Consider the following 43,158-nt stretch of genomic DNA (forward strand, 5'->3'; position numbering starts at 1 on the left):
ACCTTGCCAAGGTCGGGGTCGCGAGTTCGAGTCTCGTTTCCCGCTCCATATTCAACAAAAACGCCGCTCATCGAGCGGCGTTTTTGTTTGTCTGCGATTTGTACCTGACGCACAAAAAAGCCCGCCAGTCTGACTGAGCGGGCTTTTTTGTGCGTGGCGGTTTTACATCGACAGTATCAACCTGCCCGCAAACAGAATCAGGATCACGCCCATGGTCCGTTCAAACCAGTGGCCCATGCGCAAGAAAAGCAATCGCACCTTGCTGCTGGAAAAAAACAGCGCAACGATCACGAACCACAAGGCATTCACAAAACACATCCACGCACCGTACAGAGCCTGAATCTTCAGTGGCGTTGCCGTGCTGATCAGCGTGGTGAAGATCGCCAGGAAAAACAGGGTGGCCTTGGGGTTGGTGGCGTTGGTCAGAAACCCAGTGGTGAAGGCCTTCAGCAGCGTTTGCTCGATCACCGGTTCATCGGTGGCGTTGTTGCCTTCCAGTACGGATTTTGGCTGGCTGCGCAACAGGTTCACACCCAGATAAAGAATGTAGGCGCCGCCCATGATCTTGGCCACGGTCAGCAGCCAGGGGAGGGTGTGCATCAGGGTGCCGACCCCCAGCAGGGTATACAGCACATGCACGGATATGCCGGCGCCGATGCCCAGCGCCGTACAAATGCCGACCCAGCGACCAAAACGTACGCTCTGGCGGATCGTGACGGCGAAATCCGGCCCTGGGGCTACAACAGCCAGAAAGTGGATGGTCGCCAGCGCCAGGAACTCGCCCAGGTAATTGGAAAGCATTTCAACTCCAGAAGGTCAGGGGGGAAGCGGTGCCGCGGTAGCCGACAAAGAATGAAAGGCTCAGGCGTGGTTCGGCCAGGCCTGGTGTCACCGAGTGCATGCGGCGTGAGTTGAACATGATGAAATCACCCGCTTCGGGACGGACTTCCAGGGTCGGTGTCCCCAGCAGTGCAGGGTCGATTCCGTAACTGTCGCCACGCATTTCATCGAACTGTTCCGGCGAAATGTCGCGGTCCCACATTTGCAACGCGCCGCCTTGGGCGGGCATGTTCAGGTACACATTGCAGGCAAACTGCGCTTGCAGACTCCGAGCCTGGAAACTCTGCGGTGCGTCCTTGGCGAAAATGTCGTGATGGGCGAGAAAACGCACGCCAGGCTTCACTACCCGGGAAAGGCCGACGAACATCTTGCGGCCGTAGAGGGTTTCCAGTTGCGCCCCCGCGGGCCAGGACTCGTCGAACATGCAGCGCAGGGTATCGACGGGGGAGGAGTAGGGCGCGCAACGGTTTCGCAACTCAGTGATGTTGCGGGTGGCTCGCTCGAAATAGTCTTCGATCAGCAGCGGCTGATTTTCCGCTTCATAAAACGCCATGCCGATGCGTCCAATGCTCGGCGCATTGATATAGCCTTCAAAGCCCGGCGCGAGAATTTTTTCACCGATCCGGGTCGCCAGTGGCGGGGGCAGCCAGCCTTTGATGCGGATGGCGAGGACTTCTTCGCTGGCCAGCTTTTTTATGCACGTCTCATCGAGACATTCGACGTCAAGCATCATGTCTTGGGTCCATCCAGCAGAGTGTCGACGAGGCCGGCGAATGCGGGCCTCTGCAGCGTCATGTCCCTGACGCTCAGTCCACGTGGTAGTGGACGGACAGAATCCCTTTCTTGTGCGAAAGGGAGTCGATCGTAACCGTGCCCAGATCCTTCAGGCTGCGTACATGGGTGCCGCCGCAGCCGTAGGCCGGCAGGTCGCCGAAAGCGATTTCCCGGGCGCCTTCGCGCAACGAGGTCAGGCGTGGCAGGTCCTGGGCAATCCATTGTGCAAGACCTTGCTGCAGGGTCTGCACATCAACCTCCTGCGCACACTCCGCCGGTTTGAACTGCACCCGCGCTTCGCCCGGCCAGTGATGAGCCTTGATCGGCATCCAGCCCATGGCCTGGACGAAGTGACCGATCAGGTGGCCGGCCGAGTGCAGGCACGTATGGAGTTGGCGGCGCTGTTCATCGACGCGGATCTGCGTCATGCCGGTTGTGACCGGGCGATCGACGAAATGAATAATCCGGTCGGGGTCCTGCATCACGCGCAGCACCTGGCTTTCGCCGATCCAGCCGGTGTCGAAGGGTTGTCCGCCGCCTTGGGGGTGAAACAATGTTGCGCGCAGCACCACGGCAAATTCGTGCTCGTGGGGTGTGCATTCAAGGATTTCCACGTTGGCCTTGAGCTCATCACTGTGGAAAAAGAGGCGAAGCGTCATGTTTCATGCTCGTATTTATGTTTCATTTTTTATTATAGGGAGTGGGTTATTGCGTGATAATCCGTTCAAACATCAAAGGACTGTTGCGTTGTGAGCATAAATCTACCCCTGCCGCTGCTCGGTGAAATGGCGATTTTCGTCAAGGTCGTCGAGACCGGCAGCTTCTCCGAAGCCGCGCGCCAACTGGGTTCCTCGCCCTCGGCGGTCAGTCGCAGCATTTCCAGGCTGGAGAAGGCTTTGGCCATGCGCCTGTTGCAACGGACCACGCGCAAGTTGCGCTTGAGCGACGGCGGCGAGGAAGTGTTCAAGCGTTGTCAGGACATGGTCAGCGCGGCCCGGTCTGTCATGGAAATCAGTGGTCAGTTCACCGACGAACCCGAGGGCGTGGTGCGCATCAGCGTGCCGAAAGCGGTTGGGCGGATCGTCATTCACCCGCACATGCCGGAGTTTTTGCGCCGTTATCCCAAGGTGGATGTGGAGTTATTGCTGGAGGATCGCGAGGTGGACCTGATCGACGATCACGTCGACCTGGCAATTCGTATCACTGATCGGCCGCCACCGGGGCTAGTGGGGCGGCAATTGCTGACCATCGATCACTTGCTCTGCGCGACACCCCAGTACCTGGCCGAGCATGGAACACCGACGCATCCCCACGATTTGCTCAATCACAGCTGCATCTATCTGGGCGAAACACCAAGCGATGCGCGCTGGAAGTTCAAAAAGGGCAGCAAGTCGGTGACGGTCGGGGTGCGCGGGCGATATGCCGCCAACCACACGGGCGTGCGTTTCGGCGCCGTGTTGCAGCACATTGGTATTGGCAGCCTGCCGTATTTCACCGCGCGTCGTGCTTTGGAGAAGGGCTTGATGGTGCAGGTGCTGCCGGATTGGACCTTTTTGGCGTCCTATCATGGCGGTGCATGGTTGCTGCATTCGCCGACGCGATACCTGCCGCCCAAGCTGCGGGTGCTGATCGATTATCTGGTGGCGTGCATGGAGCAGGAGCCGACGCTGGGCAGGCCGGGCAAGCCGAAGGATTCGAATATTGCCGTTTCGGAGTATGAATTGCCTGAGAGTGATGGGTTGTTCTGAGCAAAGATCAAAAGAGGCCTCAACAAAAAGGCCCGCATGGGCATCATGCGGGCCTTTCGTGTCTGCGATCCTGGATCAGTGCTTGCTGTCCTGATTCGACAACGCCAGCAACTGCTTCTCCTGATTCCAGTCGAACGGTTCGTCGTTCTGTTCGGCTTCGAAGCGACGTTCTTCCAGCGCCTGGTACAGGTCGATTTCGTCATCGGGCATGTAGTGCAGGCAGTCCCCGGCGAAGTACCACAGCAAGTCGCGTGGGACCAGGTGGGCGATCTGCGGGTAGCGGGTGATCACCTGGCACAGGATGTCCTGGCCCAGGTATTGGCTTTCGATCGGGTCGACCGGCAGCAGGGCACGCAGTTCGTCGAAGCGCTCGAGGAACAAGGCATGGCTTTCTTCGGGAACCTGGTCGGCCTCACCCACGGCGACCAGGATGCTGCGCAGGTGGTCGAGCAAAACGAGATGATCGGCAACGATGTTGGACACGAGATAAGTCCTCAAGAGCAAAACGGGCGCGGGAGTATAAAGCCCCTGCGCCCATTTTCCCATGTTGCAACGCTACAAGGGTCAGCGGACCCTACCGTCCGTCAGCGCTATGTCCTCTTTGTCGAAGGCATCGACGTCGATCACTTTGCGCCGTGCCGCCTCGGCTTCGCGCAGGGTATGGGCTTCTCCCGGTTGCAATACGCCCGCCTCCAGCGCGGCATCGATGACGTGCTCGCCGGCGACCGGCTTGACCTGACCGCTCTTGAGCGCCATGTGCAGTTTCTTCTGCAGGGGTTGTGCTGCATTCAACAGGTCGCAGGCGTGTTGCAGGGCACCGACCGGATCTTCGTTCGATTGCGGGCGGTAGCAGCCCAGCAGCAATTCTTCGAGGGCCGGATCGCCCTTGGCACGACCGATCACCTCGGCGACCGCAGCACCGAGTTTGTCCGACGGTCCCTTGTGGCGACGACCGAACGGGAACACGATCACCCGCAGCAGGCACCCCAACATCCTGTTCGGGAAATTGCTCAGCAGTTCGTCCATGGCCCGTTCGGCATGACCCAGGCTTTCTTCCATGGCCCAGGTAAATAGCGGCTCCATGTACTCTGGAGCGTCGAGGTCGTTGTAGCGTTTGAGCGCGGCGCTGGCCAGGTACATGTTGCTCAGTACGTCGCCCAAGCGTGCCGACAGCCGCTCGCGGCGTTTCAGTTCACCGCCCAGCAGCATCATGCTCAAGTCGGCCAACAGTGCGAACGCCGCGGCCTGACGGTTGAGGGCGCGGAAATAACCCTGGCTGAGCCTGTCGCCCGGCATGTGTTCCAGGTGACCGAACCCGAGATTCAACACCAGGGTGCTGGCCGCGTTGCCCACGGCAAAACCGATGTGCTTGAGCAGCAGGCCGTCGAATTCGATCAGCGCCTGATCCTTGTCCTCGCGGCCCGCCAAGGCCATTTCCTTGAGCACGAACGGGTGGCAGCGAATCGCGCCCTGGCCGAAGATCATCAGGTTGCGCGAAAGAATGTTGGCCCCTTCCACGGTGATGAAGATCGGCGCGCCGTTCCATTTGCGCCCCAGGTAATTGTTGGGACCCATGATGATCGCTTTGCCACCGTGCACATCCATTGCCTGGCTGATGCACTCGCGGCCGCGTTCGGTGAGGTGATACTTGAGGATCGCCGACAGCACCGAGGGCTTCTCGCCCAGGTCCACCGCGTTGGCGGTGAGCATCCGCGCGGCGTCCATCATCCAGGCGTTGCCACCGATGCGGGCCATGGCTTCCTGAATGCCTTCGAATGCCGAGATCGGCACGTTGAACTGCTCGCGAATCTGCGCGTACTGGCCGGTTACCAGGCTGGTGAACTTGGCCATGCCGGTACCCACCGCCGGCAGGGAAATCGAACGCCCGACCGACAGGCAGTTCATCAGCATCATCCACCCCTTGCCGAGCATTTCCTGGCCGCCGATGAGGAACTCCAGCGGCACGAACACATCCTTGCCGGAGTTCGGCCCGTTCATGAACGCCGCACCCAGCGGCAGGTGACGGCGACCGATGTCCACGCCAGCGGTATCGGTCGGAATCAACGCCAGGCTGATGCCCAGGTCGACCTTGTCGCCGAGCAGATGGTCCGGGTCATAGGCCTTGAACGCCAGGCCGAGGAGGGTGGCCACCGGGCCGAGGGTGATGTAGCGCTTTTCCCAGTTCAGGCGCAGGCCGAGGGTTTCCTTGCCCTCCCACTCGCCTTTGCAGATGACGCCGGTGTCGGGCATGCCGCCGGCATCGGAGCCGGCCAGCGGGCCGGTCAGGGCAAAGCACGGAATGTCGTCGCCGCGCGCCAGGCGTGGCAGGTAATGATTGCGTTGTTCGTCGGTGCCGTAATGCAGCAACAGCTCGGCGGGGCCGAGGGAGTTGGGGACCATCACAGTGGAGGCCAGGTCGCCGCTGTGGCTGGCCAGTTTCATGGCCACTTGCGAGTGGGCGTAGGCCGAGAAGCCCTTGCCACCGAACTCCTTGGGAATGATCAGGGCGAAGAAGCCGTTGTCCTTGATGTAGGTCCAGGCTTCGGCCGGCAGATCCATGGTTTGCCCCAGTTGCCAGTCGCTGACCATGGAGCAGAGTTCTTCGGTCGGGCCGTCGATAAAGGCCCGTTCTTCTTCGCTCAATTGCGCAATCGGGTAGGACAGCAATTTGTTCCAGTCCGGGCGCCCGCTGAACAGTTCGCCGTCCCACCAGACCGTGCCGGCCTCGATGGCATCGCGTTCGGTCTGCGACATCGGCGGCAGGGTCTTTTGAAACCAGTTGAACATCGGCGCGCTGAAGAATTTGCGGCGCAGATCAGGCAGCAGCAGCGGTGCAGCGACCGCTGCGAGCAGCACCCAGAAAATCAGCAACAGCCAGCCCGGTGCGCGGCTTGAGACGCCCATTGCCAGCAGGTAGACAGCGACAATGCCCAGGGCGGGCAGCGGTGCGATACGACGGTGGGCTAAATAAGCTATCCCGACAACCAGAACCAGTATCCACAACAGCAGCATATTTAATCCTCCGTGAAACCAGGGCAAACCAACCCCAAGAGCTTAGACGGCATCCGCAAAACGCGAGGGTCATAGCGAGGTGATGAAAAAGGTGGGAAACCATCGACGATTGTGTCGGCCTTCAGGGCAACAGGCCGTGAAAAATCGTTCATGGAACGGGCGCCAAAGCGACCATGTTTGGCCGAAACGTCGTTATCTCTGTGCTCAAGTGCTCGCTAGACTCGGGGCTCCCCCAGGAGAATTCCCGCCATGCACGAGTACCTCAGTCCCGGCCGCTTCATCGATAGTGACCACCCCTCGGTGGTGGAGTTCGCCGAAAAGCATCGTGGCGTGAGCCGCGATCCGGTCGAGCAGGCGATCGAGCTCTATTACGCCGTGCGCGAGGCCGTGCGCTACAACCCCTACACCTTCAGCCGCGATCCGCAGACCTTGTGTGGCAGCTACGCGCTCGGTGCCGGGCAGAGTTACTGCGTACCCAAGGCCACGCTGCTGGCCGGCGCGGCACGGCACTGCGGGATCCCGGCGCGGATCGGCCTGGCCGACGTGCGCAATCATTTGTCGACGCCGCGGCTGCTTGAACTGCTCAAGAGCGATGTGTTCGCCATGCACGGTTACACCGAGCTGTACCTGAACGGGCGCTGGGTCAAGGCCACGCCGGCCTTCAATCAAGGCCTGTGCGAACTGTTCAACGTTGCACCGCTGGCGTTCGATGGCGTCAACGACAGTGTCTTCCATCCTTTCAATCGCGATGGCGAGAAACTGATGGAGTATCTGGTCGATCACGGCCAGTTCGCCGACGTACCCGAAACCTTCTTTTTCGAGCATCTGCGCCAGTGCTATCCGCACCTGTTCGGTGAGCAGTTGCAACCGCTGCTGGGGGACATGCAGAGTGATTTGAGTCGAGCCTGATCCGGCGTATGCTGCCTGCGCATTCATCAATCGAGGGGCCGTCATGCTGAAGATCTGGGGTCGGAAGAATTCATCGAATGTCAGAAAACCGTTGTGGGCTGCCGAAGAGCTCGGCCTGGCCTATGAAGCCATCGATGCGGGCGGCGCCTTTGGTGTCGTCGACACGCCCGAGTACCGCGCCATGAACCCCAATGGTCGCGTGCCGGTGATCCAGGACGATGATTTCGTACTGTGGGAATCCAATGCCATCGTTCGCTACCTGCTGGCCAAGCATGGGGCAAACACCCCGTGGTACCCGGCGGATGTGCAAGCGCGGGCCAATGCTGACAAATGGATGGACTGGACCACGTCCAGTTTCGCCACGCCGTTTCGCACGGTGTTCTGGGGCGTCTTGCGTACTCCGGCCGATCAACAGGACTGGCCGGCCATCAAGGCCGCGATCAAAGAATGCGACGGTTTGCTGGCCATGGCCGATCAGGCCCTGGCGACCACGCCGTATCTGTCCGGTGAGCAGATCGGCATGGGTGACATTCCACTGGGCAGTTTCATTTATGCCTGGTTCGAAATGCCGATCGAGCGGGCGCCGCAGCCCCATCTCGAGGCCTGGTACGCACGGTTGAAGCAGCGTGCGGCATATCGCAAGGCGGTCATGACTGCGTTGACTTAATACTCACTATCGACACACTTGACTGTACTTGTGTGGCGGCGACAAGCACCATTGTGCTAATGCGCTGTGGCTGTGTTGTTCGCCGCCATACCTGATTCATTCCTTTTTTCCTTCTTGGTGCGTAAATCCGATATGAGTTCCGCTCTGTCCATCCGGCAGCTAACCAAAACCTACGGCAACGGTTTCCAGGCCTTGAGTGGTATCGATCTGGACGTCGCCGAAGGTGACTTCTTCGCCTTGCTCGGCCCCAACGGCGCCGGCAAGTCCACGACCATCGGCATTCTCTCGACCCTGGTGAACAAGACCAGCGGCACCGTGAATATCTTCGGTCACGACCTGGACAAGAATCCTGCGCAGCTCAAGCGCTCCATCGGCGTGGTGCCCCAGGAATTCAACTTCAACCAGTTTGAAAAGACGTTCGATATCGTCGTGACCCAGGCGGGCTACTACGGCATTCCGGCCAAAGTCGCCAAGGAACGCGCCGAGCAGTACCTGACCCAGCTCGGCCTGTGGGACAAGCGTGATGTGCCGTCGCGTTCGCTGTCTGGCGGCATGAAGCGTCGACTGATGATCGCCCGGGCCCTGGTGCACGAACCGCGCCTGTTGATCCTCGACGAACCGACCGCCGGCGTGGACATCGAATTGCGTCGCTCGATGTGGACCTTCCTCACCGAGCTGAACCAGAAAGGCATCACCATCATCCTCACCACCCATTATCTGGAAGAGGCTGAACAGCTGTGCCGCAACATCGGGATCATCGACCACGGCACCATCGTCGAAAACACCAGCATGAAACAGTTGCTCAGCCAGTTGCATGTCGAGACCTTCCTGCTGGACCTGAAGAACGCTCTGGGTACGCCGCCGCAGTTGATCGGTTACCCGTCTCGCCTGCTCGACGGTCATACCCTGGAAGTCCAGGTGGACAAGAGCATGGGCATCACCGCGCTGTTCACTCAGCTGGCGCAGCAGAACATCGACGTGCTGAGCCTGCGTAATAAAACCAATCGCCTCGAGGAGTTGTTCGTGTCCCTGGTGGAGAAAAATCTGTCGAAGGTGGCACTATGAGTTCCGAGCTGCGCCCCAATCTCGTTGCCTTGAACACCATCGTTTACCGTGAAGTCCGGCGTTTTACCCGGATCTGGCCACAGACGTTGCTGCCGCCGGCGATCACCATGGTTCTGTACTTCGTGATCTTCGGCAACCTGATCGGCCGGCAGATCGGCGACATGGGTGGCTTCACGTATATGGAGTACATCGTGCCGGGGCTGATCATGATGTCGGTGATCACCAACTCCTATGGCAACGTGGTGTCGAGTTTCTTCGGCAGCAAGTTTCAGCGCTCCATCGAAGAATTGATGGTCTCGCCGGTCTCGCCGCACACCATCCTGATCGGCTACACCCTGGGCGGTGTGCTGCGCGGGCTGATGGTCGGGATCATCGTGACGCTGCTGTCGCTGTTCTTCACCCATTTGCAGGTGCATCACCTGGGCGTGACCATTCTGGTTGTGGTGCTGACGGCGACGATCTTCTCGTTGCTGGGCTTCATCAACGCGGTGTTCGCGCGCAACTTCGATGACATCTCGATCATCCCGACTTTCGTGTTGACGCCGTTGACGTACCTGGGGGGCGTATTCTATTCGATCTCGTTGCTGCCGCCGTTCTGGCAGACCGTGTCCTTGGCCAACCCGGTGTTGCACATGGTCAACGCGTTCCGCTACGGGATCCTCGGGGTGTCGGATATCCGCATCAGCATTGCGATCACGTTCATGCTGGTGGCGACGGTGATTCTGTATTTCGGTTGTGCGCGGTTGCTGGTGAGCGGGCGCGGGATGCGGACCTGATCCAGTGTGAACAGGCTGTAGGAACACCCCAAAAAAAACGGCCTCCCTTGCGGAGGCCGTTTTGCATTCTCACAGCCGGCGCTGTTTGCGCCGCTTCCATTGCCGCGCGACCCACCAGCGCCAGTACATCATCACCAGGCAATACGCCAAGGCCCCCAGCACCAGCCCCACGACAACCGACCCCAACAGGAACGGCTGCCACAAGGTCGAGAGTTCGCCGCTGATCCATTCCCAGCTCAATTCGTCCGGCAGGTGGCGGGGGGGGACGTCCATCAGCCAGGCGCCGGTCTGGTAGGTGCAGAAGAACACGGCGGGCATGGTGATCGGGTTGGTCAGCCAGACCAGGCTGACAGCGATGGGCATATTGCCGCGCACGATGATGGCAAGGATGGCAGCGACCAGCATTTGCAGCGGAATCGGCAGGAACGCCGCGAACAGACCGACCGCCATGGCCCGGGCGACGGAGTGGCGGTTGAGGTGCCAGAGGTTCGGGTCATGCAACAAGGTACCGAGAAAGCGTAAGGACTTGTGTTCCCTGATGCTGGTCGGATCTGGCATGTAACGTTTGAATAAGCGCCGGGGCATAAGGCTTCTCGGTCGGTTAAGGCGGCAAGTATGTCTGGATTCTATGAGCCACCCATTCAGACTTTGTGACAATTGATAACGACGGTCGTGCGTCCAGCCGTCTATGCCTAGGGGCGGGACTCTCTAGGACAGGCGTATGCGCACAGGGATGGTGGCATTGGCGCTGGGTCTGCTGGCCCTGCGTTTTTTACCGGCGCTGCCGCCGGTCGGGTTGTTGCTGTTGCTGCCGGTCGTGGGTCTGATGCTGCTGCCGTTTCGGACTTATCCGGTGGCGTTTTTCCTGTTCGGTCTGAGTTGGGCCTGCGCCCAGGCTCACTGGGCGCTCGATGACCGGCTGCCGCAAAAGCTGGACGGCGAAACGCGCTGGGTCGAAGGGCGGGTTGTGGGGTTGCCCCAGCACGGCGAGGCTGTCGTGCGCTTCGAGTTGGCAGAAGCCCGATCGAGGCACGGCAAAGTACCGCCACTGATGCGCCTGGCCTGGTATGGCGGGCCACCGGTCAACAGCGGCGAGCGCTGGCGACTGGCCGTCAAGATGAAACGCCCGGCCGGCTTGCTCAACCCCCATGCCTTCGATTACGACGCCTGGCTACTGGCGCAACGCATGGGTGCGACCGGTACCGTCAAGGATGGCCAGCGCCTGGTCGAGGCACGGTGGGCCTGGCGCGACAGTATTCGTCAGGCATTGCTGCAAGTGGACGCCCAAGGTCGAGCCGGCGTATTGGCGGCATTGGTGCTGGGCGATGGATCCGGACTCAGCCGCGAAGACTGGCGGGTGTTGCAGGACACCGGCACCGTGCACCTGCTGGTGATTTCCGGGCAACACGTCGGCTTGCTGGCGGGGCTGGTGTACATGCTGATCGCCGGGCTGGCCCGCTATGGCTTGTGGCCAGGCCGTCTGCCCTGGCTACCCTGGGCCTGTGGCCTGGCCTTCGCAGCGGCCCTGGGTTATGGACTGTTGGCCGGTTTCGAGGTGCCGGTACGCCGCGCCTGCCTGATGATTGGCCTGGTGCTGCTGTGGCGCCTGCGATTTCGTCATCTGGGCGCCTGGTGGCCGCTGCTGCTGGCCCTCAATGGCGTGCTGTTGCTCGAACCGCTGGCCAGCCTGCAACCGGGGTTCTGGTTGTCCTTCGGCGCAGTGGCGGTGTTGATCTTCACGTTCAGTGGTCGCCTGGGGCCCTGGAAATGGTGGCAAACCTGGACCCGCGCCCAATGGCTGATCGCGATCGGCCTGGGCCCTATGTTGCTGGTATTGGGCTTGCCCATCAGCCTCAGCGGGCCGCTGGTCAACTTGCTGGCGGTGCCCTGGATCAGTGTGCTGGTGCTGCCACCTGCGTTGCTCGGGACCTTGCTGTTGCCCGTTCCCCATGTGGGGGAGGGCTTGTTGTGGCTGGCCGGCGGACTGATCGACTGGCTGTTCAAGGGCCTTGCACTGATGGCCGGGCAGCTTTCTGCGTGGATACCGGCGGCGGTGCCGTGGTGGGTCTGGTGCATGGGAGCGCTCGGCGCCTTCCTGCTCCTGTTGCCGCGAGGGGTTGCGCTGCGACCCCTGGGTTGGCCAATGCTGCTGTTACTGGTGGTTCCACCTCGAGCCACCGTGCCGGAGGGCCTGGCCGAGATCTGGCAACTGGATGTCGGCCAGGGGCTGGCGATTGTGGTTCGCACCCGTCATCACGCGCTGCTGTACGACGCCGGGCCACGTTTCGGTGACAGCGACCTTGGCGAACGGGTCGTGGTGCCGACCTTGCGTAAATGGGGGGTGGACGCTCTCGACCTGATGCTGATCAGCCATGCCCATGTCGATCACGCCGGCGGGGCGCGGGCGGTCGCCAAGGCATTGCAGGTGCAGCGTGTCATCGCTGGCGAGCCTGATGACTTACCGAGCGAACTGCACGCCGGGCAGTGCGAGAGCGGTCGGCGATGGACCTGGGACGGCGTGAACTTCGAGCTCTGGCGCTGGGCCGATGGCCACGACAGCAATGCCAACTCCTGCGTTTTGCAGATAGAAGCCAATGGCGAGCGCCTGTTGTTGACCGGCGACATCGACGCCGCCGCTGAGCGCGCATTGCTCGACGGCCCGCTGGCGGTGCCCACCGACTGGCTGCAATCCCCCCACCATGGCAGTCGCAGTTCATCCTCAACGGCCCTGCTCAATGTTTTACAACCCAAAGCCGTGCTGATTTCCCGTGGCCGAGGCAATTCCTTCGGTCACCCTCATCCAACGGTGGTGGCACGCTACCGAAAACGCGAGATGGCCATCTACGACAGCGCGGAGCAGGGTGCCATTCATCTGCAACTGGGGCGTTTCGCACCGCCACGCTCGATGCGTCTGGAACGGCGCTTCTGGCGCGATCCGCCCCCGTCACGTCCCTGATCGATCGTTATGACAGGCCGACCGGATGCGGCATCACAGTCTTCGGTGCGCCCACCCCCTATGTTAGAGTGGCGCACTTTTTCGAGGGGACTGTCACTGTGTGGGAATTGGTCAAATCCGGCGGCTGGATGATGCTGCCGATCATCCTGAGTTCCATCGCGGCAATGGCGATCGTTGCCGAGCGTCTGTGGACCCTGCGATCGAGTCGCGTGACCCCGGAGCACCTGCTCGGCCAGGTCTGGGTATGGATCAAGGACAAACAGCTCAACAAGGAAAAACTCAAGGAACTGCGCGCCAATTCGCCTCTGGGTGAAATTCTCGCCGCGGGCCTGGCCAACTCCAAGCATGGTCGCGAGATCATGAAAGAGTGCATCGAAGAAGCCGCCGCTCGGGTCATCCATGAGCTGGAGCGCTACATCAACGCCCTCGGCACCATCGCCGCCATGGCCCCGTTGCTGGGTTTGCTCGGCACGGTGCTGGGCATGATCGATATCTTCAGTGCGTTCATGGGGACGGGCATGACAACCAACGCCGCAGTTCTGGCCGGTGGTATCTCCAAGGCACTGATCACCACGGCCGCGGGCCTGATGGTCGGTATCCCGTCGGTATTCTTCCACCGTTTTCTGCAACGCCGCATCGATGAACTGGTGGTGGGCATGGAGCAGGAAGCGATCAAGCTGGTGGAAGTCGTCCAGGGCGATCGGGACGTGGACCTGGCGGGAGTCAAAGCGTGAAATTCCGCCGCAAACAACGGGAGAATGTGGACATCAACCTCGCGTCGCTGATCGACGTGGTGTTTATCCTGCTGCTGTTTTTCGTGGTGACCACCACCTTTACCCGCGAAACCCAATTGCGTGTGGATCTGCCGGAAGCGGTCAGCGGTTCGCCCGCTGAAGACCCGTCCAAACAGCTGGATATCGCCATCAGCGCCGATGGCGTGTTCTCGGTGAACAACCAGATCCTGCCGAAAAGCGACCTGGCAACCCTGATGGACGCACTGCAGAAAGCATCCAATGGCGACACCAATCGGCCGCTGTCGATCAGTGCCGACGGCAAATCCCAGCATCAGTCGGTGATCACCGCCATGGACGCCGCCGGCAAACTGGGCTTCAGCCATCTGCGCATGACCACAGTCGAGGCGGCGCCGCCCGCGCCCTGATGGCCATGTCCGAACGCCTGCTCGCCGCGTGGTACCGAGGCCATCCGGCCCTCAAACTGTTGCAGCCGCTGGAGTGGCTGTACCGGCGCGTGGTCAACAACAAGCGCAAGCGGTTTCTGGCGGGGGAGGGTGACATTTACCAGCCGCCGGTACCCTTGATCGTCGTCGGCAACATCACCGTCGGCGGTACCGGCAAGACGCCGCTGATTCTGTGGATGATCCAGCATTGCCAGCGCAGTGGCCTGCGGGTCGGCGTGGTCAGTCGCGGTTACGGTGCCAAACCGCCGCAATTGCCTTGGCGCGTTGCAGCCGATCAAAGCGCGGACCTGGCGGGTGACGAACCGTTGTTGATCGTTCAGCGCACGGGCGTGCCGTTGATGATCGATCCAGACCGCAGTCGCGCCGTCAAAGCCTTGCTGGCCAGCGAACCGCTGGACCTGATCCTGTCCGATGACGGCATGCAGCATTACCGTCTGGCGCGGGATTTGGAGCTGGTGCTGATCGACGCCGCCCGTGGCCTGGGCAACCAGCGTTGCCTGCCGGCCGGGCCGTTGCGCGAACCGGTCGAGCGACTGCAAAGCGTCGACGCGGTGCTCTACAACGGAGCCAAGGCTGATCGCGAGGGTGGCTTTGCCTTTGAGTTGCAACCGACCGCACTGATCAATCTGCAAAGCGGCGAACGACAGCCCCTTGATTACTTTCCGGCAGGCCAGGCGCTGCACGCCGTGGCCGGGATCGGCAACCCGCAACGTTTCTTCAACACCCTTGAAACGCTACACTGGCAGCCTGTGCCGCATGCGTTCGCCGACCACGCCGAATACAGCGTGCAGGCCTTGAATTTCACCCCGTCATTGCCGTTGGTGATGACCGAAAAGGACGCGGTGAAGTGCCGTGCCTTCGCCGCCGCCGATTGGTGGTACCTGGCGGTCGACGCTGTGCCGTCGCCGGCTTTCGTGGCCTGGTTCGATACACAGCTGATGCGCCTGTTGCCGGCTCGACTGTTGCCTTAATTTCGTTTCTATCCAGGGAATGCTCATGGACACCAAATTGCTCGACATCCTCGCTTGCCCGGTCTGCAAAGGCCCGCTCAAGCTCAGCGCCGACAAGACCGAGCTGATCAGCAAGGGCGCGGGTCTGGCCTACCCGATTCGCGACGGCATCCCGGTGATGCTCGAAACCGAAGCCCGGACCCTGACCACCGATGAGCGTCTGGATAAATGACCACAGCCTTTACCGTCGTCATTCCATCGCGATACGCCTCCACCCGTCTGCCGGGTAAACCGCTGTTGTTGATCGCCGGCAAGCCGATGATCCAGCATGTCTGGGAGCAGGCCAGCAAAAGCAGTGCCCAGCGCGTGGTGGTGGCCACCGACGATGCGCGTATCGTCGAAGCCTGCCAGGGCTTTGGCGCCGAAGTGGTGCTGACCCGCGAAGATCACAACTCCGGCACTGATCGCCTGGCGGAAGTCGCGGCCAAGCTGGGCCTGGCGCCAGACGCCATCGTGGTCAACGTCCAGGGTGACGAACCCCTGATCCCGCCGAGCGTGATCGATCAGGTGGCCACCAACCTGGCTATCCATGCCGAAGCGCGCATGGCCACCCTGGGTGAGCCGATCGAGGACGTTGAAACCCTGTTCAATCCCAACGTGGTCAAAGTGGTCAGTGATCGCAATGGCCTGGCCCTGACCTTCAGCCGCTCCACATTGCCATGGGCGCGTGATGCCTTTGCCCTGAGCCGCGAGCAGTTGCCCGAAGGTGTGCCGTACCGTCGCCACATCGGCATCTACGCCTATCGCGCCGGTTTCCTGCATGACTTCGTCAACTGGGGCCCGTGCTGGCTGGAAAACACCGAATGCCTGGAGCAACTGCGGGCGCTGTGGCACGGCGTACGGATTCACGTCGCCGACGCGTTGATCGCGCCGCCGCCGGGTGTCGATACCGTCGAAGACCTTGAGCGCGTTCGTCGCCTGCTGGAGGCCTGATGCGGGTTCTGTTCGTCTGCCTGGGCAACATTTGCCGCTCGCCTACGGCCGAAGGCGTGCTGCGCCACAAACTGCGGGTCGCCGGGCTGGCCGATCAGGTCGAAGTGGCCTCCGCCGGTACCGGTGACTGGCATGTCGGCAAGGCGCCGGACAAGCGCAGCCAGGCCGCTGCCAGGCTGCGTGGCTACGACCTGTCCGCCCAGCGCGCCCGGCAAGTGTCCCGCGCCGATTTCGCCACCTACGACCTGATCCTGGCGATGGACAACAGCAACCTGCGCAATCTCAAGGCCCTGCAACCGGCCAAGGGCAAGGCCGAGCTGGATTTGTTCCTGCGTCGTTATCACTCGGAACTCGATGAAGTGCCGGACCCGTATTACGACGGCGAGCAGGGGTTTGAACAGGTACTGGACCTGATCGAGCGTGCCAGCGATCTGTTGGTGATCGAATTGAAGGGACGCTTATGAGTTTGCAGGTTCGGTCACAGGTTTCCCTCAAGCCGTACAACAGTTTTGGCGTGGACGTGCAGGCCCGGCTGTTCGCCGAAGCCCACAACGATGCCGATGTGCGAGAAGCCCTGGCCTACGCTCGGGCCCACGACGTGTCGTTACTGGTGATCGGTGGCGGCAGCAACCTGCTGTTGACCGCCGATATCCCGTCGCTGGTGCTGCGCATGGCCAGCCGCGGGATTCGTGTGGTGAGTGACGACGGCAGCAAAGTGGTCATTGAAGCCGAGGCGGGCGAGCCGTGGCATCCGTTCGTCCAGCACACCCTGGCCCAGGGCTTGTCCGGCCTGGAAAACCTCAGTCTGATTCCCGGCACCGTCGGTGCCGCGCCAATGCAGAACATCGGTGCCTACGGGGTCGAGATCAAGGACGTGTTTGCCGGCCTGACTGCTCTTGATCGCCAGAGTGGCGAACTGCGCGAATTCAGCCTGGAAGAATGCAACTTCGCCTACCGTGACAGCCTGTTCAAGCAGGAACCGGGACGCTGGTTGATCCTGCGCGTGCGCTTCATGCTCGACCGCAACGCGCCACTGCATCTGGAATACGGCCCGGTGCGTCAGCGCCTGACCGAACAAGGCATCGATCACCCGACCGCCAGCGACGTCAGCCAGGCCATCTGCAGCATCCGCAACGAAAAATTGCCGGACCCTGCCGTGCTGGGCAATGCCGGCAGTTTTTTCAAAAACCCGCTGGTGTCGGCGGCGTTGGTCGCACAGCTCAAAGGCGAGTACCCGGATCTGGTGGCCTACGCGCAACCTGACGGTCAGGTAAAACTGGCTGCCGGCTGGCTGATCGAGCGGGCGGGCTGGAAGGGTTTCCGCGAAGCCGATGCGGGTGTGCACACGTTGCAGGCGCTGGTGCTGGTCAACTACGGCGGCGCGACCGGATTGCAGTTGCTCGACCTGGCGCAACGCATCCAGAAAGACATTTCAGAACGTTTCCATGTCGAGCTGGAAATGGAGCCCAACCGATATTGAAGCTAAGCTTTCAAGGTGAAATCCAAAGCCCTGCACTGATTAAAAGTGCAGGGCTTTTTTGTTAATGCTGGGTTAACTTAGTGAGCTAACGATGCGAAGCATTTATTCCACCAAAGGCCCGGTGCAGACGTTCCCGTCCGCATAAGAGAGCCTCCTTAGCCTGAGTCGATCTGCGTGATGCCAACCGCCGATGTCCGGCGGCAGATTGCTCGACCCCATAACCCAATACTATGCGGGCGTGCCCATGATTACCCTGAAACTCAATGGTCAAGACCATCAACTCGACGTCAGCGAGGACATGCCCCTGCTGTGGGCGATCCGTGACGTGGCCGGTTACAACGGCACCAAATTCGGCTGCGGCATGGGCCTGTGCGGTGCCTGCACCATCCATATCCAAGGCGCCCCGGCGCGCAGCTGCATCACGCCGATCGGTTCGGTGGTCGGACAGAACGTCACCACCATCGACAACCTGCATGCCGATCCGGTCGGCAAGGTCGTGCAGCAAGCCTGGCTCGATACGGCCGTAGCCCAGTGCGGCTACTGCCAGGGCGGGCAGATCATGTCAGCCACCGCGCTGCTCAAGACCAACCCCAACCCCAGCGACGAACAGATCGAAGAGGCCATGGTCGGCAACATCTGCCGTTGCGGCACCTACAACCGCATCAAGACCGCGATTCGCCAGGCATCCACTCACTTGAAGGAGGCCAAGGCATGAACCGCCTACCGAATGATTTCGCCCTGAGCAATCTCAGCCGGCGTGGGTTTCTCAAAGGCGTGGGCGCCACCGGTGCGTTGGTGGTGGCCGCGAGTTGGGGTTGGCAGGACGTATTTGCCGAAGAGGCCCAGAAGGCATACGGCGCCGACGGCATGCCTAACAAGTGGATCGACGATCCGAAGGTGTACGTCAGCATTGCCACGGATGGCACCGTGACCGTGATGTGCAACCGCTCGGAGATGGGCCAGGGCGTACGCACCAGCCTGACCATGGTGGTGGCCGACGAGCTGGAAGCCGACTGGGCGCGGGTCAAGGTCAAGCAGGCGCCGGGTGACGAAGTGCGCTACGGCAACCAGGACACCGACGGTTCGCGCAGCATGCGTCACTGGTTCGAACCGATGCGCCGTTGCGGCGCCGCCGCGCGGGCGATGCTGGAACAGGCCGCCGCTGATCAGTGGAAAGTGCCGGTCGGCGAATGCCATGCGCAACTGCATAAGGTCATCCACACGCCATCCGGTCGTGAGCTGGAATACGGCGCCCTGGCCACCGCTGCCAGTGCCCTCGCAGTTCCGCCGCGGGACAGCCTGCGGCTCAAGCAGCCTTCGGAGTTTCGCTACATCGGCAAGGAAGGCACCAAGGCCATCGACGGTGACGACATCGTCAACGGTCGCGCCGTGTATGGCGCCGACGTGCATTTCGACGGCATGCTGTTCGCCGCCATTGCCCGGCCGGCGGTGTATGGCGGCAAGGTGAAAAGTTTCGACGGTGCAGAGGCGATGAAAGTCCCCGGCGTGGTCAAGGTCCTGCAGATCGAGAGCCGTCCGTTGCCATCGGAATTTCAGCCGTTGGGCGGTATCGCCGTGGTGGCGAACAACACCTGGGCGGCGATCAAGGGCCGCGAGGCGCTGAAAATCGAATGGGATGACGGCCCCAACGCCAGTTACGACTCGATCGCCTATCGCAAGGAACTGGAAGCCTCTTCGCTGAAACCCGGCAAGGTCGTGCGTAATACCGGCAACATCGACGAAGCGATGAAAACTGCCGACAGCACCCTTGAAGCGTCCTATTACTTGCCGCATCTGTCGCAATCGCCAATGGAGCCGATGGTTGGCATCGCCCGTTATAAGGACGGCGTGTGCGAAGCCTGGGGGCCGAGTCAGGCGCCGCAGGTGACTCGCGAGCGGATTGGCGAACGCCTGGGCCTGCCCTTCGATAACGTGACGTTCAATGTCACCTTGCTCGGCGGTGGTTTCGGTCGCAAGTCCAAGCCGGACTTCATCATCGAAGCGGCCATCCTCGCCAAGGAATTCCCCGGCAAGGCCGTGCGGGTGCAATGGACCCGTGAAGACGACATCCATTGCTCGTATTTCCATACCGTGTCGGTCGAGCACCTCAAGGCCAGCCTGAACAGGGATGGCCTGCCGTCCGGCTGGTTGCACCGTACTGTTGCGCCGAGCATCACCGCGTTGTTCGCGCCGAACATGAATCACGAGGCGGCGTTCGAGTTGGGCATGGGTTTCACCAACATGGCCTACGCGATTCCCAACGTGCGTCTGGAAAACCCTGAAGCGACGGTCCACACGCGCGTGGGCTGGTACCGTTCGGTGTCGAACATCCCTCACGGTTTTGCGATCCAGAGCTTCATCGATGAGCTGGCGCACAAGGCCAAGGAAGACCCGCTCAAGTACCAGATCAAGTTGCTCGGCCCGGACCGCAAGATCGATCCGCGCACCTTGAGCGAGGAGTGGAACTACGGCGAGTCCCCTGAGCGCTATCCGATCGATACAGGGCGTTTGCGCACGGTACTGGAAACCGCCGCCAAGGCCGCCGGTTGGGGGCGCGAGTTGCCCAAAGGCCGAGGATTGGGGCTGGCGGTGCATTACAGCTTCGTGACCTACGTGGCGGCGGTGATCGAAGTCGAAGTCAAAGACGATGGCACCTTGATCGTGCACAAAGCCGACATCGCTGTGGATTGCGGGCCGCAAATCAACCCCGAGCGGATTCGTGCGCAGTTCGAAGGCGCCTGCGTCATGGGCCTGGGCAATGCGGTGCTGGGCGAAATCAGCTTCAAGGACGGCAAGGTCCAGCAGGACAACTTCCACATGTATGAAGTGGCGCGCATGTCCCTGGCGCCCAAGGAAGTCGCCGTGCATCTGGTGACGCCGCCGGGCACTGTGCCGCTGGGCGGTGTCGGCGAGCCGGGTGTACCGCCGATCGCTCCGGCGCTGTGCAACGCGATCTTCGCCGCCACGGGCAAACGCATCCGTGACCTGCCGGTGCGTTACCAGTTGCAGGGCTGGAACAAAGCCTGATGGACAGTGCCGATCTGAATGTATTGCGCAGCGTGCTGGAGTGGCGCCGCGCTGGCCAGCGGGTGGTGCTGTATAGCGTGGTCCAGACCTGGGGCACCGCGCCCCGGGCGCCTGGCGCCATGCTGGCGTTGCGCGAAGACGGCGTGGTGATTGGCTCGGTGTCCGGCGGTTGTGTCGAGGATGACCTGATCGCGCGTTTGCATGACGGTCGTATCCCGACTGACGGGCCGCCGGTGCAGCTGATCACGTACGGAGTAACCCGCGAGGAAGCCGCCCGTTTCGGTTTGCCCTGTGGCGGCACCTTGCGCCTGACCGAAGAGCGCGTGGGCGATCCCTCCTGGGTCGCTGACTTGCTGGCCAGGTGCGAAGACCATCAGATCGTCGCGCGTTCGCTGGATATCGTCACCGGTGAGGTGGTGTTGCAGCCAGCCGACAAAGCGGATGTGTTGGCCTTCGATGGCAAGACGTTGCGGGCCATTTACGGTCCGCGCTGGCGTTTGTTGCTGATCGGCGCGGGGCAGTTGTCGCGCTATGTGGCGCAAATGGCCCGTCTGCTGGATTTCGAGGTGCTGATCTGTGATCCGCGCAGCGAATTCGTCTACGGGTGGGAGGAACAGCACGGCCGGTTTGTCTCGGGCATGCCTGACGAGGCCGTGCTGAACATCCAGACCGACGAACGCACCGCCATCGTCGCCCTGACCCACGATCCGCGCCTGGATGACATGGCCTTGCTCACGGCCCTGGATTCCAGGGCTTTCTATGTTGGTGCCCTGGGATCGCGGGTCAACAGCCAGAAACGACGGGATAATCTGGCGCAGCTCGGCTTGGCGCCCCAGTCCATTGAACGGCTGTACGGTCCGATCGGTTTGCACATCGGCAGCCATAATCCGGCGGAAATCGCCTTGTCGTTGATGGCCGAAATCGTGGCGGTCAAGAATGGCGTCGAACTGAAACAGAAGAAGCCCCTGCAGGAGCGCGTATGAACCAGCCCATCGGTGTGATTGTGCTCGCCGCGGGGAGGGGCAGTCGGTTCAGGCAGGTTGCCGGCAATGAAAAGGACAAGCTGCTGGCGGACTGTTCCGGGCGTGACGGTGCCGTGCGGTCGGTGATCGAGCAGGTATTGGTGAATTTGCCGGTTGGCCTGGGCAAGCGCGTAGTGGTGACCACCGAGGATCGCCCGCAGGTGATTCGCATGGCTCAGGCCTATGGTTGCGAGATCGTTCTGATCGAGTCGACCGGGATGGGTGACAGCATTGCGGCCGGGGTGGCGGCGTGCTCGCAGTTAGAGGGTTGGTTGATGGTGTTGGGGGATATGCCGTTCATCCGGCCTTCAAGCATCGAGCAGGTCGTGGCACAGATGGCGGACAATTGCATCAGCGTGCCGGTGCAGGATGGCGCATATGGGCATCCGGTCGGCTTTGGACGCCATTTTGCCCCCGGATTGATGGCGCTATCCGGTGACCGCGGGGCCAAATCGTTGTTTGCGCAGGGGCAGATCGTGGAAGTGGCAGTCGATGATCCCGGTGTTTTGTGGGACGTGGATGTGCCGCAGAAACTGGTCTTTCTGTCAGCCTAGATCCCTTGTGGGAGCGGGCTTGCTCGCGAAAGCGGTGGATCAGTCACCCGTGAAGTCGACAGACACACCGCATTCGCGAGCAAGCCCGCTCCCACAGGGATTTGTGTTTTTTACACTCGCATAAAAAAAGCCCCGCCTGGCATCACCAGGCGGGGCTTTTCAGTGGCTTGTGGAATCAGACGAGAGGTTTGGTCTCGTGTTCTTTTTCCTGGGCCTGTTCGTGTTGCTCTACGGCGTCCTGCACGGAGCGCGGTGCTTCGTGGATGACCGACTCAGCTGGCTCGGCAGCAGCTTCTACAGCCGGGGCAGGGGCTGCCTCGACCACTTCAGCAACAACCGGGGCTGGTTCGGCAGCGGCAACCACTTCAGCGGGTGCGGCAGCGGCGGCCAGTTCGGCTTCCTTCTGCAGGCGCTCGGCTTCACGCTTGCGACGACGCACTTCACGCGGGTCGTTCGGTGCACGGCCACTAGGGGTCAAGGCGCTGACAGGGGCAGTTTCAGCCACTGGAGCAGGCGCTTCAACCACCGCTGGCGCTTCAACTACCGGCGCTGGCTCGGCAGCGACAACAACCGGCTCGGAGACCACTTCTGGCGCCACTCCGGCTTCAGCGACTGGCGCTGGAGCCTCGACGACGGCTGGCTCGGACACCCAGTTGAACGCCGTTTGCTCTTCGCGGACTTCACGAACGGTCTCAGTCACGGTTTCAGCGACAGTTTCAACAGCAGGCTCTGCAACAACCGCAGGCGCTTCGGCGACTACAGCAGGCTCGGCAGCCGCTTCAACTTCAGGGCGTGCTTCACGAACCGGCGCCACTTCGATTTCTGGCGAAGCGGTGACTTCGACCGGAGTACTGGCTTCAACGACCGGCGCTTCAACTGGAGCTGTTTCCAGAGCGGCGGTGGCGCGTTCGGCTTGCTCGTTGGCCTGTGCTTCGGCCGGAGCGCTGATCACGGAGCTGGCAACGGCTGCGGTCACAGCCAGGCCTGCGGCCAGATCGGCGCTGCTTGGCGCTTCAGCGTTTTCGCCGTTTTCGGATTCTTCCGAACCTTCGATCACGTTGCCGTTGGCATCACGCTGGCGCTCACGACGGTTGCTGCGACGACGCTGACCACGGGAGCGGCGGCGTGGGCGATCGCCTTCGGCGCCGTCCTGACCGTCTTCCTGCAGTTGCTCTTCGTTGGTTGGCAGCTCTTCTTCAGCGACTGCAGCAGCGGCTTGCTCGGCACGTGGCTGGCGTTCTTCACGCGGTGGGCGTGGAGCGCGTTCTTCACGTGGCTGACGGGCAGGACGTTCTTCGGCGGTAGCAGTGGCGGCCGGAGCAGCATCCAGTGGCTCACGCAGTTCGCGTACACGTTCTTCACGCTCGCCACGTGGCTTGCGGTCTTCACGTGGGGCACGTGGCGCACGTTCTTCACGCGGTGGGCGTGGTGCGCGTTCTTCGCGGGCTACCGCTGGGGTTTCTTCGCGTACTTCACGGACTTCGCGAGCTTCGCGTGGCTGGCGCTCTTCGCGTGGCTCACGTGGTGCGCGCTCTTCACGCGGTGCACGTTCTTCACGTGGCTTGCGTTCTTCATCGCGGCGACCGTTACGGTTGCGGCTCTGTTGACGACCGTTGCGACGTTCTTCGTTACGGGCAGGACGCTCGGCGGCCGGTTTTTCAACGACGACCGGCGCGGCAGGCTCTTCCTTGGTGGCGAACAGGCTGACCAGCGACTTCACCAGGCCTTTGAACAGGCTCGGCTCTGGCGCAGCGACCGGTGCGGCAACAGGCGCCACGACTTCAGTCGGGACCGGAGCATTGGCACGCGCTGGTGCAGTCTTGACCGCGGCTTCCTGGCGAACGAGGGTGCGGGTCGCAGCGGCTGGCTGGACTTCTTCCACTTCGGCAGCGGCAGCAGCGATTTCGTAGCTGGACTGGTTGGTGGCGGCTTCCGGGCTGTCATCGCGCAGACGCTGAACTTCGAAGTGCGGCGTTTCGAGGTGATCGTTCGGCAGAATGACGATGCGGGCGCGGGTGCGCAGTTCGATCTTGGTGATCGAGTTGCGTTTTTCGTTGAGCAGGAACGCGGCTACCGGGATTGGCACCTGGGCGCGAACTTCGGCGGTGCGGTCTTTCAGGGCTTCTTCTTCGATCAGGCGCAGGATGGCCAGCGACAGCGATTCAACATCACGGATGATGCCGGTGCCGTTGCAGCGTGGGCAAACGATGCCGCTGCTTTCACCCAGGGACGGACGCAGGCGCTGACGGGACATTTCCAGCAGGCCGAAGCGCGAGATGCGACCGACTTGCACGCGGGCGCGGTCGGCTTCCAGGCATTCGCGGACTTTCTCTTCCACGGCGCGCTGGTTCTTGGCAGGGGTCATGTCGATGAAGTCGATGACGATCAGACCGCCGATGTCACGCAGGCGCAACTGACGGGCGATTTCTTCGGCGGCTTCAAGGTTGGTCTGCAGGGCGGTTTCTTCGATGTCGCTGCCTTTGGTGGCGCGCGCCGAGTTGATGTCGATGGACACCAGGGCTTCGGTCGGGTCGATAACGATGGAGCCACCGGAAGGCAGTTCGACGACGCGCTGGAAGGCGGTCTCGATCTGGCTTTCGATCTGGAAACGGTTGAACAGCGGAACGCTGTCTTCGTACAGCTTGATCTTGCTGGCGTACTGCGGCATGACCTGGCGGATGAAGGTCAGGGCTTCGTCCTGGGCTTCAACGCTGTCGATCAGCACTTCGCCGATGTCCTGGCGCAGGTAGTCGCGGATCGCGCGGATGATCACGTTGCTTTCCTGGTAGATCAGGAATGGCGCGGAACGATCCAGCGAGGCTTCCTTGATGGCGGTCCAGAGCTGCAGCAGGTAATCGAGGTCCCACTGCATTTCTTCGCTGCTGCGGCCCAGGCCGGCCGTGCGCACGATCAGACCCATGTCGGCCGGGGCAACCAGGCCGTTCAGGGCTTCGCGCAGTTCGTTGCGCTCTTCGCCTTCGATGCGACGGGAGATGCCGCCGGCACGCGGGTTGTTCGGCATCAGCACCAGATAACGACCGGCCAGGCTGATGAAGGTGGTCAGGGCGGCGCCCTTGTTGCCACGTTCTTCTTTTTCGACCTGAACGATGACTTCCTGGCCTTCGCTCAGGACGTCCTTGATGTTGACGCGGCCTTCGGGGGCTTTCTTGAAGTATTCGCGGGAGATTTCTTTGAGTGGCAGGAAGCCGTGGCGCTCAGAGCCGAAATCGACAAAGGCAGCTTCAAGGCTTGGTTCGATGCGAGTGATCCGGCCTTTATAGATGTTGGCTTTCTTCTGCTCGCGTGCACCGGATTCGATGTCCAGGTCGTAGAGGCGTTGGCCATCTACCAGTGCAACACGCAACTCTTCGGGTTGAGTTGCGTTAATCAGCATTCTTTTCATGTAGTACCGTCGGTTTCCGGGCTGCCGGAAACGGCGTTCGGCACACACGACTTCTCACGGTCGGTGTCAGGTGCGTCGGGAGTGGTTGGCCATTCCCGTGTCCAGCGATGTCCGGCCAATGTGGGCCTGCATCGCGACGTACGCGTCCTGCTTGCTGTGGCTACTTAAGCACTCAGTCAGGAGGAGGAATCAACCGGCGGCTGTGGACGAGATGAAGCGTCTTGATAAAGCCTATTGCTACACAGTCCAGCGGTTGTGCATCTCCACCCTACACGTATCCCTGATAATTCGGGTGCTGCCGCGCGCAGAATCCGCAGCGGGTTGGCATTTACCGTGAGCTCCGAAAGGGGAGGTCACGCATCATGGCTAATTTAGGCGTTGTTTCCGAAGCGATCGCTCGGGGTCATTCGCAGCTGACTGCACTTTGTGAACTGGCCGTGAATATGAGCTCGCGTAGCGAGTGAAAACTCTGCTTCGCGGCGTGATTCAGGCCTCATGTCACCTGCGCTCGTTACACCTGCAAACTCCACCGTTACGTAGCGAAAGCCCCGTAGGACGGCCTCGCGTCCTGGTGAATTGCGTTGGTCAGGGTCGGTTTTTGACCGTTGGTCCGCTGTCCAGGCCGCTTTTGGCGGCGTTCGCGACTATAGCAGTAATGATTAAGTGCTTCAATTCCATAAAAAATTGATATCATCCGCGCCATGACGACTACTGCCCCCCCGACTCCAGGCGTACAACTGCTTGAGGTCTCGCCGGAATATGCCGGCCAACGTATTGACAACTTCCTTCTCGCTCGGCTCAAAGGCGTGCCCAAGACCTTGATTTACCGCATTTTGCGCAAAGGCGAAGTGCGGGTGAACAAGGGGCGGATCAAGCCTGAATACAAGCTGCAGGCGGGCGACATCGTGCGCGTGCCGCCGGTTCGCGTGCCTGAACGGGACGAGCCGGTGCCTCTGGCTCAAGGTCTGTTGCAGCGGCTCGAAGCTTCGATTGTCTATGAAGACAAGGCGCTGATCGTGATCAACAAGCCCTGCGGCATTGCCGTTCACGGTGGCAGCGGTTTGAATTACGGGGTGATCGAAGCCTTTCGTCAGTTGCGTCCCGATTGCAAGGAGCTCGAGCTGGTTCACCGACTCGACCGTGACACCTCCGGCCTGCTGATGATCGCCAAAAAGCGCAGCATGCTGCGTCACTTGCACACGGCCTTGCGCGGCGATGGCGTCGACAAGCGCTACATGGCCCTGGTTCGCGGCAATTGGGCATCCTCGATCAAGCAGGTTCGCGCGGCGCTGGGCAAGAGCAATCTGCGCTCCGGCGAGCGTATGGTCGAAGTCGATGAGGAGGAGGGCAAGGAATCGGTGACCGTGTTCAAGGTCCTGCGTCGTTTCGGCGACTTTGCCACCCTGGTTGAAGCGAAGCCGATCACGGGCCGCACTCACCAGATACGTGTCCATACCTTGCATGCCGGTCACTGCATTGCCGGCGATACCAAATATGGCGATGACGATTTCAGTAAGGAAATTCGCGATCTGGGCGGCAAGCGGCTGTTCCTGCACGCCTACATGCTGACCGTGCCGTTGCCCGATGGTGGCGAGCTGAAACTGCAGGCGCCGGTCGACGAGATGTGGGCCAAAACCGTGGAGCGCCTGAGTGCACCCATCTGATTACAAACTGTTGATCTTCGATTGGGATGGCACGTTGGCCGATTCCATTGGTCGGATTGTCGAGGCGATGCATGTCGCTTCCGAGCGATCGGGTTTTGAGTTGCGCGATGATTTTGCCGTCAAGGGCATCATCGGTCTGGGGTTGCCAGAGGCGATCCGGACCCTGTATCCCGACATTGGCGATGCCGAGCTGGTGGCGTTTCGTCAGCACTATGCAGACCACTACGTCGCGTCCGAGGCGGTGCCTTCGCCGTTGTTCGAGGGTGTCGTCGAGTCGCTCGAGGCTTTCAGGGCCGAGGGTTACCATCTGGCAGTCGCCACGGGCAAGGCGCGTCGCGGGCTGGATCGTGTGCTGAAGTCCCACGGCTGGGAGGATTACTTCGACATCACCCGTGCTGCGGATGAAACCGCCAGCAAGCCGCATCCGCTGATGCTCGAGCAAATCCTGGCACACTGCGAGGTCCGCCCGGAGCAGGCGCTGATGGTCGGTGACTCGTCCTTCGATTTGCAGATGGCGCGCAATGCCGGGATGGATTCGGTGGCCGTCAGCTACGGTGCTCAGTCGATCGAAGCGCTGAAGTTGTTCGAGCCACGGCTGGCCATTGATCGCTTTACAGAATTGCATGCCTGGCTGAGTCAGCAGGCTTAATACGTTTTTGCTGGGGTAGATGGCATGACCGACGAATGGAAGGCGCCCGCCAAGTCGAGCGCAGACAGCGGTGACGAAAAAAGCTGGAAGCTGCTGGAAAAGACTCTGCTGGCGAGTGTGCAGGAACAGCGTCGCTCCCGCCGCTGGGGGATTTTCTTCAAGCTGCTGACGTTTGTTTACCTGTTTGTCGCGTTGGCCTTGTTCTCGCCGTTGATGGACATGGAGAAGGCTGCCACCCGCAGCGGTACCTATACGGCGCTGATCGATGTGACCGGCATGATCGCCGACAAGGAGCCGGCCAGCGCCGACAATATCGTCGGCAGCCTGCGAGCCGCTTTCGAGGACACCAAGGTCAAGGGCGTTATCCTGCGTATCAACAGCCCTGGCGGCAGCCCGGTGCAGTCGGGCTATGTCTATGACGAGATTCGTCGTCTGCGTGGTCTGCACCCGGATACCAAGCTGTACGCGGTGATTTCCGATCTCGGCGCTTCCGGCGCTTACTACATCGCCAGTGCCGCCGATCAGATTTATGCCGACAAGGCGAGTCTGGTGGGCTCTATCGGTGTGACAGCTGCCGGTTACGGCTTTGTCGGGACCATGGAGAAGCTGGGCGTCGAGCGCCGCACTTATACGTCTGGCGAGCACAAGTCGTTTCTTGATCCTTTCCAGCCGCAGAAGCCTGAAGAGACGGCGTTCTGGCAAGGCGTGCTCGACACCACGCACAAGCAGTTCATCAATAGCGTCAAGCAGGGACGTGGTGATCGCCTGAAGGACAAGGAGCATCCGGAGTTGTTCTCCGGTCTGGTCTGGAGCGGTGAGCAGGCGCTGCCGCTGGGGTTGATCGATGGTCTGGGCAATGCCAGCTCGGTCGCCCGTGATGTGATTGGCGAAAAGGAACTGGTGGATTTCACCGTTCAGGAATCGCCGTTCGATCGCTTTTCGAAAAAGCTGGGTGCCAGTGTGGCTGAGCACCTGGCGATGTGGATGGGGTTCAGCGGTCCGTCATTGCGTTGATTTCAGGGCTGTAAAAAAGCCGGCCTTCGTGGCCGGTTTTTTTTTGAGGGGTTAAAGGGCTGCGGCACTCAGGGGATTTCGACTCCTTCGGCCAACAGCATGTCGACCAGGCGAATCAGCGGCAGGCCGACCAGGCTGGTGGCGTCAGGGCCGTCGGTGCTCTGGAACAGGCTGACCCCCAGCCCTTCCGCTTTGAAGCTGCCAGCGCAGTCATAGGGTTGTTCGGCGCGCAGGTAGCGTTCGATGCGGGCGTTGTCGAGTTCGCGCATGTGCACCGTGAACGGTACGCAGTCGACCTGGCAATGGCCGGTTTTGCTGTTCAGTACGGCGAGGCCTGTAAGGAATGTCACGCTGGCATCACTGGCGGCCAGCAGTTGTTCCCGGGCTTTTTCGAAGGTATGGGGCTTGCCGATGATCCGGTCGCCAAGCACCGCGACCTGGTCGGAGCCAATGATCAGATGAGCGGCATGGCTGGCGGCCAGCGCCCGGGCCTTCTCCTCGGCGAGGCGTTTGACCAGATCAACGGCAGATTCGCCTGGGCTGTGGCTTTCATCGATATCAGGCGAGCTGCAGATGAACGGCAGGCGCAGGCGGGCCAGCAATTCCCGGCGATAGACAGAGCTGGAAGCGAGTAATAAAGGCAGCATGCACATCTCCAAAGGCAGGCGTGGATTCTAGCGGAGCGTTGCAAGTGACGGACAGGGCTGAATTTCCTTTGACATGGGCGGGGGCATCCCTATAATGCTGCGCCTATGTTGAATGACCCGATTCCACCTCACGTTGACCCGCGCAAATTGGCTGACCGTGGCACCACCCTTCAAGGTGAAATGCTGCTGGCCGATTTGGAGAGACTCTGCGACCCGCTTTCCGACAATGTCGGTACGGTGCAGGCTAAATTCGTTTTTGAACGAGATGAACGTAAATCTGTGGTGATTCACAGCTTTATCGACACTGAAGTCAAAATGGTTTGCCAGCGTTGTCTTGAGCTGGTCACCCTGCCGATCCATAGCGAATGCAGTTATGCTGTGGTGAAGGAGGGTGCGAATACCCAGTCGTTGCCGAAAGGTTATGACGTGCTGGAACTGGGCGAAGATCCATTGGATCTGCAGTCACTGATCGAGGAGGAGCTTCTGCTCGCCTTGCCCATTGTGCCTGCTCATCATCCGGAAGAATGCCAGCAGCCGGCGGGAGCAGATGAGCCCGAACCGAGCGAGGACGAGGTAACGCGGTCCAACCCGTTCAGTGTATTGGCGCAGTTAAAGCGTGACCCAAACGTTTAGGAGTTAATCAATTATGGCTGTTCAGCAGAACAAAAAATCCCGCTCTGCCCGTGACATGCGCCGTTCGCACGACGCTCTCGAGGCTAGCACCCTGTCTGTAGAAAAAACCACCGGTGAAGTTCACCTGCGTCACCACGTATCGCCAGAAGGCGTATACCGTGGCCGTAAAGTGATCGACAAGGGCGCTGACGAGTAATCACTTGTCCGCTCAAGTCATCGCGATTGACGCAATGGGCGGGGACTTCGGTTCCCGCAGCATTGTCCAGGCCAGTATCGCTTGCCTGTCTGCTACCCCCTCGCTGCACCTGACCCTCGTCGGTCAACCCTCCTTACTTGAAGAATTGATCGCTGGCCAATCGGCCGTGGATCGCGCGCGCCTGTCGATAACGCCGGCTTCAGAAGTCATCACCATGGATGAAAAGCCTTCGCAGGCCCTGCGCGGCAAGCCTGATTCATCCATGCGCGTGGCACTGGAGTTGTTGCGCGACGGCAAGGTCCAGGCCTGTGTCAGTGCCGGCAATACCGGGGCGTTGATGGCGCTGTCGCGATTCGTGCTCAAGACGTTGCCAGGCATCGACAGGCCGGCGATGGTCGCGGCGATCCCGACGCAAAAGGGCTATTGCCAGTTGCTCGACCTGGGCGCCAACGTCGATTGCAGCGCCGAGCATCTGTTGCAGTTTGCAGTCATGGGCTCGGTCGCCGCTGAAACCCTTGGCATTGTCCGTCCCCGTGTAGCCTTGCTCAATATCGGCACCGAAGACATCAAGGGCAATCAGCAGGTCAAGCTGGCCGCCACTTTGTTGCAGGCGGCCCGAGGCATCAACTACATAGGCTTTGTCGAGGGTGATGGTCTGTACCGCGGCGAGGCGGATGTAGTGGTGTGTGACGGCTTTGTCGGCAATATCCTGCTCAAGTCCAGCGAGGGTCTGGCCACCATGATTGCCGGACGAATCGAGGCATTGTTCAAGAAAAGCCTGCCGTCGCGCATGGTTGGCGCATTGGCCTTGCCGCTGATGAAACGATTGCAGGCCGATCTGGCACCGGCGCGGCATAACGGTGCGAGCTTCCTCGGATTGCAGGGCATTGTCGTGAAAAGCCATGGTTCTGCCGGGGTGCAGGGCTTTCAGAGTGCGATTTCCCGTGCCTTGATCGAGATACAGGAAAACCTCCCGGAACGTATTCACGGTCGTCTGGAGGATTTGTTGCTTTAGGCGTTTTCGTCGGACAATGCTTAAATGTGACCGCTCAGTTCAATGGGCCATCCAACTGTCAGTTTCTTGTGTCCCCACTGCGGGACACCAATTCTCCGACGACAAGATCATTAGGGGCTTGTTACATGTCTGCTTCCCTCGCATTCGTCTTTCCGGGACAGGGTTCGCAGTCCCTCGGCATGCTGGCCGAGTTGGGCGCGCAACATCCGATTGTCCTCGAAACCTTCAAAGAAGCTTCTGATGCCCTGGGCTATGACCTGTGGGCTCTGACCCAGCAAGGGCCGGAAGAGCAACTCAATCAAACCGATAAAACCCAACCTGCCATTCTGACGGCCTCTATCGCCCTGTGGCGCCTGTGGCTGGCGCAAGGCGGTGCGCGTCCGGCGTACGTTGCCGGTCACAGCCTGGGTGAATATAGCGCGCTGGTCGCGGCCGGCAGCCTGAGCCTGGGCGACGCGGTGAAGCTGGTCGAGACCCGTGGCAAGCTGATGCAAGAGGCTGTTCCGGCCGGGCAGGGCGGCATGGCCGCGATCCTCGGTCTGGAAGACGCCGACGTGCTGGCCGCCTGTGCCGAAGCGGCGCAAGGCGAAGTGGTCAGCGCGGTCAACTTCAACTCCCCGGGCCAGGTGGTGATCGCCGGTGCCAAGGCTGCGGTCGAGCGTGCCATCGAGGGCTGCAAGTCCCGTGGTGCGAAGCGCGCCATGCCGTTGCCGGTCAGCGTACCGTCCCATTGCGAGCTGATGCGTCCGGCCGCCGAGCGTTTCGCCGAATCGATCGCCGCCATCGACTGGCAAGTGCCACAGATTCCTGTCGTACAGAACGTCAGCGCCGAAGTGCCCGCGGATCTGGAAACCCTCAAGCGTGATCTGCTCGAGCAGCTCTACAAGCCAGTACGCTGGGTCGAGTCGGTCCAGGCGCTGGCCGCCAAGGGCGCGACCAGCCTGGTCGAATGCGGCCCGGGCAAAGTGCTTGCCGGCCTGAACAAACGCTGCGCCGATGGCGTATCGACATCCAACCTCAATACCCCAGATGCTTTCGCTGCCGCACGCGCAGCGCTGGCCTGAATCAGGAGAAGCTTGCATGAGTCTGCAAGGTAAAGTTGCACTGGTTACCGGTGCCAGCCGCGGTATCGGCCAGGCTATCGCCCTGGAACTGGGTCGTCAGGGTGCCATCGTTGTCGGCACCGCGACCTCGGCCTCGGGTGCAGAGCGCATCGCCGCCACCCTGAAGGAAAACGGCATTCAGGGCACCGGCCTTGAACTCAACGTCACCAGCGACGAGTCCGTTGCGGCGGTGCTGGCGAGCATTCAGGAGCAGTTCGGTGCGCCGGCGATCCTGGTCAACAATGCCGGTATCACCCGCGATAACCTGATGATGCGCATGAAAGACGACGAGTGGCATGACGTTGTCGATACCAACCTGAACAGTCTGTTCCGCCTGTCCAAGGGCGTTTTGCGCGGCATGACCAAGGCCCGCTGGGGACGAATTATCAGTATTGGCTCGGTTGTGGGTGCCATGGGCAACGCAGGCCAAGTAAACTACGCTGCCGCCAAGGCCGGCCTGGAAGGTTTCAGCCGTGCTCTGGCGCGTGAAGTCGGTTCGCGTTCGATTACGGTAAACTCGGTGACCCCAGGGTTCATCGACACCGATATGACCCGCGAACTGCCCGAGGCACAGCGTGAAGCCTTGCAGACGCAAATTCCGCTGGGCCGTCTGGGTCAAGCTCAAGAGATCGCGTCTGTGGTCGCTTTTCTTGCATCCGACGGTGCGGCTTACGTGACTGGGGCTACAATCCCGGTGAACGGCGGGATGTACATGTAGGTTAAATGTGACGGATTGCTTCAAAAAAATGTCATACGAGCTGTCTAAAATCCGTTATAAAGCTGCAATCTATTTATAGGCAGAGGGCTGCAGGGTTTGAGGAGTGAAGCTTTCAGTTGAAAAACTGAAAAGGCTTTCTATACACTTACCCACTGGCCAGCTGCCTGAATTTGTCCATTAGGAGTGAAAACAAGGTATGAGCACCATCGAAGAGCGCGTCAAGAAAATCGTTGCCGAGCAACTGGGCGTTAAAGAAGAAGAAGTGGTCAACACCGCTTCCTTCGTTGAAGACCTGGGTGCTGACTCCCTTGACACCGTTGAGCTGGTGATGGCTCTGGAAGAGGAATTCGAGACCGAAATCCCTGACGAAGAAGCTGAAAAGATCACTACTGTACAAGCTGCAATCGACTACGTTACTACGCACCAGGCGTAATAGTTTGTAATCGTTGCTCGCTGTCATGGAAAAACCGCACTGCCTATGGCGTGCGGTTTTTTCTTTAGGCCTGATGCAAAGTCGTCATTTGAAAAAAGGAGAGTGCTGTGTCGCGTAGACGCGTCGTAGTCACCGGTATGGGTATGTTGTCGCCACTGGGCACGGATGTGCCAAGCAGTTGGCAGGGCATTCTGGCTGGCCGCAGTGGCATTGGTCTGATCGAACACACCGACCTTTCTGCCTATTCCACCCGTTTTGGCGGCTCGGTAAAGGGCTTCAATGTCGAGGAATACCTGTCGGTCAAGGAAGCTCGCAAACTCGACCTGTTCATTCAGTACGGTCTGGCCGCAGGCTTTCAGGCAGTACGCAACGCCGGTCTGGAAGTCACCGACGCCAACCGTGAGCGCATCGGCGTGGCCATGGGGTCGGGTATTGGCGGTCTGACCAATATCGAAGAAACCAGCCGCACGCTGCACGAGACCGGTCCACGACGGATTTCTCCGTTTTTCGTACCCGGCTCGATCATCAATATGATTTCCGGTTTCCTGTCCATCCATCTGGGTGCACAGGGGCCTAACTACGCCATTGCCACAGCCTGTACCACCGGTACGCACTGCATTGGCATGGCGGCGCGCAACATCATGTACGACGAAGCCGACGTAATGATTGCCGGCGGCGCCGAGATGGCTGCCTGCGGTCTGGGCATGGGTGGCTTCGGTGCCTCCCGCGCACTGTCGACCCGCAACGACGAGCCGACCCGCGCCAGCCGTCCATGGGACAAGGGCCGTGACGGCTTCGTGCTGTCCGATGGCGCCGGTGCGCTGGTTCTGGAGGAGCTGGAGCATGCCAAGGCCCGTGGCGCCACCATCTATGCCGAGCTGATCGGCTTCGGCACCAGTGGCGACGCCTACCACATGACTTCGCCACCGGCCGATGGTGCGGGCGCTGCCCGTTGCATCACCAATGCGCTGCGCGACGCGAAGATCAATGGCGATCAAGTGCAATACATCAACGCCCACGGCACCTCGACCCCGGCCGGCGACCTCGCTGAAGCCCAGGCGATCAAGTCGGTGTTCGGCGATCACGCCTACAAGCTGGCGGTCAGCTCCACCAAGTCCATGACCGGTCACCTGTTGGGTGCGGCAGGCGCGGTGGAGGCAATCTTCAGCGTGCTGGCGATCAACAGCCAGGTCGCGCCGCCGACCATCAACCTCGATGAGCCGGATGAAGGCTGCGATCTCGATTTTGTGCCGCACACTGCGCGCCAAATGGATATCGATGTGGTCCTGTCCAACTCCTTCGGTTTTGGCGGCACCAACGGCTCGCTGGTGTTCCGTCGGTTCGCAGGCTGATGGACACCTGGGTCGACGGTCAACCAGCTGACGCGCTGTCGCTGAAGGATCGCGGCCTGGCGTACGGCGACGGACTTTTCGAGACCATCGCCGTGCGTGACGGCTTTCCGATACTGTTGGATCGGCACCTGATGCGTTTGGCCAGGGGCTGCCAGCGGTTGGCGCTCAACCTCGATCATGAGGCGGTGGTCGAGGAGCTAATGACCTACGCCGCTGAACTGGAAGAGGGCGTGCTCAAACTGATCGTGACCCGCGGCGACAGCCTGCGAGGCTACGCATTTGACCCCTCGGCCCAGGCTCGTCGTATCCTGTCGGGTAATCCTCCTGCGGCATACCCGGTCGCCCATCGGGTGCAAGGCATTCGCCTGTTCCCCTGCACCACGCGACTTTCCATCCAGCCGCTGCTCGCCGGTCTCAAGCACTTGAACCGCCTGGAGCAAGTGATGGCCCGCGCCGAATGGCAAGACAGCGACCATGCCGAAGGCTTGATGCTCGATCAGCAAGGACGAGTGATTGAAGGTGTGTTCAGTAACCTGTTCCTGGTGCGCGATGGCGGGTTGATCACCGCGGATCTGACGCGTTGTGGCGTGGAAGGCGTGATGCGTGCCGAATTATTGTTTCAAGCCGAGTCTCTGGGCATTCCCACGCACGTCACTGATATCACCCTCGAACAGCTGCAGCAGGCCGATGAAGTCTTTGTCTGCAACAGTGTGTATGGCGTGTGGCCGGTGCATGCCTATGCTGCAACTCGCTGGCCGGTTGGCCCGCTCACCCGTAAACTCCAAACCATTGCCCACGCGCTACTGGATGCTTGATACGTGAGACGTAAATTCTTGCTGCTGCTGGAAACCGGACTGGTTCTGGCGGGGCTGATGTTGGGCGCTTCGGCCTGGAAAATTCATTCGGCGCTGGTGCAGCCGCTGAACATCACCCAGGAAGAACTGCTGGACGTACCCAAGGGCACCACGCCCAATCGCACCTTCCTGCGACTCGAAGCCGACGGCCTCATCAAAGACTCCTTCTGGTTGCGCGTTTACTGGCGCTTCAATCTGCCCAGGCAACCCCTGCACAGCGGTGAGTACCGCATGCTGCCCGGCATGACCGTCGAAGGTCTGATCGATCTGTGGAAGCGTGGGGAAATGGTCCAGTACAGCGTGACCCTGGTCGAAGGCTGGAATTTCCGGCAGGTCCGCGCTGCCCTGGCCAAGGAAGAGAAGCTGGAACACACCCTCGATACGTTGAGCGACAGCCAGGTCATGGACAGGCTCGGTCATCCCGGGATGTTCCCTGAAGGGCGTTTCTTCCCGGACACCTACCGCTTCGTGCGGGGCATGAGCGATGCCGAGCTGCTGAAAACCGCCTACGAGCGTCTCGAGGACGTCCTGGCCAAGGAGTGGAGCCAGCGCGCCGCTGATGCTCCGTATACCGAACCCTATCAAGCCTTGATCATGGCCTCGCTGGTGGAGAAGGAAACGGGCGTGCCTCAGGAGCGTGGGCAGATTGCCGGGGTATTCGTGCGGCGCATGGCGATCGGCATGCTCTTGCAGACCGATCCGACGGTCATCTATGGCCTGGGTGATCGCTACAGCGGCAAATTGACCCGCGCGCACCTCAAAGAACCGACGCCCTACAACACCTATGTGATCGCTGGCCTGCCGCCGACCCCGATTGCGATGGTCGGTCGCGAGGCCATTCACGCCGCGCTCAATCCAATGGCCGGCAACAGCCTTTACTTCGTGGCGCGGGGAGATGGCAGTCACGTGTTCTCCGATGACCTGGACGCCCACAACAACGCCGTGCGCGAATTCCAGCTCAAGCGTCGCGCTGACTATCGTTCCAGCCCTGCGCCGGTCAATGGCACCGAGGCTGCACAGGCCCCGGCTGCCGACCCGCAAGCGCCGGATGCTCAGGCCCGGCCGGATGAGGCACCGATCCCGGCAGCTTCGCCCAATCCCGCGCCCGACGTTCTGCCGCCGGTACAGCCGCAAGCGCCGGCGCCTGCACCCGAGCCGGAACCGAACGCATCGCAAAGCCCGCAATGACTCTGACTAAGGACTGCCTGTGACTGGCTTGTTTATTACCCTGGAAGGCCCGGAAGGCGCCGGCAAGAGCACCAACCGCGAATACCTCGCCGAGCGCCTGCGCGCCGCGGGTATCGAGGTCGTGCTGACGCGCGAGCCGGGTGGCACGCCATTGGCCGAACGCATCCGCGAGGTGTTGCTGGCGCCGGTCGATGAGGTGATGAATGCCGATACCGAATTGTTGTTGGTGTTCGCCGCTCGCGCCCAGCATCTGGCCGAGGTGATTCGCCCGGCATTGGCCCGTGGCGCGGTGGTCCTGTGCGACCGTTTTACCGACTCGACCTACGCCTATCAGGGCGGTGGCCGCGGCCTGTCACTGGAGCGTATCGAGGCTCTGGAAGCTTTCGTTCAGGGCGATCTGCGGCCTGACCTGACGTTGATTTTCGACCTGCCGGTGGAAGTGGGCCTGGCCCGCGCCAGCGCCCGTGGACGCCTGGATCGATTCGAGCTCGAGGGCCGGACCTTTTTCGATGCGGTGCGCAGGGCCTTTCTCAAGCGCGCGGCGGCCGAGCCTGTGCGCTATGAGCTGATCGACGCGGCACAACCACTGGCCCAGGTTCAGCAATCGCTGGATGCCCTGTTGCCACGCCTGCTGGAGTTGGCCCGTGGCTGAAGCCTATCCCTGGCAGGACAGCCTCTGGCAGCAACTGGCAGGTCGTACCCAGCACGCCCACGCCTATCTGCTGCATGGCCCGGCCGGGATCGGCAAGCGGGCGTTGGCCGAGCGTCTGATGGCCCTCCTGCTGTGCCAGCGCCCTGTCGCGCAAAACGCCTGTGGTGAATGCAAGTCCTGCCTGCTGCTCAAGGCCGGCAGTCATCCCGACAACTACATTCTGGAACCGGAAGAAGCCGACAAGGCGATCAAGGTCGATCAGGTTCGCGACCTGGTCAGCTTCGTGGTGCAGACCGCGCAGTTGGGCGGGCGTAAGGTGGTGCTGATCGAGCCGGTCGAGTCGATGAACATCAACGCCGCCAACGCGCTGCTCAAGAGCCTTGAAGAGCCCTCCGGCGACACGGTGCTGCTGCTGGTCAGCCATCAACCCAGCCGCCTGTTGCCAACCATCAAGAGCCGGTGCGTGCAGCAGGCTTGCCCGCTGCCGAGCGAGGCCATGAGCCTGGCGTGGCTGGCCAAATCATTGCCGGACTGCTCGGAAGACGAGCGCGTCGAGCTGCTGACCCTGGCCGCCGGTTCGCCGCTGGCCGCCGTCAACCTGCAGGCCCAGGGGGTGCGTGAGCAGCGGGCACTGGTGGTCGACGGCGTAAAGAAACTGCTCAAGCAGCAACAATCGCCAACGCAGCTGGCTGAAGGCTGGAATGCGATTCCGTTGCTGCTGCTGTTCGACTGGTTCTGCGACTGGTCGAGCCTGATCCTGCGCTATCAACTCACTCAGGATGAAGAAGGGTTGGGCCTGACGGACATGCGCAAGGTCGTTCAGTACCTGGCGCAGAAAACCGCCCAGGACAAAGTCCTCGCCATTCAGGACTGGATCCTCGCCCAGCGCCAGAAAGTATTGAGCAAGGCCAACCTCAACCGGGTGTTGTTGCTTGAGGCATTACTGGTGCAATGGGCATCGTTGCCTACCCAGAGATAGCCGTCTGGGCCTAGACTCTGGGAAACAGCAGGGGAGGTCAGCATGAATGAATCTGTCAGTCCGGGGCCACGCAACGGGATTTTGTCCCTGACCATCAAGGACAAATCCGTGCTTTACGCGGCCTACATGCCGTTCATCAAGAATGGCGGCCTGTTCATCCCGACCAACAAGAGCTACAGGTTGGGCGATGAGGTGTTCATGTTGCTGCACTTGTTCGACGAGCCGGAAAAGATCCCGGTGGCCGGCAAAGTCACCTGGATCACCCCCAAAGGTGCCCAGGGCAACCGCGCCGCCGGGGTCGGCGTGCAGTTCAATGACGGCGACAACACTGCGCGCAGTCGCATCGAAACCCATCTGGCCGGAGCCCTGAAGTCCGACCGTCCTACTCATACGATGTAAGTTGCAGTCCTTTTATGCTCGTAGATTCCCATTGCCACCTTGATCGCCTCGACCTCGCCGCCCACGACGGCTCCCTGGATGCCGCACTCGATGCGGCGCGTCAGCGCGGGGTAGGGCACTTTCTGTGTATCGGTGTCAGCGCCGACAATGCCGCCGACGTCAAAGCCCTGGCCGAGCGTTATGACGATGTCGACTGCTCGGTGGGCGTGCATCCGCTGGATGTACAGCCCGGTGCGGCACCGGCGCTGGACTGGCTGCTGCATGAACTCAATCACCCGCGTGTGGTGGCGATCGGCGAAACCGGCCTGGACTACCACTACGAGCCCGAAGCGGCCCAGTTGCAGCAGGCGTCCTTCAGGCTGCATCTGGAGGCCGCGCAGCACACCGGCAAACCGGTGATCATCCACACCCGTGGCGCCCGCGCCGATACCCTGAACCTGCTGCGTGAGGCGGCGTTGCCCCAGGCCGGCGTGCTGCATTGCTTCACCGAGGACTGGGACATGGCCAAGGCCGCGCTGGACATGGGGTATTACATTTCCTTGTCTGGCATCGTCACCTTCCGCAATGCCGATGCGCTGCGCGATGTGGCGAGCAAGGTGCCAGCCGATCGATTGCTGGTGGAAACCGATTCGCCGTACCTGGCACCGATTCCGCATCGTGGCAAACCGAACCTGCCGCAGTATGTGCGGGAAGTGGCAGAGTTTCTGGCGATGTTGCGCGGTGAGTCCTACGAGCGCTTTGCCGAGCAGACCACGGAAAACTTCAAGCGTCTGTTCCCGCTGGCTCATGTGAAGGTTTAAATCGCAGGCAAAAAAAACCCGGGTTCTGGGGGGTGAATCCGGGTTAAGACCATTAGGAGTAAAACAATGGTACGCGGTCCGTTGGTACCAATATCGGCGTAGCACTTGGGGGAGATGCCCCGCCGACAGTTCAAGTATTGATCAGTATTTCAGCCAGTCCAGTTTGTCAGCCGCCGTTTTTAAACAAATTTGGAATACGGCCGCTTCAGAAGAGTTCTCATCAACCGCCGACCGTGCAGGAAATACTCAAGAAACACAGATATGGTCGGATGATCCGTGCATTTTTGCGTAATTTAGGCATAATACGCGGCTTCGAATTTTGACCCCTACAGACCTTTTCTTATGCATAAAGAACCTCGTAAGGTCCGTGAGTTTCGTCGCCGCGAGCAAGAAATTCTCGATACCGCGCTCAAGCTGTTCCTCGAACAAGGTGAAGACAGTGTCACCGTCGAGATGATTGCTGATGCCGTCGGTATCGGCAAAGGCACAATCTACAAACACTTCAAGTCCAAGGCCGAGATCTACTTGCGCCTGATGCTCGACTACGAGCGCGATTTGAACGAGCTGTTGCATTCGGCCGACGTCGACAAGGACAAGGAAGCCCTGTCCCGCGCCTATTTCGAATTCCGCATGCGCGATCCACAACGTTATCGCTTGTTCGATCGCCTGGAAGAAAAGGTCGTCAAGGGCAATCAGGTTCCGGAGATGATCGAGGAGCTGCACAAGATCCGCGCCTCCAACTTCGAACGCCTGACCCTGCTGATCAAGGGCCGGATCAGCGAAGGCAAGCTTGAAGACGTACCGCCATACTTCCACTACTGCGCATCCTGGGCATTGGTGCACGGTGCCGTGGCGCTGTATCACTCGCCGTTCTGGAGCAATGTGCTGGAAGATCAGGAAGGCTTCTTCCAGTTCCTGATGGACATCGGCGTACGCATGGGCAACAAGCGCAAACGCGACACCGACACTCCGAGCAGCTGAGTCATTCAGCTGCCTGATTTCGCCATGATTTAGCTACATGGCGAAGTGCCGCAGGAATATACTCAGGTATGGGACTTGCTAAAACTTGAATTGTGAGTCAAGTTTTAGCGATCCAAACAGTCTTCCGCCGGAGTCATCATGATCGTCGACCGTCAAGGCAGGCGTTTTCGCAACTTGCGTGTCAGCCTGACCTCAGCCTGCAACTACGCCTGTACCTACTGCGTGCCCAACGGCAAGCGGCTGGTGGCGGCGCAGGATGAGCTGTCGGCCGAGGCCATGGCTCGCGGCGTGGCCTATCTGATCGAAGCCGCCGGCATCGAGCGTTTGCGCATCACCGGTGGCGAGCCGCTGGTCAGCCCTAAACTCGAAACCTTCATGACCGCAGTCGGGCAGATGGGCCTGGAAGACATCAGCCTCACCACCAACGGCCAATTGTTGGCCAAAAAGCTGCCACTTCTGGTCAATGCCGGCATTCGGCGCATCAACGTTTCCCTCGATACCCTGGACGCCAGTGCGTTTCGCAGCATTGCCCGTGGCGGCGATCTGGCGACGGTGCTCGATGGCATGGAACAGGCCCGCGCAGCCGGTATGAAGATCAAGGTCAACATGGTGCCGCTGCGCGGTCAAAACCTCGACCAGGTAATGCCGCTGCTGGATTACTGCCTGGAGCGCGGCTATGAACTGCGCTTCATTGAACTGATGCGCATGGGCCACCTGGCCAGTGACTCCAACGCCTTCCTGCAACAGTTCGTCAGCCTTCAACAGCTGCTGAGCCTGATCGGTGAGCGCCACGAATACCTGCAAGCCAATGCGCCGGTCGATGCCACGGCAGTGCGCTATGAGATTCCGGGGCGCGGGTATTTCGGCGTGATCGCCAACGAAAGTGTGCCGTTCTGCCGGACCTGTTCGCGCTTGCGCCTGTCCTCTACCGGATGGCTGCATGGCTGCCTGTCATCGAGCAACCGTCACTACGTCGGTGATCTGCTGGACAAGCCGCGTCATCAGGCACTGCCTGCGCTACAGCGCCTGCTGGTGAAAGCCTTGGGCGACAAACAGGAAGTGGCGTTCTCCGGCGGCGCGACCGTCATGAAAATCATCGGCGGCTGATCTGGCCTTTGTGGCGAGGGGGCAAGCTCCATCGCCACAAAGGCAGCGCTATCAATCTGGAAATAACCCTGTTCTCAGGACTGGCGCAAAAGCTGCATCCCACGGCCATTCGCCGGTTTTCCGACACCGGCCACTGGAGGATAGGATGCGTAGCCTGGTTTTGCTGCTGGCCGTTTTGGCGCTTGGCGGCTGCATGAATGTCAGCGATATGGCCGAAGGGACTCGCTATCACATGAGCGACGCGGGTCTGCTGGATCACAGCGACAGCCGCCGTGTGAACAATCTGCGCATTCAGCCAGACTCGTTCGTCTACATCGCCCAAGGCGCCTTCGCGCCGCCGGGCAGCGCCGTTTACCCACGTCCCAATGTCATTGCCGAAGTCGCCTTCGACGGTTTCATCGAATACTTCCCGATGGTCCGCCGCGCGCGGGCGCCGGAAGGCCTGGACCAGGCCATGAGTGAAGCCCGTTCCGCCGGTGCTCATTACCTGCTCTACACCCGGTTCGCCAAGTCCGATGATCGCATCGGCAACTCGGACGAATGGCTGGATCAAGAGGCCGTGGATCGCCTGGGCGTCGACACCGGCGTGATTCAGATCATGTTGATCGAGACCAGCACCCAGTATTTGATTGATACTGCGCGTATCAAGAGTCGTGGCGGTTTACTGACGTTCCACGACGAAAAGCCAGAAGACCTGATGGGCCCGCCGCTTGAGCAATACGCTCGCAGCCTGCTGGGGCTCAGCGACCAGTAATCCAAGGAGAACGCCATGAGTGGCCCGCAAAAAGCCAACGACCTGCTGGGGCAAATCCCCAAGACCAAAGGCTTGCCGCCGGTCCACCTGTGGAACCCGGATTTCTGCGGCGATATCGACATGCGCATCGCCCGCGACGGCACCTGGTACTACCTGGGTACGCCGATCGGGCGCAAGCCGATGGTCAAGCTGTTCTCCACCATCATCCGCCGCGACGGCGACGATTATTTCCTCATCACCCCGGTCGAAAAGGTCGGCATCAAGGTCGACGACGCACCCTTCGTGGCGATTGCCGTCGAGGTGGAAGGCGAGGGCGACAGCCAGGTCCTGCGCTTTACCACCAACGTCGAGGAGACCACCGAAGCCGGCGCCGAACACCCGATTCGCGTGATGATTGATCCCGACACCCAGGAACCTGCGCCTTATGTGCACGTGCGCACCAACCTCGAAGCGTTGATCCACCGCAATGTGTTCTACCAACTGGTGGAGCTGGCGGTGAGCCGTGAGATCGACGGCCAACGCTGGTTGGGCGTGTGGAGCGGCGGCGAATTCTTCCCCATCGGCCTCGAACCCGACGCATAACCTTTGTGGGAGCGGGCTTGCTCGCGAAAGCGGTGTATCAGTCACCATGATGATCGACTGACAC

The 43,158-nt window shown here is 60.8% G+C and carries 45 protein-coding genes; 37 read left to right on the top strand and 8 right to left on the bottom strand.

Features of this window, described 5'->3' with window-relative positions; translation table 11 throughout:
• Positions 1–162: 162 nt before the first annotated feature.
• From B0W55_RS16505 to B0W55_RS16515, 3 genes are all read right to left on the bottom strand, one after another.
• On the bottom strand, positions 163–801 hold the full coding sequence (locus B0W55_RS16505; RefSeq protein WP_077047005.1) for a LysE family translocator: 639 nt from the start codon (positions 799–801) through the stop codon (positions 163–165).
• Position 802: 1 nt separating this feature from the next.
• Positions 803–1,573, bottom strand: coding sequence for a 2OG-Fe(II) oxygenase (locus B0W55_RS16510; protein ID WP_077047006.1), 771 nt, complete (start codon positions 1,571–1,573; stop codon positions 803–805).
• A 73-nt stretch (positions 1,574–1,646) separates the two neighbouring features.
• Positions 1,647–2,273: a hypothetical protein gene (locus tag B0W55_RS16515; protein ID WP_077047007.1), complete on the bottom strand. Its 627-nt coding sequence runs from the start codon at positions 2,271–2,273 to the stop codon at positions 1,647–1,649.
• Positions 2,274–2,363: 90 nt separating this feature from the next.
• On the opposite strand from B0W55_RS16515, the gene B0W55_RS16520 reads away from it, so the two are divergent.
• Positions 2,364–3,362, top strand: a complete 999-nt coding sequence (locus B0W55_RS16520) for a LysR family transcriptional regulator (protein ID WP_077047008.1) — start codon at positions 2,364–2,366, stop codon at positions 3,360–3,362.
• Positions 3,363–3,437: 75 nt separating this feature from the next.
• On the opposite strand, the gene B0W55_RS16525 is transcribed toward B0W55_RS16520, so the two are convergent.
• A complete protein-coding gene (locus B0W55_RS16525; RefSeq protein ID WP_077047009.1) occupies positions 3,438–3,845 on the bottom strand; it encodes a PA2817 family protein in 408 nt (135 codons plus the stop codon).
• Positions 3,846–3,926: 81 nt separating this feature from the next.
• Positions 3,927–6,374: an acyl-CoA dehydrogenase gene (locus B0W55_RS16530; protein WP_077047010.1), complete on the bottom strand. Its 2,448-nt coding sequence runs from the start codon at positions 6,372–6,374 to the stop codon at positions 3,927–3,929.
• A gap of 249 nt (positions 6,375–6,623) precedes the next feature.
• On the opposite strand from B0W55_RS16530, the gene B0W55_RS16535 reads away from it, so the two are divergent.
• The 4 genes from B0W55_RS16535 to B0W55_RS16550 all read left to right on the top strand — a co-directional run bounded on the left by B0W55_RS16535 (position 6,624) and on the right by B0W55_RS16550 (position 9,791).
• Positions 6,624–7,283, top strand: a complete 660-nt coding sequence (locus B0W55_RS16535; RefSeq protein WP_077047011.1) for a transglutaminase family protein — start codon at positions 6,624–6,626, stop codon at positions 7,281–7,283.
• A 43-nt stretch (positions 7,284–7,326) separates the two neighbouring features.
• On the top strand, positions 7,327–7,950 hold the full coding sequence (locus tag B0W55_RS16540; protein ID WP_077047012.1) for a glutathione S-transferase family protein: 624 nt from the start codon (positions 7,327–7,329) through the stop codon (positions 7,948–7,950).
• Between the two features lie 132 nt (positions 7,951–8,082).
• Positions 8,083–9,015: an ABC transporter ATP-binding protein gene (locus B0W55_RS16545; protein ID WP_077047046.1), complete on the top strand. Its 933-nt coding sequence runs from the start codon at positions 8,083–8,085 to the stop codon at positions 9,013–9,015.
• Positions 9,012–9,791: an ABC transporter permease gene (locus tag B0W55_RS16550; protein ID WP_077047013.1), complete on the top strand. Its 780-nt coding sequence runs from the start codon at positions 9,012–9,014 to the stop codon at positions 9,789–9,791. Before B0W55_RS16545 ends, B0W55_RS16550 begins: the two co-directional genes overlap by 4 nt.
• A gap of 69 nt (positions 9,792–9,860) precedes the next feature.
• On the opposite strand, the gene B0W55_RS16555 is transcribed toward B0W55_RS16550, so the two are convergent.
• On the bottom strand, positions 9,861–10,376 hold the full coding sequence (locus tag B0W55_RS16555) for a DUF2062 domain-containing protein (protein ID WP_077047014.1): 516 nt from the start codon (positions 10,374–10,376) through the stop codon (positions 9,861–9,863).
• Positions 10,377–10,512: 136 nt separating this feature from the next.
• On the opposite strand from B0W55_RS16555, the gene B0W55_RS16560 reads away from it, so the two are divergent.
• From B0W55_RS16560 to B0W55_RS16615, 12 genes are all read left to right on the top strand, one after another.
• A complete protein-coding gene (locus B0W55_RS16560) occupies positions 10,513–12,747 on the top strand; it encodes a DNA internalization-related competence protein ComEC/Rec2 (RefSeq protein ID WP_077047015.1) in 2,235 nt (744 codons plus the stop codon).
• A gap of 98 nt (positions 12,748–12,845) precedes the next feature.
• Positions 12,846–13,481, top strand: a complete 636-nt coding sequence (locus B0W55_RS16565) for a MotA/TolQ/ExbB proton channel family protein (RefSeq protein ID WP_175376114.1) — start codon at positions 12,846–12,848, stop codon at positions 13,479–13,481.
• Positions 13,478–13,906 (top strand): biopolymer transporter ExbD, encoded by a 429-nt coding sequence (locus B0W55_RS16570; RefSeq protein WP_077047017.1) that lies wholly within the window; start codon positions 13,478–13,480, stop codon positions 13,904–13,906. Before B0W55_RS16565 ends, B0W55_RS16570 begins: the two co-directional genes overlap by 4 nt.
• Positions 13,906–14,916 carry a tetraacyldisaccharide 4'-kinase gene (lpxK, locus tag B0W55_RS16575; protein ID WP_077047018.1) on the top strand — a complete coding sequence of 337 codons (1,011 nt, stop codon included), beginning with the start codon at positions 13,906–13,908 and terminating at the stop codon, positions 14,914–14,916. Before B0W55_RS16570 ends, lpxK begins: the two co-directional genes overlap by 1 nt.
• Before the next feature lie 25 nt (positions 14,917–14,941).
• Entirely contained in the window at positions 14,942–15,127 is a 186-nt protein-coding gene (locus B0W55_RS16580; protein WP_007945752.1) for a Trm112 family protein, read from the top strand.
• A complete protein-coding gene (gene kdsB / locus B0W55_RS16585) occupies positions 15,124–15,888 on the top strand; it encodes a 3-deoxy-manno-octulosonate cytidylyltransferase (protein ID WP_077047019.1) in 765 nt (254 codons plus the stop codon). The genes B0W55_RS16580 and kdsB overlap by 4 nt, the downstream gene beginning before the upstream one ends.
• On the top strand, positions 15,888–16,352 hold the full coding sequence (locus tag B0W55_RS16590) for a low molecular weight protein-tyrosine-phosphatase (RefSeq protein WP_077047020.1): 465 nt from the start codon (positions 15,888–15,890) through the stop codon (positions 16,350–16,352). The genes kdsB and B0W55_RS16590 overlap by 1 nt, the downstream gene beginning before the upstream one ends.
• Positions 16,349–17,368 carry a UDP-N-acetylmuramate dehydrogenase gene (gene murB / locus B0W55_RS16595; RefSeq protein WP_077047021.1) on the top strand — a complete coding sequence of 340 codons (1,020 nt, stop codon included), beginning with the start codon at positions 16,349–16,351 and terminating at the stop codon, positions 17,366–17,368. Before B0W55_RS16590 ends, murB begins: the two co-directional genes overlap by 4 nt.
• A gap of 244 nt (positions 17,369–17,612) precedes the next feature.
• Positions 17,613–18,083 carry a (2Fe-2S)-binding protein gene (locus B0W55_RS16600; protein ID WP_077047022.1) on the top strand — a complete coding sequence of 157 codons (471 nt, stop codon included), beginning with the start codon at positions 17,613–17,615 and terminating at the stop codon, positions 18,081–18,083.
• Positions 18,080–20,395 (top strand): xanthine dehydrogenase family protein molybdopterin-binding subunit, encoded by a 2,316-nt coding sequence (locus B0W55_RS16605; protein ID WP_077047023.1) that lies wholly within the window; start codon positions 18,080–18,082, stop codon positions 20,393–20,395. Before B0W55_RS16600 ends, B0W55_RS16605 begins: the two co-directional genes overlap by 4 nt.
• On the top strand, positions 20,395–21,378 hold the full coding sequence (locus B0W55_RS16610) for an XdhC family protein (protein WP_077047024.1): 984 nt from the start codon (positions 20,395–20,397) through the stop codon (positions 21,376–21,378). Before B0W55_RS16605 ends, B0W55_RS16610 begins: the two co-directional genes overlap by 1 nt.
• Complete coding sequence (locus B0W55_RS16615; RefSeq protein WP_077047025.1) at positions 21,375–21,971, top strand: NTP transferase domain-containing protein; 597 nt, start codon at positions 21,375–21,377, stop codon at positions 21,969–21,971. Before B0W55_RS16610 ends, B0W55_RS16615 begins: the two co-directional genes overlap by 4 nt.
• A 175-nt stretch (positions 21,972–22,146) precedes the next feature.
• Here B0W55_RS16615 and rne read toward each other — a convergent pair whose 3' ends face one another.
• Complete coding sequence (gene rne / locus B0W55_RS16620; protein WP_077047026.1) at positions 22,147–25,374, bottom strand: ribonuclease E; 3,228 nt, start codon at positions 25,372–25,374, stop codon at positions 22,147–22,149.
• A 701-nt stretch (positions 25,375–26,075) separates the two neighbouring features.
• On the opposite strand from rne, the gene rluC reads away from it, so the two are divergent.
• The 3 genes from rluC to B0W55_RS16640 are packed head-to-tail and all read left to right on the top strand — an operon-like array spanning position 26,076 to position 28,701.
• Positions 26,076–27,038: a 23S rRNA pseudouridine(955/2504/2580) synthase RluC gene (gene rluC / locus B0W55_RS16630; RefSeq protein ID WP_077047028.1), complete on the top strand. Its 963-nt coding sequence runs from the start codon at positions 26,076–26,078 to the stop codon at positions 27,036–27,038.
• Complete coding sequence (locus B0W55_RS16635; RefSeq protein ID WP_077047029.1) at positions 27,025–27,687, top strand: HAD-IA family hydrolase; 663 nt, start codon at positions 27,025–27,027, stop codon at positions 27,685–27,687. The genes rluC and B0W55_RS16635 overlap by 14 nt, the downstream gene beginning before the upstream one ends.
• A 24-nt stretch (positions 27,688–27,711) precedes the next feature.
• Positions 27,712–28,701: a S49 family peptidase gene (locus tag B0W55_RS16640; RefSeq protein WP_077047030.1), complete on the top strand. Its 990-nt coding sequence runs from the start codon at positions 27,712–27,714 to the stop codon at positions 28,699–28,701.
• Positions 28,702–28,769: 68 nt separating this feature from the next.
• On the opposite strand, the gene B0W55_RS16645 is transcribed toward B0W55_RS16640, so the two are convergent.
• The gene (locus B0W55_RS16645; protein WP_077047031.1) at positions 28,770–29,348 is read right to left on the bottom strand and encodes a nucleoside triphosphate pyrophosphatase; all 579 of its coding nucleotides are present in this window, start codon (positions 29,346–29,348) and stop codon (positions 28,770–28,772) included.
• Between the two features lie 105 nt (positions 29,349–29,453).
• Here B0W55_RS16645 and B0W55_RS16650 point away from each other — a divergent pair, with 105 nt between their 5' ends.
• The 17 genes from B0W55_RS16650 to B0W55_RS16730 all read left to right on the top strand — a co-directional run bounded on the left by B0W55_RS16650 (position 29,454) and on the right by B0W55_RS16730 (position 43,094).
• A complete protein-coding gene (locus B0W55_RS16650; RefSeq protein WP_007942001.1) occupies positions 29,454–29,981 on the top strand; it encodes a YceD family protein in 528 nt (175 codons plus the stop codon).
• Positions 29,982–29,994: 13 nt separating this feature from the next.
• The gene (rpmF, locus tag B0W55_RS16655) at positions 29,995–30,177 is read left to right on the top strand and encodes a 50S ribosomal protein L32 (RefSeq protein WP_003179396.1); all 183 of its coding nucleotides are present in this window, start codon (positions 29,995–29,997) and stop codon (positions 30,175–30,177) included.
• A gap of 4 nt (positions 30,178–30,181) precedes the next feature.
• On the top strand, positions 30,182–31,192 hold the full coding sequence (plsX, locus tag B0W55_RS16660) for a phosphate acyltransferase PlsX (RefSeq protein WP_077047032.1): 1,011 nt from the start codon (positions 30,182–30,184) through the stop codon (positions 31,190–31,192).
• 125 nt (positions 31,193–31,317) lie between these two features.
• A complete protein-coding gene (gene fabD, locus B0W55_RS16665; RefSeq protein WP_077047033.1) occupies positions 31,318–32,256 on the top strand; it encodes an ACP S-malonyltransferase in 939 nt (312 codons plus the stop codon).
• A 16-nt stretch (positions 32,257–32,272) separates the two neighbouring features.
• Positions 32,273–33,013, top strand: coding sequence for a 3-oxoacyl-ACP reductase FabG (gene fabG, locus B0W55_RS16670; protein WP_077047034.1), 741 nt, complete (start codon positions 32,273–32,275; stop codon positions 33,011–33,013).
• Between the two features lie 196 nt (positions 33,014–33,209).
• Positions 33,210–33,446 carry an acyl carrier protein gene (gene acpP / locus B0W55_RS16675; RefSeq protein ID WP_077047035.1) on the top strand — a complete coding sequence of 79 codons (237 nt, stop codon included), beginning with the start codon at positions 33,210–33,212 and terminating at the stop codon, positions 33,444–33,446.
• 107 nt (positions 33,447–33,553) lie between these two features.
• The gene (fabF, locus tag B0W55_RS16680) at positions 33,554–34,798 is read left to right on the top strand and encodes a beta-ketoacyl-ACP synthase II (RefSeq protein WP_077047036.1); all 1,245 of its coding nucleotides are present in this window, start codon (positions 33,554–33,556) and stop codon (positions 34,796–34,798) included.
• Positions 34,798–35,613, top strand: a complete 816-nt coding sequence (gene pabC / locus B0W55_RS16685; RefSeq protein WP_077047037.1) for an aminodeoxychorismate lyase — start codon at positions 34,798–34,800, stop codon at positions 35,611–35,613. Before fabF ends, pabC begins: the two co-directional genes overlap by 1 nt.
• Before the next feature lie 3 nt (positions 35,614–35,616).
• A complete protein-coding gene (gene mltG / locus B0W55_RS16690; RefSeq protein WP_077047038.1) occupies positions 35,617–36,840 on the top strand; it encodes an endolytic transglycosylase MltG in 1,224 nt (407 codons plus the stop codon).
• Positions 36,841–36,859: 19 nt separating this feature from the next.
• Complete coding sequence (gene tmk / locus B0W55_RS16695; protein ID WP_077047039.1) at positions 36,860–37,492, top strand: dTMP kinase; 633 nt, start codon at positions 36,860–36,862, stop codon at positions 37,490–37,492.
• Positions 37,485–38,471 (top strand): DNA polymerase III subunit delta', encoded by a 987-nt coding sequence (locus tag B0W55_RS16700; protein WP_077047040.1) that lies wholly within the window; start codon positions 37,485–37,487, stop codon positions 38,469–38,471. The genes tmk and B0W55_RS16700 overlap by 8 nt, the downstream gene beginning before the upstream one ends.
• Before the next feature lie 42 nt (positions 38,472–38,513).
• Positions 38,514–38,870, top strand: coding sequence for a PilZ domain-containing protein (locus B0W55_RS16705; RefSeq protein ID WP_077047041.1), 357 nt, complete (start codon positions 38,514–38,516; stop codon positions 38,868–38,870).
• A gap of 14 nt (positions 38,871–38,884) precedes the next feature.
• A complete protein-coding gene (locus tag B0W55_RS16710; protein WP_077047042.1) occupies positions 38,885–39,670 on the top strand; it encodes a TatD family hydrolase in 786 nt (261 codons plus the stop codon).
• 342 nt (positions 39,671–40,012) lie between these two features.
• Positions 40,013–40,651 carry a TetR/AcrR family transcriptional regulator gene (locus B0W55_RS16715; protein WP_034149949.1) on the top strand — a complete coding sequence of 213 codons (639 nt, stop codon included), beginning with the start codon at positions 40,013–40,015 and terminating at the stop codon, positions 40,649–40,651.
• Positions 40,652–40,789: 138 nt separating this feature from the next.
• Positions 40,790–41,758 (top strand): GTP 3',8-cyclase MoaA, encoded by a 969-nt coding sequence (locus B0W55_RS16720; protein WP_077047043.1) that lies wholly within the window; start codon positions 40,790–40,792, stop codon positions 41,756–41,758.
• A 145-nt stretch (positions 41,759–41,903) separates the two neighbouring features.
• The gene (locus tag B0W55_RS16725) at positions 41,904–42,512 is read left to right on the top strand and encodes a DUF4823 domain-containing protein (protein ID WP_077047044.1); all 609 of its coding nucleotides are present in this window, start codon (positions 41,904–41,906) and stop codon (positions 42,510–42,512) included.
• A gap of 15 nt (positions 42,513–42,527) precedes the next feature.
• Positions 42,528–43,094, top strand: coding sequence for a DUF1285 domain-containing protein (locus B0W55_RS16730; RefSeq protein WP_077047045.1), 567 nt, complete (start codon positions 42,528–42,530; stop codon positions 43,092–43,094).
• Positions 43,095–43,158 lie beyond the last annotated feature (64 nt).

This window comes from Pseudomonas sp. KK4 (genome assembly GCF_001984065.1).
GTDB lineage: Bacteria > Pseudomonadota > Gammaproteobacteria > Pseudomonadales > Pseudomonadaceae > Aquipseudomonas.

Coding starts and splice junctions, on each gene's coding strand:
- B0W55_RS16530 (WP_077047010.1), bottom strand. CDS start 6,374: ATGCTGCTGTTGTGGATACTGGTTCTGGTTGTCGGGATAGCTTATTTA.
- B0W55_RS16510 (WP_077047006.1), bottom strand. CDS start 1,573: ATGATGCTTGACGTCGAATGTCTCGATGAGACGTGCATAAAAAAGCTG.
- B0W55_RS16590 (WP_077047020.1), top strand. CDS start 15,888: ATGCGGGTTCTGTTCGTCTGCCTGGGCAACATTTGCCGCTCGCCTACG.
- B0W55_RS16560 (WP_077047015.1), top strand. CDS start 10,513: ATGCGCACAGGGATGGTGGCATTGGCGCTGGGTCTGCTGGCCCTGCGT.
- B0W55_RS16725 (WP_077047044.1), top strand. CDS start 41,904: ATGCGTAGCCTGGTTTTGCTGCTGGCCGTTTTGGCGCTTGGCGGCTGC.
- fabD (WP_077047033.1), top strand. CDS start 31,318: ATGTCTGCTTCCCTCGCATTCGTCTTTCCGGGACAGGGTTCGCAGTCC.
- B0W55_RS16545 (WP_077047046.1), top strand. CDS start 8,083: ATGAGTTCCGCTCTGTCCATCCGGCAGCTAACCAAAACCTACGGCAAC.
- B0W55_RS16710 (WP_077047042.1), top strand. CDS start 38,885: ATGCTCGTAGATTCCCATTGCCACCTTGATCGCCTCGACCTCGCCGCC.
- B0W55_RS16705 (WP_077047041.1), top strand. CDS start 38,514: ATGAATGAATCTGTCAGTCCGGGGCCACGCAACGGGATTTTGTCCCTG.
- B0W55_RS16730 (WP_077047045.1), top strand. CDS start 42,528: ATGAGTGGCCCGCAAAAAGCCAACGACCTGCTGGGGCAAATCCCCAAG.
- B0W55_RS16610 (WP_077047024.1), top strand. CDS start 20,395: ATGGACAGTGCCGATCTGAATGTATTGCGCAGCGTGCTGGAGTGGCGC.
- B0W55_RS16615 (WP_077047025.1), top strand. CDS start 21,375: ATGAACCAGCCCATCGGTGTGATTGTGCTCGCCGCGGGGAGGGGCAGT.
- B0W55_RS16600 (WP_077047022.1), top strand. CDS start 17,613: ATGATTACCCTGAAACTCAATGGTCAAGACCATCAACTCGACGTCAGC.
- B0W55_RS16535 (WP_077047011.1), top strand. CDS start 6,624: ATGCACGAGTACCTCAGTCCCGGCCGCTTCATCGATAGTGACCACCCC.
- fabG (WP_077047034.1), top strand. CDS start 32,273: ATGAGTCTGCAAGGTAAAGTTGCACTGGTTACCGGTGCCAGCCGCGGT.
- B0W55_RS16555 (WP_077047014.1), bottom strand. CDS start 10,376: ATGCCCCGGCGCTTATTCAAACGTTACATGCCAGATCCGACCAGCATC.
- B0W55_RS16605 (WP_077047023.1), top strand. CDS start 18,080: ATGAACCGCCTACCGAATGATTTCGCCCTGAGCAATCTCAGCCGGCGT.
- B0W55_RS16580 (WP_007945752.1), top strand. CDS start 14,942: ATGGACACCAAATTGCTCGACATCCTCGCTTGCCCGGTCTGCAAAGGC.
- lpxK (WP_077047018.1), top strand. CDS start 13,906: ATGGCCATGTCCGAACGCCTGCTCGCCGCGTGGTACCGAGGCCATCCG.
- rpmF (WP_003179396.1), top strand. CDS start 29,995: ATGGCTGTTCAGCAGAACAAAAAATCCCGCTCTGCCCGTGACATGCGC.
- B0W55_RS16550 (WP_077047013.1), top strand. CDS start 9,012: ATGAGTTCCGAGCTGCGCCCCAATCTCGTTGCCTTGAACACCATCGTT.
- rluC (WP_077047028.1), top strand. CDS start 26,076: ATGACGACTACTGCCCCCCCGACTCCAGGCGTACAACTGCTTGAGGTC.
- B0W55_RS16540 (WP_077047012.1), top strand. CDS start 7,327: ATGCTGAAGATCTGGGGTCGGAAGAATTCATCGAATGTCAGAAAACCG.
- B0W55_RS16645 (WP_077047031.1), bottom strand. CDS start 29,348: ATGCTGCCTTTATTACTCGCTTCCAGCTCTGTCTATCGCCGGGAATTG.
- murB (WP_077047021.1), top strand. CDS start 16,349: ATGAGTTTGCAGGTTCGGTCACAGGTTTCCCTCAAGCCGTACAACAGT.
- B0W55_RS16650 (WP_007942001.1), top strand. CDS start 29,454: ATGTTGAATGACCCGATTCCACCTCACGTTGACCCGCGCAAATTGGCT.
- B0W55_RS16720 (WP_077047043.1), top strand. CDS start 40,790: ATGATCGTCGACCGTCAAGGCAGGCGTTTTCGCAACTTGCGTGTCAGC.
- B0W55_RS16640 (WP_077047030.1), top strand. CDS start 27,712: ATGACCGACGAATGGAAGGCGCCCGCCAAGTCGAGCGCAGACAGCGGT.
- kdsB (WP_077047019.1), top strand. CDS start 15,124: ATGACCACAGCCTTTACCGTCGTCATTCCATCGCGATACGCCTCCACC.
- rne (WP_077047026.1), bottom strand. CDS start 25,374: ATGAAAAGAATGCTGATTAACGCAACTCAACCCGAAGAGTTGCGTGTT.
- acpP (WP_077047035.1), top strand. CDS start 33,210: ATGAGCACCATCGAAGAGCGCGTCAAGAAAATCGTTGCCGAGCAACTG.
- B0W55_RS16715 (WP_034149949.1), top strand. CDS start 40,013: ATGCATAAAGAACCTCGTAAGGTCCGTGAGTTTCGTCGCCGCGAGCAA.
- pabC (WP_077047037.1), top strand. CDS start 34,798: ATGGACACCTGGGTCGACGGTCAACCAGCTGACGCGCTGTCGCTGAAG.
- B0W55_RS16515 (WP_077047007.1), bottom strand. CDS start 2,273: ATGACGCTTCGCCTCTTTTTCCACAGTGATGAGCTCAAGGCCAACGTG.
- B0W55_RS16505 (WP_077047005.1), bottom strand. CDS start 801: ATGCTTTCCAATTACCTGGGCGAGTTCCTGGCGCTGGCGACCATCCAC.